This is a genomic window from Ligilactobacillus ruminis DSM 20403 = NBRC 102161, assembly GCF_900113455.1.
GTDB classification, from domain to species: Bacteria; Bacillota; Bacilli; order Lactobacillales; family Lactobacillaceae; genus Ligilactobacillus; species Ligilactobacillus ruminis.
Window position 1 is genome coordinate 1 of the sequence record NZ_FOPI01000011.1, and the last position, 57,671, is coordinate 57,671.

General features: G+C 41.0%; 55 protein-coding genes (1 of these 55 running past the window's edge). 15 read left to right on the forward strand and 40 right to left on the reverse strand.

All coding sequences use genetic code 11. The annotated features are described in order from the left end of the window. The coding region (locus BMZ95_RS04185; RefSeq protein WP_074786442.1) for a glycosyltransferase family protein at positions 1–630 on the forward strand (630 nt) is incomplete at its 5' end. Here the strand turns inward: BMZ95_RS04185 and BMZ95_RS04190 are convergent. Then, positions 614–2,611 (reverse strand): YfhO family protein, encoded by a 1,998-nt coding sequence (locus BMZ95_RS04190; protein ID WP_056990384.1) that lies wholly within the window; start codon positions 2,609–2,611, stop codon positions 614–616. The genes BMZ95_RS04185 and BMZ95_RS04190 overlap by 17 nt on opposite strands. A 5-nt stretch (positions 2,612–2,616) precedes the next feature. Beyond that, the gene (locus BMZ95_RS11585) at positions 2,617–3,195 is read right to left on the reverse strand and encodes a YfhO family protein (protein ID WP_056990390.1); all 579 of its coding nucleotides are present in this window, start codon (positions 3,193–3,195) and stop codon (positions 2,617–2,619) included. A 175-nt stretch (positions 3,196–3,370) separates the two neighbouring features. Here BMZ95_RS11585 and BMZ95_RS04200 point away from each other — a divergent pair, with 175 nt between their 5' ends. The 3 genes from BMZ95_RS04200 to BMZ95_RS04210 all read left to right on the forward strand — a co-directional run bounded on the left by BMZ95_RS04200 (position 3,371) and on the right by BMZ95_RS04210 (position 5,677). After that, positions 3,371–4,300: a glycosyltransferase family 2 protein gene (locus tag BMZ95_RS04200; RefSeq protein ID WP_056990392.1), complete on the forward strand. Its 930-nt coding sequence runs from the start codon at positions 3,371–3,373 to the stop codon at positions 4,298–4,300. Positions 4,301–4,312: 12 nt separating this feature from the next. Further along, a complete protein-coding gene (locus tag BMZ95_RS04205) occupies positions 4,313–4,726 on the forward strand; it encodes a GtrA family protein (protein WP_014072733.1) in 414 nt (137 codons plus the stop codon). An 84-nt stretch (positions 4,727–4,810) separates the two neighbouring features. Then, positions 4,811–5,677, forward strand: a complete 867-nt coding sequence (locus tag BMZ95_RS04210; RefSeq protein WP_046922697.1) for a DegV family protein — start codon at positions 4,811–4,813, stop codon at positions 5,675–5,677. Positions 5,678–5,731: 54 nt separating this feature from the next. Here BMZ95_RS04210 and BMZ95_RS04215 read toward each other — a convergent pair whose 3' ends face one another. The 24 genes from BMZ95_RS04215 to BMZ95_RS04320 form a co-directional block, all read right to left on the reverse strand. Next, complete coding sequence (locus tag BMZ95_RS04215) at positions 5,732–6,607, reverse strand: beta-1,6-N-acetylglucosaminyltransferase (RefSeq protein ID WP_014072731.1); 876 nt, start codon at positions 6,605–6,607, stop codon at positions 5,732–5,734. 24 nt (positions 6,608–6,631) lie between these two features. After that, a complete protein-coding gene (locus BMZ95_RS04220) occupies positions 6,632–7,648 on the reverse strand; it encodes a glycosyltransferase (RefSeq protein ID WP_046922698.1) in 1,017 nt (338 codons plus the stop codon). After that, positions 7,649–8,674 carry a glycosyltransferase gene (locus BMZ95_RS04225; RefSeq protein ID WP_046922702.1) on the reverse strand — a complete coding sequence of 342 codons (1,026 nt, stop codon included), beginning with the start codon at positions 8,672–8,674 and terminating at the stop codon, positions 7,649–7,651. A 138-nt stretch (positions 8,675–8,812) separates the two neighbouring features. Then, positions 8,813–8,956 (reverse strand): hypothetical protein, encoded by a 144-nt coding sequence (locus BMZ95_RS11125; RefSeq protein WP_155400512.1) that lies wholly within the window; start codon positions 8,954–8,956, stop codon positions 8,813–8,815. Further along, positions 8,953–9,141, reverse strand: coding sequence for a hypothetical protein (locus tag BMZ95_RS10780; RefSeq protein WP_143454952.1), 189 nt, complete (start codon positions 9,139–9,141; stop codon positions 8,953–8,955). The genes BMZ95_RS11125 and BMZ95_RS10780 overlap by 4 nt, the downstream gene beginning before the upstream one ends. Before the next feature lie 100 nt (positions 9,142–9,241). Next, complete coding sequence (rfbC, locus tag BMZ95_RS04230; RefSeq protein WP_003697765.1) at positions 9,242–9,850, reverse strand: dTDP-4-dehydrorhamnose 3,5-epimerase; 609 nt, start codon at positions 9,848–9,850, stop codon at positions 9,242–9,244. A 13-nt stretch (positions 9,851–9,863) separates the two neighbouring features. Then, the gene (gene rfbD, locus BMZ95_RS04235) at positions 9,864–10,778 is read right to left on the reverse strand and encodes a dTDP-4-dehydrorhamnose reductase (protein WP_046922699.1); all 915 of its coding nucleotides are present in this window, start codon (positions 10,776–10,778) and stop codon (positions 9,864–9,866) included. Positions 10,779–10,798: 20 nt separating this feature from the next. Continuing rightward, complete coding sequence (rfbB, locus tag BMZ95_RS04240) at positions 10,799–11,818, reverse strand: dTDP-glucose 4,6-dehydratase (protein WP_046922700.1); 1,020 nt, start codon at positions 11,816–11,818, stop codon at positions 10,799–10,801. Between the two features lie 25 nt (positions 11,819–11,843). Beyond that, a complete protein-coding gene (gene rfbA, locus BMZ95_RS04245) occupies positions 11,844–12,713 on the reverse strand; it encodes a glucose-1-phosphate thymidylyltransferase RfbA (protein WP_046922701.1) in 870 nt (289 codons plus the stop codon). 402 nt (positions 12,714–13,115) lie between these two features. Then, complete coding sequence (locus BMZ95_RS04250) at positions 13,116–15,083, reverse strand: hypothetical protein (RefSeq protein ID WP_074786445.1); 1,968 nt, start codon at positions 15,081–15,083, stop codon at positions 13,116–13,118. A gap of 116 nt (positions 15,084–15,199) precedes the next feature. Continuing rightward, positions 15,200–16,732 (reverse strand): BCCT family transporter, encoded by a 1,533-nt coding sequence (locus tag BMZ95_RS04255; protein ID WP_202813193.1) that lies wholly within the window; start codon positions 16,730–16,732, stop codon positions 15,200–15,202. A 2-nt stretch (positions 16,733–16,734) separates the two neighbouring features. Beyond that, on the reverse strand, positions 16,735–17,454 hold the full coding sequence (locus BMZ95_RS04260) for a sugar phosphate nucleotidyltransferase (protein ID WP_046922249.1): 720 nt from the start codon (positions 17,452–17,454) through the stop codon (positions 16,735–16,737). 21 nt (positions 17,455–17,475) lie between these two features. Continuing rightward, positions 17,476–19,230, reverse strand: coding sequence for an NTP transferase domain-containing protein (locus BMZ95_RS04265; RefSeq protein ID WP_046922250.1), 1,755 nt, complete (start codon positions 19,228–19,230; stop codon positions 17,476–17,478). Positions 19,231–19,312: 82 nt separating this feature from the next. Beyond that, complete coding sequence (locus BMZ95_RS04270) at positions 19,313–20,143, reverse strand: LicD family protein (RefSeq protein ID WP_046922251.1); 831 nt, start codon at positions 20,141–20,143, stop codon at positions 19,313–19,315. A gap of 112 nt (positions 20,144–20,255) precedes the next feature. Further along, positions 20,256–21,599 (reverse strand): O-antigen polymerase, encoded by a 1,344-nt coding sequence (locus tag BMZ95_RS04275; protein ID WP_056990397.1) that lies wholly within the window; start codon positions 21,597–21,599, stop codon positions 20,256–20,258. Between the two features lies 1 nt (position 21,600). Beyond that, entirely contained in the window at positions 21,601–23,037 is a 1,437-nt protein-coding gene (locus BMZ95_RS04280; protein WP_046922253.1) for a flippase, read from the reverse strand. Further along, complete coding sequence (locus tag BMZ95_RS04285; RefSeq protein ID WP_046922254.1) at positions 23,037–24,035, reverse strand: hypothetical protein; 999 nt, start codon at positions 24,033–24,035, stop codon at positions 23,037–23,039. The genes BMZ95_RS04280 and BMZ95_RS04285 overlap by 1 nt, the downstream gene beginning before the upstream one ends. A gap of 27 nt (positions 24,036–24,062) precedes the next feature. After that, positions 24,063–24,926, reverse strand: a complete 864-nt coding sequence (locus tag BMZ95_RS04290) for a glycosyltransferase (protein ID WP_046922269.1) — start codon at positions 24,924–24,926, stop codon at positions 24,063–24,065. Beyond that, positions 24,926–26,248: a nucleotide sugar dehydrogenase gene (locus tag BMZ95_RS04295; protein WP_046922255.1), complete on the reverse strand. Its 1,323-nt coding sequence runs from the start codon at positions 26,246–26,248 to the stop codon at positions 24,926–24,928. The genes BMZ95_RS04290 and BMZ95_RS04295 overlap by 1 nt, the downstream gene beginning before the upstream one ends. 14 nt (positions 26,249–26,262) lie before the next feature. Beyond that, positions 26,263–27,420: a glycosyltransferase family 4 protein gene (locus BMZ95_RS04300; RefSeq protein ID WP_046922256.1), complete on the reverse strand. Its 1,158-nt coding sequence runs from the start codon at positions 27,418–27,420 to the stop codon at positions 26,263–26,265. 1 nt (position 27,421) lies between these two features. Beyond that, positions 27,422–28,654 carry a beta 1-4 rhamnosyltransferase Cps2T gene (gene cps2T / locus BMZ95_RS04305; RefSeq protein WP_046922257.1) on the reverse strand — a complete coding sequence of 411 codons (1,233 nt, stop codon included), beginning with the start codon at positions 28,652–28,654 and terminating at the stop codon, positions 27,422–27,424. A 66-nt stretch (positions 28,655–28,720) separates the two neighbouring features. Then, entirely contained in the window at positions 28,721–29,497 is a 777-nt protein-coding gene (locus tag BMZ95_RS04310; RefSeq protein ID WP_046922258.1) for a tyrosine-protein phosphatase, read from the reverse strand. After that, positions 29,497–30,246, reverse strand: coding sequence for a CpsD/CapB family tyrosine-protein kinase (locus BMZ95_RS04315; protein ID WP_046922259.1), 750 nt, complete (start codon positions 30,244–30,246; stop codon positions 29,497–29,499). Before BMZ95_RS04315 ends, BMZ95_RS04310 begins: the two co-directional genes overlap by 1 nt. A 17-nt stretch (positions 30,247–30,263) precedes the next feature. Further along, entirely contained in the window at positions 30,264–31,052 is a 789-nt protein-coding gene (locus BMZ95_RS04320; protein WP_046922260.1) for a YveK family protein, read from the reverse strand. Positions 31,053–31,439: 387 nt separating this feature from the next. On the opposite strand from BMZ95_RS04320, the gene BMZ95_RS04325 reads away from it, so the two are divergent. From BMZ95_RS04325 to BMZ95_RS04335, 3 genes are all read left to right on the forward strand, one after another. Continuing rightward, positions 31,440–32,339, forward strand: a complete 900-nt coding sequence (locus tag BMZ95_RS04325; protein ID WP_046922261.1) for a hypothetical protein — start codon at positions 31,440–31,442, stop codon at positions 32,337–32,339. 179 nt (positions 32,340–32,518) lie between these two features. Further along, a complete protein-coding gene (locus BMZ95_RS04330; protein ID WP_046922262.1) occupies positions 32,519–33,778 on the forward strand; it encodes an AAA family ATPase in 1,260 nt (419 codons plus the stop codon). Next, positions 33,779–34,402 carry an RloB family protein gene (locus BMZ95_RS04335; RefSeq protein ID WP_046922263.1) on the forward strand — a complete coding sequence of 208 codons (624 nt, stop codon included), beginning with the start codon at positions 33,779–33,781 and terminating at the stop codon, positions 34,400–34,402. It begins immediately after the preceding gene. 26 nt (positions 34,403–34,428) lie between these two features. Here the strand turns inward: BMZ95_RS04335 and BMZ95_RS04340 are convergent, their stop codons facing one another. From BMZ95_RS04340 to BMZ95_RS04370, 6 genes are all read right to left on the reverse strand, one after another. Then, positions 34,429–34,638 carry a hypothetical protein gene (locus BMZ95_RS04340; RefSeq protein ID WP_041819734.1) on the reverse strand — a complete coding sequence of 70 codons (210 nt, stop codon included), beginning with the start codon at positions 34,636–34,638 and terminating at the stop codon, positions 34,429–34,431. Between the two features lie 454 nt (positions 34,639–35,092). Next, entirely contained in the window at positions 35,093–35,380 is a 288-nt protein-coding gene (locus tag BMZ95_RS04345; protein WP_046922264.1) for a type II toxin-antitoxin system YafQ family toxin, read from the reverse strand. After that, positions 35,364–35,636 carry a type II toxin-antitoxin system RelB/DinJ family antitoxin gene (locus BMZ95_RS04350; RefSeq protein WP_003697732.1) on the reverse strand — a complete coding sequence of 91 codons (273 nt, stop codon included), beginning with the start codon at positions 35,634–35,636 and terminating at the stop codon, positions 35,364–35,366. The genes BMZ95_RS04345 and BMZ95_RS04350 overlap by 17 nt, the downstream gene beginning before the upstream one ends. A 774-nt stretch (positions 35,637–36,410) precedes the next feature. Continuing rightward, on the reverse strand, positions 36,411–38,372 hold the full coding sequence (locus BMZ95_RS04360; protein ID WP_046922266.1) for a PTS fructose transporter subunit IIABC: 1,962 nt from the start codon (positions 38,370–38,372) through the stop codon (positions 36,411–36,413). A gap of 14 nt (positions 38,373–38,386) precedes the next feature. After that, positions 38,387–39,301: a 1-phosphofructokinase gene (pfkB, locus tag BMZ95_RS04365; RefSeq protein WP_046922267.1), complete on the reverse strand. Its 915-nt coding sequence runs from the start codon at positions 39,299–39,301 to the stop codon at positions 38,387–38,389. Beyond that, the gene (locus BMZ95_RS04370; RefSeq protein WP_305775244.1) at positions 39,298–40,053 is read right to left on the reverse strand and encodes a DeoR/GlpR family DNA-binding transcription regulator; all 756 of its coding nucleotides are present in this window, start codon (positions 40,051–40,053) and stop codon (positions 39,298–39,300) included. The genes pfkB and BMZ95_RS04370 overlap by 4 nt, the downstream gene beginning before the upstream one ends. Positions 40,054–41,102: 1,049 nt before the next feature. Here BMZ95_RS04370 and BMZ95_RS04375 point away from each other — a divergent pair. From BMZ95_RS04375 to BMZ95_RS04385, 3 genes are all read left to right on the forward strand, one after another. Next, a complete protein-coding gene (locus BMZ95_RS04375) occupies positions 41,103–41,900 on the forward strand; it encodes a hypothetical protein (RefSeq protein ID WP_046921910.1) in 798 nt (265 codons plus the stop codon). A gap of 90 nt (positions 41,901–41,990) precedes the next feature. After that, positions 41,991–42,434: an Lrp/AsnC family transcriptional regulator gene (locus BMZ95_RS04380; protein ID WP_014072694.1), complete on the forward strand. Its 444-nt coding sequence runs from the start codon at positions 41,991–41,993 to the stop codon at positions 42,432–42,434. A 347-nt stretch (positions 42,435–42,781) separates the two neighbouring features. Further along, positions 42,782–44,209, forward strand: coding sequence for an aspartate ammonia-lyase (locus tag BMZ95_RS04385; protein WP_046921911.1), 1,428 nt, complete (start codon positions 42,782–42,784; stop codon positions 44,207–44,209). 658 nt (positions 44,210–44,867) lie between these two features. On the opposite strand, the gene BMZ95_RS04395 is transcribed toward BMZ95_RS04385, so the two are convergent. Continuing rightward, positions 44,868–46,211: a PFL family protein gene (locus BMZ95_RS04395; protein WP_046921912.1), complete on the reverse strand. Its 1,344-nt coding sequence runs from the start codon at positions 46,209–46,211 to the stop codon at positions 44,868–44,870. Between the two features lie 11 nt (positions 46,212–46,222). Further along, positions 46,223–46,492, reverse strand: coding sequence for an ACT domain-containing protein (locus BMZ95_RS04400; protein ID WP_003695792.1), 270 nt, complete (start codon positions 46,490–46,492; stop codon positions 46,223–46,225). Positions 46,493–46,728: 236 nt separating this feature from the next. Here BMZ95_RS04400 and BMZ95_RS04405 point away from each other — a divergent pair, with 236 nt between their 5' ends. Both BMZ95_RS04405 and BMZ95_RS04410 read left to right on the forward strand, forming a co-directional pair. After that, positions 46,729–48,099 carry an MFS transporter gene (locus BMZ95_RS04405; protein WP_014072691.1) on the forward strand — a complete coding sequence of 457 codons (1,371 nt, stop codon included), beginning with the start codon at positions 46,729–46,731 and terminating at the stop codon, positions 48,097–48,099. A gap of 26 nt (positions 48,100–48,125) precedes the next feature. After that, positions 48,126–48,542 (forward strand): MarR family winged helix-turn-helix transcriptional regulator, encoded by a 417-nt coding sequence (locus tag BMZ95_RS04410; RefSeq protein WP_046921913.1) that lies wholly within the window; start codon positions 48,126–48,128, stop codon positions 48,540–48,542. Positions 48,543–48,681: 139 nt separating this feature from the next. Here BMZ95_RS04410 and BMZ95_RS04415 read toward each other — a convergent pair whose 3' ends face one another. The 3 genes from BMZ95_RS04415 to BMZ95_RS04430 all read right to left on the reverse strand — a co-directional run bounded on the left by BMZ95_RS04415 (position 48,682) and on the right by BMZ95_RS04430 (position 52,955). Beyond that, complete coding sequence (locus BMZ95_RS04415; RefSeq protein WP_046921914.1) at positions 48,682–50,166, reverse strand: MucBP domain-containing protein; 1,485 nt, start codon at positions 50,164–50,166, stop codon at positions 48,682–48,684. Between the two features lie 468 nt (positions 50,167–50,634). Beyond that, positions 50,635–52,071, reverse strand: a complete 1,437-nt coding sequence (locus BMZ95_RS04425; protein ID WP_014072688.1) for a nicotinate phosphoribosyltransferase — start codon at positions 52,069–52,071, stop codon at positions 50,635–50,637. 86 nt (positions 52,072–52,157) lie between these two features. Beyond that, positions 52,158–52,955 (reverse strand): NrtR DNA-binding winged helix domain-containing protein, encoded by a 798-nt coding sequence (locus BMZ95_RS04430; protein WP_014072687.1) that lies wholly within the window; start codon positions 52,953–52,955, stop codon positions 52,158–52,160. A gap of 127 nt (positions 52,956–53,082) precedes the next feature. On the opposite strand from BMZ95_RS04430, the gene BMZ95_RS04435 reads away from it, so the two are divergent. Further along, positions 53,083–53,424: a hypothetical protein gene (locus tag BMZ95_RS04435; RefSeq protein ID WP_046921915.1), complete on the forward strand. Its 342-nt coding sequence runs from the start codon at positions 53,083–53,085 to the stop codon at positions 53,422–53,424. A gap of 197 nt (positions 53,425–53,621) precedes the next feature. Continuing rightward, on the forward strand, positions 53,622–53,852 hold the full coding sequence (locus tag BMZ95_RS04440; RefSeq protein ID WP_014072685.1) for a hypothetical protein: 231 nt from the start codon (positions 53,622–53,624) through the stop codon (positions 53,850–53,852). Between the two features lie 273 nt (positions 53,853–54,125). Here the strand turns inward: BMZ95_RS04440 and BMZ95_RS04445 are convergent, their stop codons facing one another. Continuing rightward, on the reverse strand, positions 54,126–54,893 hold the full coding sequence (locus tag BMZ95_RS04445; RefSeq protein WP_041819726.1) for an epoxyqueuosine reductase QueH: 768 nt from the start codon (positions 54,891–54,893) through the stop codon (positions 54,126–54,128). Between the two features lie 263 nt (positions 54,894–55,156). Here BMZ95_RS04445 and BMZ95_RS04450 point away from each other — a divergent pair, with 263 nt between their 5' ends. Next, the gene (locus BMZ95_RS04450; protein ID WP_046921916.1) at positions 55,157–55,378 is read left to right on the forward strand and encodes a hypothetical protein; all 222 of its coding nucleotides are present in this window, start codon (positions 55,157–55,159) and stop codon (positions 55,376–55,378) included. A gap of 33 nt (positions 55,379–55,411) precedes the next feature. On the opposite strand, the gene BMZ95_RS04455 is transcribed toward BMZ95_RS04450, so the two are convergent. Together BMZ95_RS04455 and BMZ95_RS04465 are read right to left on the reverse strand one after the other, a co-directional pair. After that, positions 55,412–55,693, reverse strand: coding sequence for a hypothetical protein (locus tag BMZ95_RS04455; protein ID WP_014072683.1), 282 nt, complete (start codon positions 55,691–55,693; stop codon positions 55,412–55,414). Between the two features lie 978 nt (positions 55,694–56,671). After that, positions 56,672–57,671, reverse strand: partial view of a class C sortase gene (locus BMZ95_RS04465; RefSeq protein WP_046921917.1) — the 3' portion only. It continues 149 nt past the right edge of the window; only the last 1,000 of its 1,149 coding nucleotides appear in the window; its start codon lies off the right edge, out of view — the gene reads right to left on this strand; it ends in the stop codon at positions 56,672–56,674.

The window sequence follows — 57,671 nt, forward strand, 5'->3', positions numbered from 1 at the left end:
TATGACTGCGTCGGCACACGCAGGACAACGCGTGAAGGCGAACCACCGATCAGATCTTTTTTCGCCAGAATGTTTTACAAAATCATCAATAAGATTTCCGATACCGAAATCGTCGACGTCGCCCGTGATTTTCGCATCATGACGCACCAAATGGTTGATGCGATTCTCGAAATGAGCGAATACAATCGCTTTTCAAAAGGCATCTTCAGTTGGGTCGGTTTCAATACCAAATATCTTGAATATAAAAATCATGAACGCGTTGCCGGAAAAACAAGCTGGAACTTCTGGAGCCTGTTCAAGTATTCCATTGACGGCATAGTGAACTTCTCGCAGTTCCCGCTTGACATCGCATCGTTTGTCGGCTTCATCTCCGCCTTCCTGTCAGGCTGTGGAATCCTGTTCATCATCATCCGCTACATCGTCCATGGCGGCGACCCGACAAGCGGCTGGGCATTTCTGACTGCCGTATCAAACGGCAACTGTTGTGCATTAAAATCAGCAAATATCGTAAATGCACCGTTGCCTTTAATTATGGCAGTCCCAAAAATTGCAGCTGCCACCACTAAAGAACACAATATGCATACTAATAAATTTTTATCGTATTTTTCCTTAATCAAAATATCTCCCTAGCTTTAAAGCATTTGCAGACGGTTATCCAGATTCCCAACAAAATAATGCCGATCAAAGTTTCGACTAGTCCCTTGAAGAATCCCGGAACCATGTAGTGCATGCTCAAATTATTCTTTCCTTTCCTCAACGGAATCGAATATAAACAATCACCAATCATCTGCGTTTGTACGTCTTTTCCGTTTAGCTTAATCGTCCATCCTTTGTCACACGGGACCGATAAATAAAGACTTTCGCCCTTTTCTTTGGCAGTCGTCATGATTTTAACGTCGCCATTTTTTATTTGCATAAATTTAGGTTCCCGTACTTTTAGTTTGGACGTAATTTTGGCAAATTCTTTTAAATCCAATGCATAAAATGCAACTCCGTCTCTTTTTATATCATAGGACGTTTTAGCTGCCAAAGAGACGTTTGCCGTTTCTTTACTGCCATCAGTCGACATATGGAATACTACCGGGGACAGCCATGATGAATATGGAATTTTATATTTATCATCAACGTTTAGTTCCGCATTCACCCATGTGTTCCAAGGAATCATTCCGTAAACGGTGTACTTGCCGTTTTTTGGCAAAGAAACCTTGTAAATCATCGGTTTCTTTTGTTTGATATCCCCTTCTTGAACCAATGAAAAATTCAAGGGTTGATAAACGGAAACCTTTTTGCCGATAAGTTTGCTATATAAGCTGTTTTGATATTCAAAATGATTGGCTAAGTTATATGCAACGTTATTGTCCTTATATTGTACAGCCATAGGAAGGGCATATGGGTTCAAATACGTTTTACGCCCATTGTACTCACCAATGTCTTTCACTCTCTTCAACCCATTGATCGGATATGAGGACAGCACGTATTTTGTTCCCAAAAATGAATCTATACCCAACATGGAGGTATTGACGACGCAAAAATTCGGCCCCATGATATTATATCCTGCTTTATCCAAAAAGCCCCTCTGCATATCATTCGGCGAAGACGTGTATCCTGCCAACGACCAATAATTATGTGCAAATGCTTCATCATAATTTGCATTAATTCCAGCGTAAGTCTGCGTTATTCGATAAACTCCTCTGTCTCTGCTTTGAATCATGCTGATTTGTTTACTTGCTTCTTTAGCCTCTTTGCTTCTTAAATAACTGTCATGTTCCGCATATTTATCCATCAGCAAAACAGAATTATACACTGAATCGCCTATGCATAAAAAGGCCATCAGTAAGATTGATGATTGATAAAACCTGATATTTATATTTTTTGATTTAATGAATATAACCAAACCAAATGCGAACCCTGTCACAAGAAACATCAGTGCGGTTGCATAAACTTCCCTAATCGGCTGAGCATGCTTTGCATGGTTTAACAAAACAATCATCACGCTCAATAAAATAGCACTGACAGACGTAGGCACCATCCCATATTCACTGCCCAAGAAATATTCACCCGCAATGTATATCAATACAAAAATAGCTAGATATGAATAACGATACCAATAACCATTAACATCCTGAAACATGGAAAATGCCGATATCAACGGTTTCCAATACATGCTCAAAATGGCAAACAAAAGCAATAGTCCGCATTTTGCTTTTACGCTTACTTTAATTTTCTTATTTAGGAAAAAGGCAATCACGCCGATTGCAACAATGCATCCACAAAACAGAGCTACGCTGTTTTCAGCACTTGTTGCACCATAAACGTAATTTTGAAGAACCGTTTTTATATCACCGGTTATCTTATTATCAAAAAGATTGTCCCACTTCAAATCACCGCGAGAACTCCCCTGTAATGCCTTAACGGTCGGAATGAACAAAAATGCGCTCAGCATGATTCCAAGAACCATTGCAAAAACATAGCTTAATCCATTTTTCAGTAAATTTACAAGCTGATCTTTAGCTGCATCTTTTTTCTGATAATTTCTGGCATATTCAAAAATAAACCAAAATCCGGAAAAGATGCAGTTAATGCCTGCACTATACCAGTTGGCTATTATCATATATCCTACTTAGCCAGTTTCCATCCTTTTGATTCACCAATGACGATTTTGTGAATGAACAACAACATCAATGGCAGCATATAAACACCGTCAAGCCACATGATGTTGCTACTTTGAGCAATATTATATTGACAAAGCGCATAGCTGACGGATAAAACAATTGTCATTGCATACTTCAAATTGCTATTAATCTTTTCTTTGAATGTTTCCGCAAAAAAATAACTGCATGAAAGCGCAGCAAGCACCAGCTTAATGACAACCGCAATATCAAAGAAAGTACGCAAATTATCTTTGCTGAAAAAAATTACTAATAAATTAATGGGAGAAGAGAGGTAATAGCTAAAAATGGCAAAGCTGCTTCCACCCAACACATTGGAAAAAGTGTATGAAAAATTATTTTTGCCTAAAATAACGTCTTTTAAATATGCATACAGATCAATGTATTGAATATGCGCATCCATTGATGCCAGTGATTTATCGTTTCCAAACGGAATGAAGCCTTGAATATACATGATCATCAACAAAAGAGACAACGTGCATAGACTGGATATAACCACTATCGATGCCTTTTTTCTCTTGCTCATCCTATTTCCCCCTATGATAAAAACTGTTAATCAACAACAAATTATATCACATAAAATCACCCTTAATACAATCAATATATTAATTTTAAATCACATATCACCGTATCTAATGTATAATATAACCTAGTAAGCCCTTGTTTTCCGCATAGGCAACTACCCATGGAGGATTCTCAAAATGAAGATATTATCAATTATTGTCCCGTGCTATTACGAAGAAGAAAGTCTTCCTCTGTTTTATAAAGCAACAGAGGAAGTCAATAAAAAGCTGGAAAATATCAAATTTGAATATTGGTTCATCAATGACGGGTCGACTGACGGAACCTTGGCAGAAATGCGCAAATTAAACAAACTTAATCCTGAAAACGTGCATTACGTGTCGTTTTCCCGCAACTTTGGCAAGGAAGCCGCACTGTACTGCGGTCTTCAGCAGGCAACTGGCGATTATGTGACCGTGATGGACGCTGACCTGCAGGACCCGCCGGAGATGCTACCTGAAATGATCAAGATCCTCGAAAACGAAGACTATGACTGCGTCGGCACACGCAGGACAACGCGTGAAGGCGAACCACCGATCAGGTCTTTTTTCGCCAGAATGTTTTACAAAATCATCAATAAGATTTCCGATACCGAAATCGTCGATGGCGCCCGTGATTTTCGCGTCATGACGCGCCAAATGGTTGATGCGATTCTCGAAATGAGTGAATACAATCGCTTTTCAAAAGGCATCTTCAGCTGGGTCGGTTTCAATACCAAATATCTTGAATATAAAAATCATGAACGCGTTGCCGGAAAAACAAGCTGGAACTTTTGGAGCTTATTCAAATATTCAATCGACGGAATCGTCAACTTTTCGCGTTTCCCGCTTGATATCGCATCGTTTATCGGCTTCATTTCGGCCTTGATTTCGGGATGTGCCATCCTTTTCATCGTTATCCGCTACATGATTCATGGCGATCCGACAAGCGGTTGGGCTTCCATGGTCTGCATCATGCTGTTTATCGGCGGAATCCAGCTCTTTTGCTTAGGAATCGTTGGCAAGTACATCGGCAAAATCTTCACTGAGGTCAAGCACCGACCTATTTATATCGTAAAAGAAAAGAAATAACAGGTAATTGTAATGAATAAACTAAAAAACTTTTTTGACGTGACCATGATCAAGTTCATTTTGGTCGGAATCGTGAACACTGCAGTCGGCATGGGAACCATGTTCATCTGCTATAACTTCTTCCATCTCAGTTACTGGATCTCTTCTGCCTCCAACTACGTGGTCGGAAGCATTGTCAGCTACTTTTTAAACAAGTACTTTACTTTCCAAAACAAGTCCAAGAGCATGAAGACCGTTGTCAAATTCATTATCAACATTACGGTCTGCTATCTTGTTGCGTACGGTGTTGCAAAACCATTGGCTATTTGGGCATTCAGTTCATTTGACAAGGGCATTCAGGACAATATCGCAATGCTTGCAGGATCGGTATTCTTCGTCGGCTTGAACTACATCGGACAACGTTTCTGGGCATTTAAAGAAGAATAATTCCCAAATTGCAATATTGGAACACATTCTCTCTTTGCGGTATAATATACACATAGAAAACGATTTTAAGGTGGACCATTTCGAATGGCGAAAATCAAGATTGTCACCGACTCCTCAGCTCAGTTGACACCAAAAGAAATTGAAGAATACGATATCCACGTTATTCCGTTGTCAGTCGAAATCAACGGGGAAAACCACGTTGACGGCGAAACGATCACAAGACAGGAACTCGTCGACGAACTGCGCAAGGGCAACATTCCAAAGACCAGTCAACCGCCAATGGGACGTTTTTTAGAAACATTTGAACAACTTGGAGCTGATGGCAGCGAGATTTTGGCAATCATGATGTCTGACGTTTTAAGCGGTACATACCAAACCGCATGTTCTGCCGCTGAAATGGTAAAATGCAGCGTTACCGTCATCAACAGCAAAGAAACTGATCGTGCGCTTTCTTTCCAGGTCTTAGCAGCCGCAAAAGATGCTACGGAAGGAAAAAGCGTCGAAGAAATCAAAGCACACTGTTTGGATATCCATAAGCGCACGACGACGGACGTTTTGATTGACAACATGGACTGTTTGGTTGCCGGCGGTCGCGTCAGCAAATTGGCAGGTGCTTTGACCAAATTGATCAACCTGAAAATCATCGTTCGTCTGCGCGAAAATAGTCTTGACGTTGTCTACAAGGGACGCAGTCGCAAAGCATTCTTGAAATATTGCCAAGAATTGAGCAAGTTCCATCAGGACAATCACATTCAGGAACTGTCTCTTTCAACCGTTGGAACCGATGAAGACTTCCTTGAACGGATCAAAGAAACCATGTTGCCGGAAGGAAGCAAGGATGCCGCATATATTGCACGTTTGACAAGTCCGATCATCATGACGCATACCGGTTTAAATGCCGTTGGCGTAATCACGTTGACAGAAAAAGAAGAACCTGAAGAAAACAGATAATGAAATGAGTCCTTACTGAACTTTATGACACAGTAAGGACTCATTTTATTATGTTCAATTTTTATAAACTTCATTGAGCCTTTCAATCAAATCACTGGAATGCTTAAAATCAAATTTCCTCGCAAAAAAGAAGTTGCCGCTTTTTATCTCATTCAAATCCTTTTCGTCCAGGACAGCGGGATAGCTTTCATATTGTTCAACCCATTTTATATAACGATAGTTTTCGTTCGTACATCTTTTCAAATAGTCCTCGTTATTGCATAATATCGTCTGAACCCAGAATTCATCCGAAAAACACCCTGTTTGAAGCATCTTGACAAAGTTGGGGTGCTTATCCATATATTCCACACAGTATTGTGCAACATCCCTCGGGAGATCCATCCAATTGGCACCGGTATAAATATCAAGATCTATTCCCAGCTTCTTGAACTTATTAACTCTGAGCAACAATTGGGCAAATATCAAAAAACGATGATAAAACTTTCCAAAAATGGTTCTTCGCTTAACGGCATCGTAGTTAAAATAGAACTTTTGCCACCAAATCAGCCGTTCATGTGACTTAATTCTGTCTTCAGCCTTGATATAACGCATATAGATTCTATCGTTATTTTCAAAAACTTCATATAACTCATCAATATTTTTTACTGGCCAGTCTTGACCTGAAATAACATGCACATACGATATATCCGGATTCTTCAAAGCAAGTTTCATCAAACGATATGCAGCCTCGCCTATGCTCCAACTGCCCCAGTTTACATCAACTTCAGAGATATGTTTAATGCCGTTATCATCCATAAACGACTTCTCTTTTTCACTAACAGGACATTTGGTATCAAAATGAATATAGACTTCAAACCTTCTGTTTAATTTAGATGCCAACTGCAACACTTGATCAACATTCTTGTGTGCCAAAATGAGCATTGCTTGCATACTCTATTCCTCTTCTCGATTAAATTAGTGTATCAATTGCCTGATTGCGTTCTTGATATAGTATCCGGAACGCATCTTTTCAGCAATTACTTGCGTATTACTCTTTATCTCATTATACTGTTCGCTGCTGAGTTCGTCTAAAATCGAATCAACGTCTTCCAACGACTCAACGGCTATCCCGACTTTGTTTTTCTCAACAAAATCAGCCAATGCGGCATCTTTCCAAATAATAACCGGTATTCCTGAACTCAAGTACAATGACACCTTATGCGGGTTGTTGTATCTCATGTATTCCCCAAATACTCCATCGCACTTGTCCACGCTTTTTCCATCCCACACCAATCCGAAACTGTGATTCAAGTGTGCCGGAACCTCTTCAGGAGTATATTGACCTTCATAATTAATGCATTCACCGTAATTATTTTGCGGATTAGGCCCCATTAAAAACAACTGATGCTTTATGTCAAGTCTGTTTAAAAAATCAGCTTTCTTTAGATTGCCGGCAAAGCACAAGGATCCATCATAAGGATACCCGCTTTGTATTTCTTGAGGGTTGTCATAATCGAAAATTTCCAAATTAGCAATAGGAACATTGACACCATTATCTTTAAGCCACTCATTCATTTTATCATTGTGACCGACCAATCCGTCAGAACCGTTCAAAATCCCAACTTCTTCCCTGATAAATTCCTTATTATCTCTAAACAACCTTAATGATTCCAAATCATGAATGACGAAATAAAGTTTGGCATTGGTATATTTTCTTGCATTGTCAATTATGGCTTTAGTAATAACCGTTGAATAGAGCGGGTATTGCAAGACCAAAGCATCCATATCTCGATGCTTCTTGAAAAAGCTCGGCACCGTTATCTTTAACGCAAAATACTTCTGAATCTTGGATTTTAAACTAGAATCGGTTTCAAATTTCAAATACTTGTTAACAAATCCAAGTTCTTCCAAGTACTTAACTACATCTACCTTGGCCTTGGGTGCAGCCGTATTCTTTTCGGTATCTTCTAAAGATATAATATAGTTCTTCATTCAATATTCCTGCCTATTCATCAACTTATTTAACTCATCAGTAGCGTTTGTCAAAAAATATCCCTTTCTCATCAGCTTGGCTATGTTTTGTACATTTGAACACATTTTTTGATAATCATCGACTTTCACTTCAGATAAAGCTCTGTCAATATCCTTCAAACTATCTACGGTTATCCCCAGTTTTTCATCTCTTACAATGTCTGCCAATGCCGCCTCTGACCAAATAATGATCGGAAGTCCGCTACTCAGATACAACGATACTTTATGTGGATCATTAATTCTCAAATAACTTCCATAATTACCTGTACATGTATCCATGGAGTTTCCGTCCCAGACCAATCCAAAACTTTGGACTAGTGCACCAGGAAGTTCTTCAGCGGCTAGGACTCCTTGGTATGATACGTTGTTTGGATACTTATCTGCGGCATTGGGTCCGTAAACATCAATCGAAGTTTCCAAATCCCATTTTTTCAAAAACGTTGATTTGCCCAAATTTCCCGCAAATACGATGCTTTTCTTGTACTCTCTCGAATCAGTCAATGTCTTAGGGTTATTATAATCCCATATTTTCATGTCAGTTATTGGTGCCTTGATTCCTTTTTCAATCAACCAGTCTGTCATCTTATGATTGAGCGAAACTATCCCATCCGCTTCTTTTAAAAACGACAGCTCCGTTTGCTCACTCTCAGGATGGTCATTGCCATCATTCCATATCCTCAAAGTTTCTATATCATGTATGATATACGCCAGCTCAGCGCCAGAAAAATGCTTGATAAAAAATATTATCATCTTCATTTGAAAAGGTATGCCTGTCGGAAATTGAACATAAATTACGCCGCGGCGTATTTTTAAGCACACAAATGGCAAAACAAAGATTACATATAACATTTTAAGATACCTATTATGCGGAGTATCTATGATTTTGTATCCTTGATTTCTCAAAAAGAATTCAACATCATCTTTTGCCTTTGTTCCACCAGTATTTTTAGCACTGTCATGCCAGCTTATAAGATATTTATTATTCATTTTCATCTCACTAATTTCTGCAGTATTAATCTCAAAAACAATTTTACCATAATATTATCTACTATGATAATTTTTGGACGACAAAGAAACTGGCATTAACTCCAGCTCCCAAAATTATTGATAATAAAACTATATGATTCAAAGTCTTCTCCTTCTAACCGCCATCGCAACTCCCATAATCACACAAACCACAACAATAATCCCGATTATTTCAAATCCCAAACAATCATCAGGCAACGTCTTGATCAGAAACACTTTCTTGCCATCGAAGACGTTTGTCACGTTGATTTTAGCATCCAGGCCACGCTCGACATGCTGTCCATCAAACCACCGTTGCCTTTACAACTATTGGTGAGTCCGAAATCATATTTTCCGTCACCTGTCGAATCGCTATAAGGAATCGAACCCCCGTCATAAGAACAAACATTCTTCAAAAATTTGCTATAGTTTTGTTTTAAGCAATCCAATCAATCTGCGGATCTCTAAATAAATATAAAAAAATTTTTATTTTGATAACAATAAAAGATCCGGAACCGCACACCGATTCCGGATCTTTTGAAAATTATTTTAAAACTTGAACGTGTCCTTGAATCCGAGCCACTTCTGATCTTTGTCGGACAGAGTGATCTTCGTGCCGTCTTCAAGCGTGTAGCCTTCAGCGGACGGAGTGCCTTTGTACTCACCGACAAGTTCCGGCCACTCTATCCCGATTTCGGGATCGTTCCAGGCCATGCCGCCTTCATCGTTTGGATGCCAGAAGTCGTTGACCTTGTAACAGAATTCCGCTTCATCGCTCAAAACGAGGAATCCATGCGCAAAGCCTTCGGGAATCAAGAACTGCTTCTTGTTTTCGGCTGAAAGCGTCACGCCGTACCACTTGCCGTACGTCTTCGAATCCTGACGAAGATCGACGACCGCATCAAACACCGTTCCGCGAACGGCTCGCACGAGCTTGCATTGCGGGAAGTGCTTTTGGAAATGCAGTCCTCTCAGCACGCCTTTGGTCGACATCGACTGGTTGTCTTGCACGAACTTCACGTCGATGCCTGCTTCCTTCATGTCGTTTTCATTGTACGTTTCCATAAAATATCCGCGATCGTCACCGTGGACTGCCGGCGTGATGACGCAAAGGCCTTCGATTCCGCCGACGTTTTTTTCAACATTGATTTGTCCCATTTGAATTACCTCTTTAGTATTCGATTTCCTTTAAATACCGCGACAGCGCGTCCTGCCAAGTCGGCAGCAGTTCAAAGCCGTTTTCTTTGAGCTTGCTCTTGTCCAAGCGGCTGTTGAACGGACGCGCGGCTTTTGAAAGGCCGTACTCTTCGGTCGTCACAGGGATGACCTTCGTCTTATAGCCGGCCTGCTTGAAGATTTCGCACGCAAAATCATACCATGAAATATAGCCGCCCTCGTTCGTTGCGTGATAATAGCCGTACTTGTCCGTTTCAATCATGTCGACCAAAAGGCGCGCAAGATCATATGTGTAGGTCGGAGTTCCGATCTGATCGGACACGACCTTCAGCGTATCGTGCGTCTTGCCAACGTTCAGCATCGTCTTGATGAAGTTCTTGCCGTTGACGCCGAAGACCCAGGCAATGCGCACGATGAAGTACTTGTCCAGATTCTGGCTTACCGCAAGCTCGCCTTCGAGCTTGGTCTGACCATAGACGTTCAGCGGCTTGTAGTCCTTGCAGTCCGGTTCCCATGGCTTCGTGCCCTGTCCATCGAAGACGTAGTCCGTTGAGATGTAGACCATCTTGCAGTCAAGCTTCTTGCAGACCAGAGCGATGTTTTCGGTTCCCTTTGCGTTGACCTGACGCACGAGCTCGACCTTGTCGTCATCTTCTGCCATGTCGACGGCCGTCCATGCGGCACAGTGGACCACGACGTCAGGATTCAGATCCGTGATCGTCTTTTCGACGGCCTCCTTGTCCGTAATGTCCATCGAAACATAGGGAGCGCTCGTGACGAACGTTCCGTCGGAAGCTCCGGCATATTCAGGCGCGATATCTGAACCGATGCCTTCGTATCCGCGTTTATTGAGTTCGTTCATTACATCGTGTCCGAGCTGTCCGGACACGCCCGTTACAAAAATTTTCATGCCTTTCCCTCACAAACAAATCAGCGATTTTCGTACATTTTCTTATAATAGTTCTGATATTCGCCGGAAACGATGTCTTCCCACCAGTCCTTGTTGTCAAGGTACCATTGGATCGTCTTCTTAATGCCGTCCGCAAACATCGTTTCAGGTTCCCATCCGAGCTCGTCATGAATCTTCGTCGGGTCGATCGCATAGCGGCGGTCGTGCCCCTTGCGATCGGCAACATGCGTGATCAGGCTTTCAGGCTTGCCGAGCTGTTCGCAGATGATCTTGACGATGTCGATGTTTCTCATTTCGTTATGGCCGCCGACGTTGTACACTTCTCCGACGCGTCCTTTGTGGATGATCAGATCGATCGCGCGACAGTGATCTTCAACGTAAAGCCAGTCGCGAACGTTGAGGCCTTCGCCGTAAACCGGAAGCGGCTTGTCGTTCAAGGCGTTGATGATCATCAACGGAATCAGTTTTTCAGGAAAATGATACGGACCGTAGTTGTTTGAGCAGCGAGAAATCGTCACGGGCAGGCCATATGTACGATGATATGCCAAAACCAACAGATCGGCCGATGCTTTGGAGCTGCTGTAAGGAGAGCTCGTATGAATCGGAGTTTCTTCCGTAAAGAACAGGTCGGGACGATCAAGCGGCAAGTCGCCGTAGACTTCGTCCGTGCTTACCTGATGGTAGCGCTTGATGCCGTATTTGCGGCAGGAGTCCATCAAAACCGATGTCCCCATGATGTTCGTTTCAAGGAAAAGCTGCGGATTTTCGATCGAACGATCGACGTGCGATTCGGCCGCAAAGTTGACAACCATGTCGGGATGTTCTTCTTCAAACAGTTTGTAAATTGCTTCACGATCGCAGATGTCAATCTTGCAGAAACGGAAGTTGGGATTGTCCATCACCGACTTGAGCGTCGACAGGTTGCCCGCATACGTGAGCTTGTCAACGCAGATGATGCGATAATCCGGATGTGCCTTAAGCATATGGAACACGAAGTTGCTGCCGATGAACCCCGCGCCGCCTGTAACAATAATGTTCATTTCAATAAAACCTCTCTGTAATTTTCTAATCTTCAGCTGCCAGACGCAACAAATACTGACCGTAGTCGTTCTTCTTCAGCGGCTGCGCCAGCTCTATGAGCTTTTCCCTTGAAATCCAGTGCATCCGGTACGCAATTTCCTCAAGGCAGGCCACCTTCAGGTTCTGACGCTTTTGAATGGTCGAGATGAAGCTTGCCGCTTCAAGCATCGAATCATGAGTCCCGGTATCGAGCCATGCGTACCCGCGGCCCATGAGCTTGACGTCAAGCTTGCCGCGTCTTAAGTACTCCTTGTTGACGTCCGTGATTTCAAGTTCGCCACGATCGGACGGCTTCAGATTTTCCGCGATTTCGACAACGTCATTGTCATAGAAGTAAAGGCCGGTGACGGCATAGTTGCTCTTCGGATGTTCCGGCTTTTCTTCAATCGACAAGGCATGCATGTTTTCATCGAATTCGACCACGCCGAATCTTTCCGGATCGTTGACGTGATACCCGAAGACGATTGCGCCGTCCTCTTTTTTGGCTGCTTCCTGGAGTTGCTTTGAAAGGCCGCTTCCGTAGTAGATGTTGTCGCCCAAAATCAGGCAGACGGAATCAGACCCGATAAACTCTTTTCCTAAAATAAACGCTTCAGCCAAACCGTTCGGATGTTCCTGAACCTTATAGGAAAGGTTGATTCCAAAATCGGAACCGTCTCCCAAAAGGCTCTCAAACAACGGAGTATACTCCGGCGTCGAAATAACCAAAATGTCTCTGATTCCGGACAGCATGAGCGTTGACAGCGGATAATAAATCATCGGCTTGTCGTAAACCGGAATCAGCTGTTTTGAAATTCCTTTGGTGATCGGATACAGACGCGTACCCGATCCGCCCGCAAGAATTATTCCTTTCATAACTACATTCCTCTTCTTTCATTAATCAGATAACTTCATTATCTCACAATTAGCATACCGATAACAACCATATGCTAACAATGATTATAATACATTTTTGCTTGAATGAAATTTTAAGTTAATGTGTAAAGGGCTTCGGTCAACAAGGTTGACTTCCACGACGTCATCCAATTTCATATTTAAACCTCCGATATACTTGATGTTTAAAGCATACCAAGATATCGGAGGTTTATGAAGAACGCTTATTTAAAGACCGCTTACGAACATCGATCTTACCTCGTAAATAAGAAAATAAAAACGATGCATACGCAATAACCTGAGATAATAATACTATCTCGGGCTATTTGTGTACACACCGCTATTTTAACGACCGATTATAGTTTTCTTATATTTTAGTAACTATTATTTAATGACGTGTCCTTTACTATCTACACGATAACTTACATATTTATGGGTTGCAGAATCGTAATATCTAATAGTTGTATTCACAGCCATCTTACCATTTGCATACATATAATACGTGTACCTACCCACATTAATAAGTTGGTCTCTCACTAAAGATTTGTTCTTTACATAGTACCAATTGTTACTTGCCTTAATCCAACCATCCTTAGTAATAGTTTGTTTCATTGAAAGAGCACCATCAGATCTGAAATAATAAAAGGCATTCTTGTAAGTGGTAGCATAGTTTGCAGACATTTTACCGCTACTATCGAAATGATATGTGTGTCCACCTACACCAAAAAATTCACCCTTAACTAAGGTTCTATTTTTAACATAATACCAATCATTTCCCGCTTTAATCCAACCATTTCTAGAAGCATTGCGTTTCATTGAAAGAGCACCGTTGGCACCAAAATAATAAAACACATTTCTATAAATGGTAACATAGTTTGTGGACATTCTTCCATTGAAATCAAAGTGATACGTATGCCCATCTACACCAAAAAACTCGCTCTTTACTAAATCTTTATCTTTTACATAATACCAATTGTTGCCGGATTTAACCCATCCATCATTATCTGCATCCATCTTTTTTAAAACAAGTGCCCCATCGGATCCATAATAGTAAAGCATATTTTGATAGTAGTCTATAACACTACAATTTTTGGACATTTTACCGTCTCTATCAAAATGATACGTACGTCCTCCCAATGTTGCAGTTTCGTCTGATAAAAACTCGCCTCCGTGAGAATTCTTCACGTAATACCAGTCATTTCCTACTCGAACCCATTCATCTTTAGTTATCGCCTGTCTCTTTAAAACAATGCCCGATCCATTGATATAGTAGAAAACCCCATCGAAAATGTGGGCTTTATCGTCGTCAATCATTTGGCCATCATAATCAAAATAAAAATAGTATCCTTTACCGTTTATCGGTCTGTATCCGGAAACACGTACCCCATTGTTATCATAGTAATACCAGCTGTAATATTTTTTATACCATCCTTTGACAAGATGTCCGTTTTCATCCGTACGATAATACTTATGCTGGTATTCAACCTCTTCATTCGTACTCATTTTACCATAGTTATAGGTGTTAAAGTAATATTTTTGGTTGTCTATCGTCTGCAAGCCTGTAAAGGCTTGACCAGTCTTTTTGTCATAATAGTACCAATCACCCCAATAATTTTGATACCATCCCTTAACTAAATGGCCTTGATCGTCTACTCGATAATAATTATATCCAAGCCCAGACTCATACCCAAATGTATTATTGGTATCCATCTTTCCGTCATAAAGAAAATGATATGTATAATTACCTATTGTTTTCAACTTATCTTTAACAGGTTCACCGTTTTCAAAATAATACCAATAGTAATCCTCGTCTTTCCACCAACCGTTTTGCGGTTGAGATGAATCAGCAACTGATGCGACAGCTGCTAGTTTGCTATCAGACTTTAACGAGTTGGCATCGGATACTGCAACGTCTGCTTTGCTTTGCTGTGATACGGCATTTTGAGTTCCCTTGGATACAGAGGTTGAATTCGTCTCGTCAGTACTAGACGCCGCACTATCATTACCGTTTACAGAACTGCTGCTGTCTTTAACCATATCACTTGAAGCACTGGTATTCGCTGAAGTTTCAATGCTTTGCTGTGATACGGCATTTTGAGTTCCCTTGGATACAGAGGTTGAATTCGTCTCGTCAGTACTAGACGCCGCACTATCATTACCGTTTACAGAACTGCTGCTGTCTTTAACCATATCACTTGAAGCATTGGTATTCGCTGAAGTTTCAATGCTTTGCGATTGATCCGCTTTTTCAGATGCAAAAACAGAAGTCGAATCTGCTATCGACACCGCCGTTAACAATGCCAGCGATACAGCAATCCTCCTACAATATTTGCATAGTTTTTTATCTTTCATAAATAGTTCCCCTTTCTATGAAACTTTCATTTGCATTATACTACTACTTAAATTAAAACGCTATATTAATTTAATGTAATTTTCATTAAAAATATTTTAATAAGACGGATACATAATCATCTATTCAGTTTCAGTTCTTCCATGTACTTATTTGCATCTTTTATGAAACTGGCTGCAATCAACACAATAACCATACCAATCGGAAATGCGGCTACTATGCTGACAGATTGGAGATTTCTCATGGAACTCTCTGAGAATAAGAGAGCAATCGGAAGCATAATCAATAAGATGCACCACATCAACTGAACGACTTTGCTTGGCTGTTGTTCCTCATCCAAAAAATGATAGCTGTAGCAAGATGCCGTAAGTGCAATTGAGTCAAAGGAAGTGGCATAAAAAGCAATCATAGTCAGCAATACGATAATCATTACCAACTGTGAACAAGGCATTGTTTTGAGAACAGAAACGATCATGCCGTAGAGATCACCATCACTCTTATATTGAGAGATGAAATTGAATTTCTTAGTGACTTGTAATCCCATAGAATAGTTTCCTAAAATTATAAAACTCATCAATGTTGAACCTGCACCAAAGACATACCCGCCCAAGATAGTCTGTCGCACGGTTCTGCCTCGAGAAATATTTCCTATAAAGAATGGAGCTGCCACACACCATACCATCCAATATGCCCAGTAGTAGATTGTCCAATTTTGCGGAAAACTGGTTTTACGTAGCGGATCGGTAAAAGTCGATAAATCCACAAAATTTTGAATCATCTTCCCAAAGGATGAAAATCCCGTTTCAATGATGTAACGAGTTTCCCCTCCGAAAAGAAGCACGAACGCAAGCAGTCCAAAAAACATATAGATACAAATATTAGCCAATTTACTTATTCCCTTGAATCCGTGAAGCAAAGAATATGTATATACCGCACAAGTAATCAAAAGGATAACAACATTAATGATTGTCCTACTGATAGTTATATGGAACAATTCACCGATTATAACAGCCATCAGAGGTGTTGCGACACTAAACGTTGTGGCTGTACCAGCTAACAATGCAAATACTGCTAATAAATCAACAATTCTTCCAAGCCATCCATCCGTATGCTTTCCAAGAATCGGGCGACATGCTTCAGAATACTTTTGACGATTTCTTTTTCTGACATGCAGCATAAACCCAAAAGCAACGGCAAGAACCAGATAAAACCCCCAAGGAATAAAACTCCAGTGAAATAACGGATAAACACCAGCCCAATCCTGTATGCTTCCCATCTCTTTGATGTGGGGATCCGTAGCATACATGACCCACTCTGAGAATGAATAAAACAAGATATCTGCTGCAAGTCCACAAGTGAACATCATCGATCCCCAAATAAAGAACGGATATTTAGGTTTCTCGTCAGGTGCACCTAGCACAATTTCACCATATTTAGAAACGACAAGATACAATGAAAGTAGAAAAATACCCAATCCTATTATCAAATAGTAAACACCAAAAGTATCACCAAAAAAGAAACGAATTTGACTTAAAACCAAATTTGATTTTTTAGGTTCAAAAAAGAATAATACACAAAGAAGGAGAATAATTCCCAAAGGGAGCAAAGTTATCATCCAATCTATTTTCCCGCGTTCTTTTTTAATATCCATACTCATTTTTCCTCCCCGTAATTTTGATAACTAGAATCTAATTTGATTAATTCACTTATATTATCAATTTCTATAATGTCGCTTGCTTTCATTGGTCGAATCCCCAATTTGAATTCTTGCGGATAACAAAACATAGCGACATCATCCCAATAAATTTGCCGATTTTTCTTTTGCTCAAACTCTATTTCCAAAAATTTCTTTAATTTCTTCCCGTCTTCAGCACACCACCTTGAAATACTATAAAGTCTCCATCCTTTCTTGCCTCCTGTTCGTGAACAAGAAGTAACGATGCCATCTTCTACTGTCTGAAGCCATTCATCCGTTTCTTCATCGGTCCAAATGCTGTTATACCCTGACAATTCAAATTCAGGATTTAAAATATCAGGATTATAAATAATTTGATCTCCATCCAAAATAATGGAATCTTCAATATGATCTCTTGCAACATACAAAGATGAAATATTATTGCATGTATCATAATAAGGATTATCGATCAGTTTTACATCGGCGTATTTATTTTTTAAATTTTCAAATTGTTCTTTTAAATATCCGACAACTACATAAATTTCATTAATATTGTTTTTATGCAAACCATCAATTACAGTATCGATCATTCGAACACCATTAACTTTTACCATCGGTTTAGGCGTAAACGATGTCACAGGTCTCATTCTATTTCCAAATCCTGCGGCCATAATAATTGCTCTTTTTACTCTATTCACTTATTTTCCCACGCTCTCTTTTCATTTTTCTAACTCTTCTTGTACAATACGATAATATTCCTTGGCATAACGGTATTGTCTCAAAGAATATTCACCGAACTCCTCACCAAGACTTCGCTTATATTCACACCAATTGCTCCAAAGCAGCCCACAAGAAGAGATGTAACAATATATTTTTATCCTTGTTGAATCATCACAACCTTCTGAAAAATAATCGTCAATCAGTTGATCAACCTGTTGCCTGTTATAAAATGAATATATGCAAAACATTGCAATATCTACGTGAGGATCCTGCATGCCTGCATACTCCCAATCGATTAGTCTTATTTCTTCTTTGCCGTTCCTTTTTATAAACATAAAATTATCCGGATTGGCATCAATATGCGTCAAAGATTTTCTATTTACGTGTGCATTGATATACGACTTGAGGGATAACACATGCTCCTTAGTTTCCTCATAATCCCTATATGCTGATTTTGCTCCATGCCACAACTTTTCGTAAAATTCAATTTGTTCGAAAATGTTAAATTCATGTTCTACTTTTAAATTCATATCGTGAAAATTACGCAATATCTTCATGCACTTTTTAACATCATTATCATTCATAGGATCACAGACTCTTGCATTATCCAAAAATTCCGTAATCTTGTAACCATTGTCAGGATTAATATAAGCAATATCATCACAAATATTTTTATCTTTAACAACATGATAAACATCAGCTTCATGTTTGCGATTAATAAGCTGATCAGTCCCTTCGCCAGGTATTCGCATTATATATCTCTTGTTTTTGCATGAAAATAGAAAAGATCTATTTGTCATCCCCTTTTTCAAAACAGTGATACCTGTTATATCTCTTTCGTTTACGTTCAATGCATCACAGATTATCTGAATAGCATCATTTTTAAGCTGATTGGAATCACAATCTATTTCTCTAAGCTGTTCATATGTGTTTATCTCACAAACATCCTCTGATGAAACCAAACGTGCTGCAATAGTTGATTTGTCGCTATAAAAAAGTGCTTCTTCCCAAAAAGAATCATCGTACTTAATGTCCTTGGAAAACTTATTAATTCTTTTAGAAACATCAATAGCATCTTCACTTGAAAAATAGCTGATACCTATCATTGTATTTCCAACAAAATCACCTTTAATCTTTACAAGATTCATCTGTCGATTGATACGAACAGTACTTTCTTCATCCTTAAGGTTGCTGACCATATACCAGGAATAAGGCTCATGTTTTCTAAAAGGATTCTTTTTGCACCAAACATCACACGGTATCACATACGCATTATTTAGATGATCACTTGCTAATTTCAATGAATGAAGGTTATTTTTGTCACGATATTCAGTGTTAACAATCAATTCTACGTTATATTCATCGATTAGATATTCATAACTCTCTTTCATAAAACCAACAACCACGTATATCTCCTTGATATCAACTTCATGAAGCTGTTTAATAATTCTTTCGATAAGCGGCTCTTTATTAATCGTTATGAGCCCCTTTGGAGTTTCCATGTTTATAGGAACCATTCTCATTCCAAATCCAGCAGCCAAAATAATTGCTCTTTTAGGAACATTTTCTTTAAATATAATTTTGGCTTTATTTGTCGGTTGAATTTTATCATCCAAGTATCCCGCTTTTATTAATTCTTTTATTGACTTATTTACCATTCCCAATGAACATCCTGATTCATTGGCCAATACCCTTTGACTAATAAATGGTTTTAGCATTATATTGTTCAATATATCTTTTTCTTTATTGTTCATATACATCCCTCAACTATTTTTTGTGAACGTTGTCCTAAAATCAAACTCGACCTGTGAACCGGTAACAAGGCCGAGTCAATCGTTATTCAGTTTTTTTATATACTTTAAAGCAGTGATGGCCTGTCCGATCTTTTTCAGGCGGAAGTTTCATATAATCACCATAATTATGATGCAAAACATCTTCATACTGTTTAGGCACTCTAAACTCATAATTTTCAAATGGAACCAAAATAGTTTCATCAAACCAACTTCGAGGGCAAATATCTTGAGCCCCACCTGATAACCAAACAACGCAGCCAACGTATTCACTATCTGCATAACTTTTTAAACCACTTAACTTTTTTAATTTTTCCTGAAAGTAGTCCTTTCCCCTTAGTTTTGCGTAGAGATATACTGGAAATTTAAATATTTTTCTAAACAATGAAGTTGTGGTTTCAATAGCAAAATGATCTCTTGTTGCCTGATAGCAAAGTGATGACAATCTATCACCTTTTAGACCATATTTCACTGCCTCTTTCTTCGTCTTACCAAGGCCATCATACGGATAAATATCAATAAATACACCCATTCCGTACGGCTTTTCGTTTTCCATAACGATCTTGTACCTGTCATCACTGATTCTAGTAATCATATACGGATAATCAGGACATTCATCGTGATTAAAAACCTTATAATGCGGATAATCATTTATATGTTCTTTTAAATAAGTTAATAATTGATCATAGTCCGGACGCGGCATCATAATATCAACATCATCATCCCATGGAATATATCCGTGATGACGGATTGCACCTATAAGCGTTCCATAAATGAGTGAATAGCGCAAATGCTGTTTTTCACATATTTCTGCAATAGCGTGCAATATCTCCAATGAAATAGACTGAGTTTCTTGAATAGTTAATTCTCTTTCCATATATTAATCCCCATTTCTTTAACATTTATGAAAAATAATAAGTAAATTGTATGCTAATCTCAATATTAAAGACTTTACATATAGTAATATACTTATTTATATATCCAACAAATTAATTTACTGTCTCATTAAAAGCATCTTCGCCATTCTTGTAAACACTTGTTTTTTTAAACGCAACACATAGTAAAAACAAAAATGCAAGCACATAATATACTTTAACAAATGGAAATCTGATAAATGAAAAGAAAACGCTTTGTGATATTAACATATACAAAGAAGCTGACCTTAAATCGAAATTATATAATACTCTGCTATATAATCTACTTGCTAAGAAACCAAAGAATAGTGATAAAATAATTACTCCGTAGAAACCAAAGTCTGCGTAAAAAAATGCAAAACACGAAACATATGCATTTGCCGTTGTTCCGCTCGAACTTATTTTTAACCATTCGCTATCTGTATTAGCAATCAATGAATATGCTGAAATTATTGTTGGCATGTAGTCTGTTGAAAATAAATTTTTTCTAACATAGTCTATGAAATAAAATATTCCGTTAAAACTTACTAATCCATTAAAATGATAGCTATTAGCATCAATTACATCCAACCATTTACTCAATAGCACAGGAGACATTGCAAAATAAAAATACAGCTTTCTGATTAAACTCCCTGCGGCACGCATTACCGTCATGATTACCAATCCTAGTATGCCTACTCCTAAAAGCTTTTTAAACATTCTTTTATCTCTGAGAGCTGTCATATTTGTCTTAATATTAACCTTTTTCCTTTTCTTGTAAATCATGCTAACTCTCTTTAAGCAATATGAAATAGCAAAATAAAAAACTAGGTTAAACAATGGCGTCCTACCACCTGATCCAAATGATCTTATTAACACAAGTATGCAAATTGATATAATGAAGTTTTTGTCACGCTTGCCAAACCAAAAATCAAGTGCAGCCAAAGGTTCCAATGCCGTAGCAAGTGGTAAGAAGATATAATTTCCCAAGAGATTGCTTATTCCCTGACTTTGATCAGAATCTTGTAAAAAACCTCTGACATCATTCAAAGAAATCCCTCTGATAATAGCATTCAATGAAGAAAACAATTGTGGTAAATAGTATATTATGCATATTACAGTCAGTGCGAAAAGTAAATGATAGTTTAACGTAAATATTGTATGTTCACTCATTCCGCCCTTACCCGTCGTTATTCCGATATTCTCCATCAATAATGATAGATTACCACCAATTATAAAGAAGATAACTCCCCAAGCAATAAGTGAATAAGTTTTATCTGGTGTTTCATATAAATCAAAAAGCATTAATAAATAAAGACCTACATTAATAATCCAAACCAAATTGAATAATATTGTCGGATTTGCAAGATTCCTATATTTACTTTTTGTTACTAATATATTCAAAAAAAACAGGAGTATTAATATAATAAATTCTTTCATTCTAATTCTTTCTATTTATCTTACTTATAAAATATACAAAAACAGGATTACGCATAGCATAATTTATGTATGCATACACAATCATCCCTGATAATGTACTTACCATTAATCTAAGATATAAATTATCAATATTTATAATAACTACACAAACAACAACCATGAGTGCTATAGAAGATACTAAAAGTGAAATTAAATATCTTCCGTCTATTCTAAGTTTAATGTATCTGCAAGCAAACTTTACTGATAACAACGTAACAATTGTTTCACTAACTACAGATGCAACAGCTGCTCCATTTTGATAAAAATGCGGTATCAGAAACATATTCAACACTACGTTTGAAATTGCCCCTAATCCTGTAGTAACCAAAAGTAATTTTTCTTTCTTGAACGCTATTAGAACCTGCGTTCCAAATAAATTACTAAAGCCTAACGTACAAATTAATAAACTCGCTATTCTTAAAGTAACCCCAGCGGCAACAAAGCTCTTCCCGAACAATAAAACAGCCACATCATCAGATAACAAAAATAACCCAATTTCACAAGGTAAAAAAATAAGTAACATTATAGAGAAAACTTTTGATACAACATCTGAACATTTTTCTACATTGTTGTCTCTGGCATAAATTGTTATTTTGGGAAGCAACACGCCCGAAATCGATGTAATGAAAACAATAAGTATCCTCACAAGTTTCATTGAATTAGTATAATATCCAACCGCCTCATTTGTACACATTATTCCTATCATTGTTGTATCCAATAAAGTATATAGTTCTACAGAAATGGCTGAGGCAAATAACAGTAATATCGGCTTCAAATGATGAATAATTTTCAAATTACTATATTCTAATCTGATATGCATCCTTCGAAGGTGTATGATATTCCACACATTATTTCCGCCAACTGCCAGACAAGTGATTAAAGCGTAATTGACATAATCACCCTTGTCTTTTATCAATACAAATACAAGGACTAACGAAACTAACTTAACAAAAAAGTTTCTAAGAGCAATGTATCTAAACTCCTCCATGCCCTGATAAAACCAATCTACATTCAAAATATTAAGAATAATTGAACTTCCAACTACCATATATAACAAATGATCATTTCTAAAACCACTGCATGAAAAAATCAAAAGATAATAACTGATAGAAAAAAATAAAGTAGATATACCATTAATAAAAAAGAGTTCTGAAAAAGTCTTACTTCTTTCCTCTAAATCAGTTGCTCTAGATATCTCTCTAACACCATAGTTTGGAATTCCTAATGCGGATAAAGTTATAAAATATTGTGCAATATTCTGCGCATAAGAAACTCTCCCTACACCAGAAGCCAAAATGACTCTAGAAACATACGTTACCGTTACCAAAGGAAAAATAACATTTAGTCCCCTGTAAATCATATTATAAAAAGAATTAACAGCTATTGATTTACGTGCCATTATTTGTATTGCACTCCAATTCTCTTTACAAACGCTTTAACATCCTTACAAAAAACACTATGCTCATTTCGAATCATATTCCTATATGTAGCAAATTTTTCAAAATTACTATCATAATTTTCCAAGCAATCAGTTACTTTATCTAAAATAGCACTAATATTACTTTCTTTTTTTTCGAATTTATAATCATCAGGAATAGGAATATCTTCATAGTATTTTGCACTACCATTCAATCCTGTAATAATACAGCATCCAGATATAGCTGCTTCTCTAGGAAATCTATCCTTTCCAGGATGGTTTCCAAAATCTATATATACCATACTTTCAGAAAGCAATTCTTTAACTTGTTGTGTAGTCAAGTTCTCAATAGCAATCCATTTAATTCCGCTTGATTTATTTATTAATTTTTTTGTAAAATCATATCCTTTCTTAGGATTATACAAAACTACTTTATTTTTCTTAGTATCAGTTCTTTTTTCTAAATACAAATCATTAACATAATCAGATAATTTAGAAATATTACTTTCTTTTACACCTTCATTTATCAAAAACTGATGTGCATACTCACTTTGATAAAAATGCAATACATTTTTATCAAAACCCCGTGCAAATAACGTATTTCTTTTACCTAACACTGCCTTTAAAGCGTTAATAAACCCGACTGTCCTAAATCCATTGATAAATCCATCATTCTTTAGGTAATTATCAACACTCATCCACCAGATTCCCTTTCTTATGTTTGAGTAGTTATTTAGCAATGCAAAATTAATTTCAGGAACAAGAATGAAATTTTCTTCTGAATCTATGATATTATCTATAGTTTCATATGATTTTACATATTGTCTAAACTCTTCATTTATTGGATCTTTGTACTTCTCATAATCGTAATAAGTAATTATTGCAGACACGTCAATCTTATTTAATTCAAATACAAGTTGATGCGCCAACTCTGTACCGCCTGTTTTGTGAAAAGCAGGGCACACTACAAAAACAGTCATATCGTTATCCTTCCGCAAAAATACCATTTAGTTAAAATAATTTCTGTATACTTTTAAAGATTTGATCATATTTTTAAAAACAAACTCTCTTCTCTTCTTATTGCTAATATTGACAGAATTTGAAGCTGAGTCTTCCTTGTGATATACCTTTATAAACGGATCAAAAATCATTCTGTATCGTTTATTTTGACAATATCTTGCTAATATTGCTTCTTCCGCATAAAGAAATGTTCCTTCCCTAAAAGCCATATTCTCTTTATCTATATACTCTTTAGAAAAAATAATACATGATCCATGCAAAGTCACATCATATTGAATTTCCCTTTGAATTTCTTTTCTTACCGAACCTGTCCTTACTTTTCTACTTGGTTTCAATAAGTCGTAAATGCCAATTTTACTAATAATCATCAATAGCCTATATCTAAATATCTCTTTTGTAACATCAGCCTTAGACCTATAACTTAATTTCATAGGATTTTGATGTCCTCCATCAATTTCAGAAATGATATCTGGTCCCATAACATAAAAATGTTCTTTTTCATAAAGATTTAAAATTTCTTTTATGAAGTCTTTAGAAGCTAAAACTATATCATTATTTAAAATAGCTATGAACGATGAATTTAATATATTTTTAGCATACAGATACCCGATATTATTACCGCTTGCAAATCCTAAATTCTTATTATTTTTTAAAATATAAATATTTTTATTTGATTTAAAATGTTCCTCAATTATTTCAATACTACCATTTTCACTAGCATTGTCGACAATTACCACATTTGAATATTCTTCATTTAATGACAAGATAGAATTAACACATTTAATTGTATCATCAGCCGTTCTGTAATGTAGAATAACAAAACTGAATATAGGGTTACTCAAGGAATCCATCATAGTCTCCACCAAACTAAATCTGATTCATTCAATTCCTCTACAGAATATAACCCTTTTACATCAATCAAAACATTATTCGATTTTTCTTTTTTACCAAATAATTTTAAAATATTGCCTAAACCAAGTTTCATAAATTCATTATGAGCAACTGCAACAATAATACAATCAGCATCATTGACATCGTCAATATTGGTCAATGTAACACCATATTCTTTTTGAGCATCGCAAGGGTCAGCCCACGGGTCTACAACAACAGGTGAAATATCATATGTTTTTAAAGTCTTAATTATATCATTAACTTTACTGTTTCTTGTATCGGGACAATTTTCTTTAAAAGTTAGTCCTAAAATCACAACTTTCGAATTTTTTGGAGTTTGCCCAGCTAACACCATTTTCTTTACCGCTTGATTAGCAATATAGTTTCCCATAGAATCATTTACAATTCGTCCATTAAGTATTATCTGACTATGGTATCCTAGTTTTTCAGCTTGATAAGTGAAGTAATATGGATCTACCCCTATGCAATGACCGCCTACAAGCCCAGGTCTAAATCCTAGCGCATTCCACTTGGTATTCATCCCATCCACCACTTCATTTGTATCAATATCCATCTTATCAAAAACCATTGCAAGTTCATTCATAAAAGCAATATTTATATCGCGTTGACTATTTTCAACAACCTTAACTGCTTCTGCCGTTCTCATGTTAGAAACGGGGTATGTTCCCACTTCAATCACAATGTCATAAACTTTTTTTATAATTTCACAGCTTTTGCTATCCATACCAGATACTATCTTACGTATATTTTGAAGCCTATGAACTTTATCACCGGGATTAATTCTTTCAGGCGAATATCCAACGCTAAAATCATCTCCACATTTCAAGCCTGATTCTTTTTCTAATATAGGGACACATACATCTTCTGTACAACCAGGGTAAACTGTAGACTCATAAACAACAATAGAGCCCTTTGATAAATTCCTACCTACAATTTCTGATGCACCTATAACAGGAGTAAGATCAGGTGTATGATCATTATTAACCGGTGTTGGAACAGCAACGATAATAAATTTAGCTTTCTTCAATTCGCTTTCATCTGCTGTAAAGTACACATTAGAATTTTTTATCTCTTCATTACCAACTTCTTTCGTTGGATCAATTCCTGACTTATATGCTTCAATCTTATTTTTATTCAAATCAAAGCCGATAACTTTTATCCCTTTTTTGGCAAATGCATGAGCAATGGGCATTCCAACATATCCAAGCCCAACCAAAGCAAGATTTTCATCCTTATTTACTAATCTATCATATAAATCCATTATTAAACTCTCCTTCAATCATTGATATTTTTCAACATTTTCAAGCATATGCTTTTCCATGTATAATTTTCCCTAATATTACATTTGCATTTCTCTACTACTTGCTTTGAATATTCAGAATCTTCCAAGTACTTTACAAGTCCTGCTACCCATTCTTCTACATCGTAATTATCAATTTTTATTCCATAATCATTTGTTTTTATAAGAGTCGATGATCCGCCATTTAAACTAGTAATAACAGGTGCACCAAAATACATTGCTTCAAGCATTACCATTCCAAATATTTCATGAATAGAAGGCAGAATAAAAGCCTTGGCAAGCGGATAAATATACTTTAGTTCTGGATTGTCAACCCTATCAATATGAATAATAGAATCCTTAATTTTGCTAGGAACAGAATTGATCAAATTTGTATAATATGATTCATCATTCATTCCCAACAATTTATTTTTTAAAGATTGCTTACTTTTACCTATCAGCACTAATTTCACATCTGGTTCTTTTTCTAATAACTTAGCAAATACCTTCAAAATGAAAGATAAATTTTTATTCTCATCCAACGTACCAACGTATAATACACAACGATTTTTAGACATATAATCAACTATATTCTGTGTATTTTTTGTGCAAACAGCATTTTCAAATCTAGAAGTATCTAGACCAACGCCAACGTCAATTACATTATCATATCCTTTTTTCTCTAAAAATTCTTTGGCCAATTGAGATTTTACAAATTTATTTTTCGCCAATTTGTTTAATTTATTCGTAATTAAAAAATCATAAATATTTGAAAAAAATGGAATCATAAACATATTCCAATATGGTCCAGAATATATCGATGTATTGGGGTGCCTTTTTGCAATTAAATATGACATAAGTTGATTGTATTCTCTACATATTACAATATCATATTTCTGTAAAAAGCTCTTACTAAGAACTTTAAAATTCACACCAGTTCTCAAGATTCTAATTCTTTTTTTATAGATGACTCTCGCTTTATTTTGATTATATTCACATAAATCAACTACTTCATCTCTGTCAGTATCAAAATTCAAGTAATCACAATTGTATCCCAACCTACAAAAAGCCTTGGCAATTCCTATACCTTGAACGTTATATCCATTAATATCTTCATTATAAGGAGTTGACCTTACAAATAATATATTTTTCATATTATCTCCTTGTGAATATTTCTAAATATTCATCACAAATATATTTCCAACTATATGACTCTTCTATCCTTTTTCTGGCTTTCTTTCCCATTTCATCTATCTTAGAGTTTGATAAACATTCCATCATATTAATCAAATCTGAAAGATTATTCTTTCCTTTTGTCCAATAGAATGCTGCATCTCTAGCTACTTCTCTATTAAATCCAACATCCAACAATAAATTCAATTTAGTTGCTCCCAACGACTCTAACAAACTTGGATTAGTCCCTCCGACTTCATGGCCATGAAAATATCCATATGCATTTTCACGAATCTTCTTAAGAAGTTCCTTGTCATAAACCGTGCCAACAAATTTAATTCTATCGTCACTAGTAAAGTTTAATTTCTCGTTGAGATTAGCTAAAAAATTATCATCTCTAGTTGTTATAATAGCTAAATTTTTATGAGTATCACTACTCATAAACTCACGAATTATAGTTTCAAAATTATTTTCGGGAACAAAGCGACCAACAACGAGATAATAGTTTTCCTTTGACAATCCCTTTTCATTATACCAATTCAATAATTGGGTATCATCATCCGATAATTTGCTAGGCTCTAAATCGGCTCCGTATGCAATATAGGTTGTTTGCGGACTTTTTCCCTTAATTCCCTTGCCGTCATAACATTGGTGAATATATTTTTCAATATTTACAGAATCACAAACAACGAGATCGCTGTATTTGACCATCATTTTTTCAGATACTTTCCAATATTTGCGAATCGGTTTGGACCATTTTGCACGCATCCACTCATGACCATCAGGATTAAGGAAGACTTTACCGCCAAGCTTATGTATCTTATGATAAAAAAACTTCATAAACGGACCTATACGGCATGCCATTATGTAAATAATTGGATGCTGGATGTGGTTTTTTTGGATATGCTCACAACATTTCTCCAAGGAGACAACATCATAATAAATCGCTTGTGCGGCACCAATCTGTGGCACATCAATCTTAAAACAATGGGCATTATGAAATTCGAATTCATGATCATTAATTTTTTTGACACCATCAAGCTTGGTTTCATCCATGCATCCATTACCATTAGCCTTACATGCAATATGATACTTAATGTTTTCATTATTTTGGTGATACTCGGTAAGCTTATACATGAAAGTTTCATAACCGCCATAAGCCCCCAAAGATTTTGATCCCACACAATAGACGTGTTGTACTTCCTTCTCCGCCATTCTAACATCTCTCCGTCACACTTAATAATACAAAAGCAATAAGAATTATATAATTAACCCAATCATTTAAAAAAACAAAAACCTTTTTTTCTTTTTGATTGGCGAATAGTCTCGTGCCGCCACGTAATCGCCATTGATCAACTTTTCAGCATTGCTCTCAAACTCAATTGCCTTTTCTTTCCCAAAATCTTCAGCAATCTGATGCAATGCCTCGCTCAAAACAAACTTTCTGCCCGGCAAGCTGTGAGCATCAGAAGCAACGACTTGAACAAGATTGTGTTCAACCATGTCATGTGAAATCTGTGCAACGTGCTCGCCAAAGCCTCCAACGTAGCTTGTTGCGGTGACCTGTGCCAAGGCACCGTTTGAGATGAAGTCATATAAAATGTCCAAATTGTCCTGAATCTTCTTGTTTCTTTCAGGATGAACGATTACAGGAATCGTTCCCTTACGCTTCAAATCAAAAATCAGCTGTTCCGCATAGCCCGGAACGTCACCGTGCGGAAATTCCAACAACATGTAGCGTTTCTGCTCATCAATGCCTAAAAGATCATCGTAACGTTCAACCAGATCACCGTTGATGTGAACTTCTTGACCGGGAAAGACCGTCAACGGTATATCCCTGTTGTCAAGTTCGGTCTGAAAATCATCACAGACTTTGATGACGTCATCTTTGTGATTGACATAGTCGTTGTCAAGATGATGCGGCGTCGCCAAAATATGCGTCACGCCGTCCGCAACCGCTGCTTCGGCAAGTTCCAAAGACGTTTCTAAATTTTTTGAACCATCATCAATCCCGGGAAGGATGTGACAATGCAAGTCAACAATCTTGTCAAATCGCATTATTTCTTGTCTTCTTTCCCATAATATCCATAGTAGCCATAATATCCATAATAGCCGCTGCCGGATGATCCTTTGACGTCATTGAAAATCGTCCCGATAATTTTGGCATTGACGTGATTCAACAATCCGACTGCCTGACGCAAAGCCTCTTTTTCAGTTTTGCCTTCTCGAACGACAAGCACCGTCCCATCAACACGTGTCGAAATCAGCTGAGCATCGGTTACGCTCAATAACGGCGGGGCATCATAGATCACAAGATCAAAGTTATCTTCCAAAGCCTTGATCAAGCCGGCCATTTTTCGCGATCCGATCAATTCTGACGGGTTGGGCGGCACCGGACCGCTTGGCATAACGCTCAGGTTATCAACCGTTGTCTTATAAATCACGGCATTTGCCGGCATGTCTTTTTCCGTCAAAAAGTTCGTCAAACCCTTCGGATCAGCGATGCTGAACGTCGCGTTGAGTGTTGGACGTCTCAAGTCGGAATCGACCAACAACGTTTTCTTGCCTTGACGAGCAAATGAAACGGCCAAGTTGGCCGCAACGGTCGACTTGCCTTCAGAAGCCATCGATGACGTCAGCATGATTGACTTGAACTGTTCGTCGGCACTTGAAAACTCGATGTTCGTGCGGATTGTGTTGAACTGCTCCGTGTTGGCCGAACCTGCCTTTGATACGGTGATCATGCGAACGCCGTAATCCATTGTTGTAGTTTCAAGATGTTTTTTCTTTTTCTTAAACAATGACATTTCATACCTCCGCTAATCTAAACACGACGACGAACACGATGTTCATCGCGATTTTCCGAAACGCTTTCGTTCTTTTCAATGATTTTGACCAATCCATAATCCTGGTTGTTACTGCTGATGTGGTAAATGGCGCCAAGATTCGTCAACCCGAGTTCCTTGGTCAAGAAGTCCGTATCCTTGACGGTCGTATCGCGAAGTTCTTTGATGACGGCAATCGCAACGCCGATCAATAATCCAAGCAACAAGCCGATTGCCGCATTTTTCATCTTATTGGGCGAAACCGGATTCGTATTGGCCGTTGCCTTCGTAACGACGGTCACGTTATCGATTTTCATCATTGTCTTGATCTTTTTAGCAAAAACTTTGCCGATCGTATTGGCAAGATCAGCGGCCGTATAGGCATTCGTGTCAGTTACGGTCACGCTCAGCACCTGTGAGCTTGTCTGGTTCGTAATCGACATCGATTTCTGCAAAGTACCGACGGATCCTTGATAGTTGTCGCGTTCTCTGACTTCTTTGACAACAGGAGCCAAGATGACTGATTTTTGCAAGACGTCCTTATAAGTATTGATTGCCTGCAAGTCGGCCTGTTGTGCCGTGTACTGCATCTGGGTGTTGTCTGCTTTTTGATTGACCAAAATATCGATCGTCGAACTGTACTTTGGAGTCATCAAAACAAAGGTCGCAAATAGGGACACCAGCAAGCCTGCGATGCCCCAGATGATAATGCTGACAATGCTTTTCCTGACAGCTCCGAACAGTTGTGATAAATCGATAACTGTTTCTTCATTATTGTTGTCGTTCATTTCACTTCTCCTCATATGTAGATTACTCTCACCATTTTAACATAATTCAAGACAGGTGTTTTCTTAATTTACATAGTTTTTCAAAAAATAGCCAATCGAATTATCGATTATTATATAACTGTAATACAATGCAAATAATTGATAACGCATTATCGATAATCCTTCTAATTTCTATCAAAGTCATATAAAAGTAATTGTACCACATTATAATATGGAAAGTAGGGTAAATTTGCCCTACTTTAATTTCAGCATTCATAAATATTATTCAATGTTACATTTTAGTTCACAATTTATTTATATCAAACACTAACTAAAAGGAGTATCATTATAAGTGAAGTAAGGGTTATCAACATTTAAAGGTTGCGGTTACAAAAAGGAGTGGTATATATGAAAAAAGAATTGAAGCTTTTCGGAATTTTGCTTGTTTCAGGCTTGATTTTAGGGGCTTGCTCAAATCAAAAAAAAGATGAAAAAACTTCAAACGAAAGCGAAAAAACAAGTTCGGTAGCGTCAGTCAAGACGAAAAAATCTCAAGAAAAGTCACAATCATCAGTCTCCGTCAAAAAAGATGCCTCAACTTCCAGTGCCGGTTCAGTTTCTGACGCTTCTTCGAGTTCCGGCTCAAACCTCGAGGCAAGAGAAACATCAACGTCTTCTCCGACACTGGATTTAAACAACAACCGATTATCAGAACTTAATGCTTCAATGCGAAACAACTTAGGAAACATCTTGCTTCCGAGCTCAAACGGACTCGATTCGGCACCCGGATATTTGAACATGCGTTATACCGGCGATGCGAACAACTTCTCCGTTGACTACATCGTAAGCTACAGCCCATACGGATTGAATGACGGGGCAATCAGCGGACACGTGCCTTACGCAACGTTTGTCAAAAAGACTTATGACAGCGAGAGCGCAGCCGCAAACGACGTTCCTTACCAGTCATCAGACAGCTCAAGCGGATTGCCGACAGTCGATCTTGGACACGGCATCAGCGGCGTCATGGACTCGGGTGCGGGACAACGCTACCTGCAGTGGAACGAAGGCAGATGGTCATTCGTCGTTCATGCGAGTGCAGTCGTTGGCGAAGATCCTGTTCCGACAGCACAACACGTCGTTGACCTGCTTGAACGATACTACCTGCCGGCACCAAGTACCAAAGGCGGCGGACAGTTTGAAGCAACCGCCAGCGAAAACGTGCTGACGTGGAACAAGGGCAACGTTTTGTATACGTTGAAGGGAAAGAATATCGATACGCTGGTCAAGATGGCTGCCAGCGTGAAATGATGGATAATAGGAAGCGCTGCGACGGGGTCGGGGCGCTTTTTTGCGTATTGGGGAGCGGATGTTGCATTATTATAGGAAAATATGTGGGAAAATTGCAAAAAACGCCAAAATAATGTTGAAAATAGGATTTAAGAAGCATATGATAAGCATAGGAAAGCATTTTAAAAGGAGGTCATCATATGCTGATTCAATTTACTGTCGAGAATTTCTCATCCATCAGAGACAAAGTTTATTTGAGCCTTGAGCCTTCAAGAACCAAAGAGCATTCTGAAAACATCATAAAAAAAGGAAAGTATAAAGCCGTAAATTCCATTGCAATTTATGGAGCGAATGCTTCTGGCAAAAGCAGCTTATTTAAAGCAATAACTATTTCCCTGATAATGATAAGAAATTCAAACAATATTCAAGTTACTGACAGCCTTCCTGTAATTCCATTTAAACTTGATTACGAATCCAGAAAAAAGCCCTCTTCTTTTGAATTCACATTCATCGCAAAAGACGGCAAAAAATATATTTACGGGTTCAGCGCAACCACTGAGAAGATTGTTGAAGAGTATTTGTACAGATACAACTCGTCAAAACCGACATTATTATTTGATATAACCGAAAACGAAGATCCTAAGTTTAACAGAACATATAAAACGAAATTTGAAGCTGCATACCAGATGAACACCCCGAATAAGCTATTTTTGTCAACCGCTACTGCTTGGAACGTTGAATGCACAAAAATTCCGTTTGAATGGCTTGCAAGATCAATCGATACTTTTACGGACGTAACAAGTCTAAGCGGAGTATCCCTTGAAAAATATCGCACAGACACGAACCATGAATATATTGATTTTACAAAAAAATTATTGCAACAAGCGGATATCAACATCAGCAATATTGAGATAAAATCAAAAGAAGTTGTTGAAAATCTTCCATTTCAGCTCATTGTACAGGACAGGGTAATAACACCAAGCGAAGGAAAGCATTATAATTTGGAAATTACTACCAGCCACACTGTTACAGATGACGACGGAAAAAAGACAGAATTTCCGCTTGATTTTCAGGAAGAATCATTAGGCACACAACTTTTATTCTTCTATGCCCCACTGTTAAAAGATTCTTTTGAAAATGGAAAAACGCTTATTTTAGACGAAATCGACAAAAGCATGCATCCGAGCCTAGTAAAATTTATAATGAACCTTTTCAGAGATCCGGATATAAACAAAAGCGGATCTCAATTGATCGTAACAACACATGAAACAAGCATTTTGTCCTTGAATATGTTTAGAAGAGATCAAATCTATTTTACGGAAAAAGACTCCAAAAACGGCGTAACGGATTTATACTCACTTGACGAATTTTCAGTTCGCAAAACGGAAAATATTGAAAAAGGATATCTGATGGGAAGGTATGGGGCAATTCCGTTTATGAAGACGGGGGAGGTTCTGTAGATGGCTGAAAGAAACTTTAAAAAGAAAAAAAGAAACAATGTCCAGCGGCACAGAAAACCCGTAATGCTGATTACAGGTGAAGGAAAAAACAAGACTGAACAGTTATATTTTAGCTCCTTCAATGAACAACATGGCAATTATGTAATTAGATTTGTAAAGACAGGATTAGATACAGATCCATCCAGGATGCTCAGATCTATGAAAAAAGCATGGACTGCCAATGGTCTTAATACTAAAAATGGAGATAAAGCCTATATTGTCTTAGATTTAGATTGCGATCCTCAAAAAATTCAAAAAATAAAAAGTTTGCAAAAATCATCAAAAAATATCAAATTCATTGTATCTAATCCTTGCATCGAGGTTTGGTTTATTTTACATTTTAAGTATACTACCCACCCGTTTGAGGATAGTAAGGATCCAAAAAAAGAATTAGCAAAATATATACCAGGATATAAAGAAAATATGGATATTTCAGAAAAGATCCGACCATACTTAGAGAAAGCAGGCGAAAATATCAAAAAATTGACGGAACACTTTAACTCCATAAATATTAAGTGGGGAGATGTTGACTGTAATCCCATGACGGAAGTTGATACAATTCTAAAAGAATTGGGTGTTCTGTAATATACATACAAAAAAATCAACGCTTGCTAAAAAAGGCTGCTTCGCACGAAGCGGCCTTTTTTTAACAAGCACCCTTTTATATCGAAACAGCAACTACCACCATTTACTTCTGATGGCAACAATTTTTTCAGAAATTCAACCTCAGCTTTAGCATGTTCGACTTCTTTTTTAAGTTTTAGAAACTCCTCTTCGCTGCAGTAGTAATCGCCGTCTTCCTTCATCTGCGCTCTGAGCATAACCGCACCTCCTGTTTTGATAATAGATTACCACATTTTGGGGCAAATGGCGTCTATTAATGTGCTCCATGAAAGATGGTTTGGGGGAAGCGAGGAGGTGGATGAGAGCGTACGAAAGAGGTTGCTTTGAGGTGAGGATGAATGGGAAGTTGACGAATGTTATGTAAACCAGATGCGAACAACGTGAGCATCTGTTCCTTATTGATTAGATTCTCGGCAGGCCGAGAATCTTTTCCTTTTTGCTTTGGATTGGGGGGAATTCGCAGCGGAGCAAGAATTCCGACAGATTGAGTGGTGGAGGGTTGGAGGCGGTTGGGGGGATTTGCGCCGGTAGACAAAATTCAGACATTTTCCTCGCTTTTTGTCTACTTTTGGGGCCGCGCGGGCCGATTTCGGAGGGGGCACTGCATTTTCATGAAACAAAAAAGCACGTCGGCAAATTCCAACGTGCTTTTTAAAACAATTCAGAATGTGTGCCTAGCCTGTAAAGAAACAGGACCAGCACGCCTTGGCGAATTTCATAGATGAGCAGGCAATCCGGTTCAACGTGACATTCGCGTGTGCCCTTGTAATTACCCGTAAGAGCATGATCTCTGTACTTTTCGTCCAATGTGCCGCCAGCCGCTAAAACATCAATCACTTTAAACAATCTATCAAGATTCCTATGCTGCTTTTTCGCAAGCTTGAAATCCCTCTTAAACTGACCGGTGAACTGAATATCGTACTTATTTTTCAAGCGCATCCCTCAATTCATCAATGTTGGAATATCTTGGTGAAGATGGATCTGAAGCCATTTTCCTCCCCTCTTCAATCGCTGCAATCGTTGTTTCGTTCGGCACGTCCAATTTCAATTCAAACGGAATGCCGCGTTCACGAATAGCAGTTCTAAGAAAAATATTTACGGCACTGGTCATGTTTAATCCAAGTTCATTGAAAATTTTCTCTGCTTTCTCTTTGACATCCTTATCTGTTCTGATGTTTAAATTCGTTGTTGACATATGGAACACCTCCATTCAAGGATATCGTATATAAGAATGCTCTTTTTGTCAACATTTTGTCATTACAATATATACAAAAAAGCTACGAATACATAGACATGCTGTCAACAAAAATAAGATTCGAACATCGTGAGCATCTGTTCCTTGTTGATTTATTGGAAGAAGATTCTCGGCTTGCCGAGAATCTTTTCATTTTTGTTTTAATCGGGGGAATTCGCATCGAAGCAAGAATTCCGACAGATTGAGTTGAGAGGGTTTTGGGGGGTGGCGGCGGTAGACAAAATTTCGGCATTTCACTCGTTTTTTGTCTACTTCGGGGGCGCGCGGGCCGGTTTTGGAGGCGGCAGTAGGCAAAATTCAGGCATTTCGCTCGTTTTTTGTCTACTTCAAGGACCGCACGGGGTCTTTTTGGAGGCGGCGGTGGACAAAATTCAGACATTTCACACGTTTTTGTCTGTTTCGGCCGACCATGCAATCAGCAGCAGTCAAAGCTCTGCATTTGACAAAAAAAAGCAGCCGAAGCAATCGACTGCTTTTAAACAGGCTCTTCGAACCCTTGTATAAAGGAGAAAGGAGCTCGATCTGAAGTAATTCAAATCAACAACAACCACGGATAAAGCGAGGGGGGAGCACCACCCCCTATGCTCTACATTATATCCCGTCTCCCAAAAACGGCGGTCCCATTCAAAAGGTCCGGCAGTTCGTTTTTTGGCACTTCAGGCAGGATGCAGAGCACAAAAACAGGACTTCTCAAGGAGAAGTCCCGTCAATCATTTATTTTTCATCAGCATCCTTGCGCCAGAAGCCGAGGATGAGTCCGGCAACGATCGTACCGATGACAACGGCAAGGATGTAGCCGAGCGGGTTGCTTGCAAGCGGCGTTACCCAGAAACCGCCGTGCGGGGCGGGAACGGATACGTGCCACAAGCCAACGAGGGCACCGGAAACTGCAGAACCGATGATGCAGGAAGGAATCACGTGACCTGGATCGGCCGTTGCGAACGGAATCGCGCCTTCAGTGATGAAGGAGAAGCCGAGAACCCAGTTGGAGACGCCGGCGCGGCGTTCCTGTTCCGTGAACTTCTTAGGGAAGAGCACTGTTGCAAGCGCAGTTGCGAACGGAGGCACCATGCCGCCGACCATGACCGCAGCCATCAAGCCTGCTGCGGCCGTTGAATGCGGATCGTTTGCGAAGGCACCGGATGCAAAGACGTATGCGGCCTTGTTGAAGGGACCGCCCATGTCGATGGACATCATGCCGGCCAGAATCAGGCTGAGCAGGACGGCATTGCCCGTGCCGAGGTGATTCAGGAAGTTCGTGATCCAGACGTTGATCGTTGAGAAGATCGGATTGACGATGAAGTACATGATCAGTGCGATGAACAGCAAGCCTAAAATCGGATAGATCAGCATCGGCTTCATGCCTTCGACTGACTTCGGCAGGTTCTTGCAGAGCTTCTTCAAGCCGTTCATCATATGGCCGGCAATGAAACCGGCTGCGATACCGCCAAGGAAGCCGGCAGCGGATTTGGCATCGGACATGACGTTAGCAGTATATGCGCCGCCGAACGAGCCGGAGTAGACGGTTGCCATGAAACCGCCGACGAAACCTGGCATCAGGGCCGGCTGATCGCCAATGGCTTCGGCAATGTATCCGGCAAGAACCGGAACCATGAAGGCAAAGGCCATGTTGCCGGCGTTATTCAAGAAGATGAATGCAGGTGATTTTGCGCCGCCCATGTACTGTTCAACGATAAATGAGATAGCCATCAAAATCCCGCCGCCAATAACGAACGGAAGCATATGAGAAATCCCGTTCATCAGCTGCTTGTAGATGCTGCCCCAGACTGTGTCGTTTGAAGATGCAGAAGATGATTCTTCTTCACCCGCTTCTGCTTTGTATGCAGGCGCTTTGCCGTCAAGAATCGTTTGAATCAGTTCTTCAGGATTTTTGATGGCGCTCGTTACGGGTTTTGAAATCAATTGCTTGCCATTGAATCGTGCCATTGCGACTTTCTTGTCGGCAGCAATGACGACGCCCTTTGCGCGCGCAATTTCCGAATCTGAAAGAAGGTGCTTGACGCCTTCCGAGCCGTTCGTTTCGACCTTGATGTCAACGCCGAGCTTTTCAGCAGCCTTCTTGAGGTTTTCTTCTGCCATGTACGTATGCGCAATGCCGTTCGGGCAGGCCGTGACGGCAACGATGTACGGGCGGTTGCCTGCCGGAGCATTGTCCGCCTGCTTTTCAGCCTCTTCCTGAGCCTTGTTTTCAGCTTCCTTCCTTGCAACCGCATCAGCAAAGACTGCCTGAACCTTTTCAGGCGTATCGGCGGACTTCAAAGCGCTCGTAACGTCAGGATTCATCAATACCTGCGACAGTGCTGCCAGAGCCTGAAGGTGCGTATTGTCGCCGCCTTCGGGAGCTGCAATCATGAAGAAGAGATGTGCAGGCTGTCCGTCAAGCGAGTCGTAGTCAACGCCCGCTTCGCTCTTGGCAAACATTACGGCCGGTTCGTTGACGGCTTCGTTGTGCGCATGCGGAATGGCAATGCCGTCGCCCATTCCGGTCGAACCTTCTTCTTCACGTTTGATAATGTCTTTTTTATATGCTTCTTCGTCCTTGATGACGCCCTTTTCAAACAGATTGTGGACCATTTCATCGATGACTTCAGCCTTTGTTCGTGCCTTAAGATCCATGATCATCAGGTCCGTTCTTAATAGTTCGCGAATGTCCATGAGATATTCCCTCCTTATCTATATTCTTCGATTTTGATCAATGGCAAAATTTCGTTGATCTTATTCTTGTCTGCAAGGTCTTCGGAAAATGCAGTGGCTGAACCACAGGCGAGACCGTAACGGAATGCTTCCAAAACGTCGCCCGTCCTGGCAAAGGTTCCGGTAAATCCGCCGATCATCGAATCACCGGCACCAACCGAGTTGATGACCGTACCCTTTGGCGCATATGAACGATAGACATTGTCTTTTGTAATCATCATGCCGCCGTCACCTGCCATTGAGATCAAGACGTGCTGTGCGCCAAGCTCCAAAAGTTTCTTGCCGTATTTCGCAACATCATCCATCGATTTCAGTTCAACGTGGAAAAGATCTGCCAATTCGTGATTGTTCGGCTTAACGACAAGCGGCTTCTTTTCAAGCGTCTTCATCAAGCTTTCGCCCGTCGTGTCGATTACGAAATTCGCGCCCTTTTCGCGAATCACGTCAATCAGTTCCGCATAAAAATCATCATCAAGATTCGGTGCAAGGCTGCCCGCAAAAATCACGACGTCGCCCTTTTCTAATTTTTCAAACTGCTTTTTGAACTCGACCAATTCTTCTTCAGAAATCACCGGACCGCGGCCGTTGATTTCAGTTTCTTCTTCTGCCTTGATTTTAACGTTGATGCGCGTGTCTTCCTTAATATGCGTAAAACTTGTGCTCAAACCGACGTTTTCAAGCGATTCTTCAACGAATCTGCCGGTAAATCCGCCCAGGAAGCCGAGCGCTGTATTTTCCACGTCGAGCTCTTTCAAGATGCGTGAAACATTGATGCCCTTTCCGCCTGGGAGCTTGTTGTCATAGTCCATGCGATTGACTTCGCCCAACGTCAGGTTCTTGAGCTGAACGATGTAATCGATTGAGGGGTTGACCGTCACCGTATAAATCATTTTTCTACCTCCTGTATCGTTGTCTGCTTGTTGTACTGACTGCTTAGCTGTGGCAACAACTTCGTGGTGATGATTTGTGCTTTCGAAACGTCAGCAACCTTGACGAACAAGACCGCATCAAACTTCGTGTGATCAGCAAGCACGTAGCACTGTTCGCTTTGTTCCATCGCAACCTGCTTGACGGCAGCTTCGTTGGGATCAGGGGTGGTGTAGCCATAACGAGGGTGGATGCCGTTCATCCCCATGAAAACTTTGTTGAATCGGTACTGCTTGAGCGAGTTGACCGCTTCAACGCCAACGATGGCCTTTGTCGTATTTTTGAGTTCGCCGCCGATCAGAATCGTCCTGATGTCCTTGTCGGCAAGCATGGATGCGTGCATGACGCCGTTCGTGACAACCGTCAAGTTCTGTTCCGGTTCAAGATATTGAACCATTGCAAGAGTTGAAGTGCCGGCATCAAGATAAATCACGTCATCCTGCTGAACATGTTTGGCCGCAGCATGTGCAATCGCATTTTTTTCAGAAGTATTGCGTGTCGCCTTGCCGGTCATGTCCGGTTCGCTCGACAATGAATACTTGATTTTGGCACCGCCGTGCACCCTGACCAAAAGATTCTTTTCTTCAAGCAGTTGGAAGTCTCTTCTGGCGGACGATTCCGAGCATCCGGACTTCTCACAGATTTCCTGAAGCTTGACGACTTTATTTTCTTTCAACATTTGCAAAATCATTTGCTGTCTTTCTTCTGCAAGCACTTTCATCACCTTCCGATAGTATAGTAACATGGCGTTTGAGAAAAAGCAATCAAAAAGAGTCAAAAAGTTTCATTAATTTGAACGGTTGTGACTGTTTATGAATGAAGATGGAGAGTGTGGACCGTTGAAGGATGGTAGATTTGAGTCTTGTGTGGGGGGATTGTGAGGGGGTGCGGTAGTATTATGTAAACTAGTAGCAGGAATATTAAAAGAGGAGGAAATATTATAAAATGGAGTATTATGTAAACTAAAGTGAGCGGAGGAATTACGTAAACTGAAATATACGGTGAGATTATGTAAACTAGATAAGGACGTGGTGAGATGCGTCCACGCAACGATGTTATGTGAACTAGCGAGGCATGGCGAGTTAATCAATGCGTCATGAAATCCAGATGCGAGCACAGTGAGCATCTGTTCCTTATATATTATTGAAAAAAGATTCTCGGGAAACCGGGAATCTTGTCATTTTTGATTTAGATCAAGGGAATTCGCAGCGAAGCGAGAATTCCGTTCATTATTCGACGCTGTGCGGATCGGTTTTGGAGGCTACGGTAGAACATTTTTTCATTTTTTCCTGTTTTTGTTCTACTTTCAGCTCCGCGCGAATCGATTTTGGACTCCGCGGTAGAACATTTTTTTATTTTTCTCTATTTTTGTTCTACTTTCAGCTCCGCGCGGATCGATTTCGAACTCCGCGGTAGAACATTTTTTTATTTTTCTCTGTTTTTGTTCTACTTTCAGCTCCGCGCGGATCGATTTCGGACTCCGCGGTAGAACATTTTTTCTTTTTTTCCTGTTTTTGTTCTACTTTCAGCTCCGCGCGGCACGGTTTATCTGAAGACAAGACATGCGTCCCAGGGGTACCGCAGTGCACGGCAAACGATGCTTTGGAACCCATGGCCATAGCTTTTTAGCCGTGGTACAATTGCACCCGACCCGCAGCCATCAAAGCCCTGCATTTTACAAGAATATTACATCGTGTTTTAAGTATTGAATAAGCCTGAAATAAGAGTATAATTAAAACAATTTTAATATAAGGGGGGGATCATATGGACTCACTGCACGCACTATTGTTAGCCGAGCACGACAAAGTTTTGCAACAGATCGACGTGCTCGAAAAAAGAATCAAAGCGGCTCCGAAGGGAACGCTTCACGTTGTCAAATACAAGGGAAAATCATGGTTTAAGAGATATGATTCAGAAAGAAAAAAAACAACCTACCTTCCCAAAAGCAACATCAGCGTGATCAAGGGATTGGCCCAGAAGATGCATGACGTCGCATGCCTGAAATTTGCCAAGCAGCGACTTAAGGCGATCAATCGGTTTTTGAAAACAGACAGCGAATCTTCCTATTTGGAGATTTACGAAAATTTACCGGACGAATTCAAAAATTTCACCGCACCGCTCGCAAAATCGATGGAATACAAGATCAACGAATGGGTTTCAAAGGGATACGCAAAAATGCGTCCTGTCGAAAATGGGTTCAAGACTCTTAAGGGCGACACGGTTCGTTCAAAGTCGGAGAAGCTGATTGCGGACCTGCTGTATATGCTCGGAGTGCCATACAGATACGAAATGAGGCTCGATATGGGCGACGGGACGATCGTTTATCCTGATTTTACAATCTATGACGTCAGAAACAACCGCTTGGTTTATTATGAACATTTCGGAATGATGGATGATTCGCATTACGTCAACAACGCCATCAGAAAGCACAACGAATATCTGAAGCACGGTTTGGGAAACGACTTGATCATAACGCTTGAGTCAGGCCAAAAACCGCTCGACCTTGAGGCGGTTGAAGCACAGGTGAAAAAATACGCGCTCACCAAAAGCGCGACAAATTAAACAGGATGTTATTAGGCCAGGGGAGTTGGCCTTTTTTTATTGCTTAACTCGTCAACTTGGTGTTATATTATATAACATGGAGGGATTTATATGGATCAGATTGACCGCACCATCTTAGGATGTCTGGAACATGATGCGCGAATGTCTCTAAAAGAACTAAGCAAGCAATGCTTTATTTCAGCTCCGGCCGTGAGCTCAAGAATCGCGCGCTTGAAGGAACACGGATACATAACGGGATTCCACGCAGCAGTCGATTGCGAAAAACTGGGATACCCTATCAAGGCATTCGTCAGCTTGTGCCTTGCACCAAAAGACAAAGAGGAATTTTACCCTTACGTCAAAGGATGCAGGAACGTCGTCGGGTGCGACTGCGTGACCGGCAAGTATTCGCAGATTTTGACCTGCCGTTTTAAAACGACGAAGGATCTGGACGAGTTCATCAATGATTTGCAAAGATTCGGCGAAACGCAAACTCAAATCGTTTTTTCGACCAGCGTGGAGCCGCGTTCGCTCGTGCCTGCAGATGAAGAATAGAGAGTCGCAGCCCTGGTTGCGGCTCTTTTTTTGTCAAAATGCAGAGCAGACGGCCGCGGTGTCTGAACAAGGAAGCAAAGAGCAAACCGAATCTCCGGGACGATGATTCATCCTGGCCGCAAAAAGAACGGCAGCGTGCGTTTCGAACCCTGAGGCTCAAAAACACATGGCAAATCAACGCCCTGCATTTTTTAAGCGACATAGCCTGCAGACTTAAAAATCTTAAGTTGAAAACGCCGCACACATTGTTTTCCACGCAAAAACGGTTAAGGTATCGTAATTTGGTGGTTAATGTTATATTATATAACACGTAAGTTGGTTCAGATTTTGAAAGGTAGGTTTTTACAATGCGGATTGAAAGCGACTCATTAGGTACCAAAGCTGTTGACGATGCTGCGTATTATGGCATTCACACCGAGCGTGCTCGCGAGAATTTCCCTGTCACGAGTCGACCGGTCGACGGAAGACTTGTAAAGAATTTGATTCTCGTAAAGGAAGCTTGCGCAAATGCGAATGCCGAAACGGGCAGGTTGGCAGCCGACAAGCACCGGATGATCGTCGGCGCATGCGAAGCTATTTTGGACGATTTTGATCGTTTTGCTTCAGAATTGCGGACTCCAGCTATTCAGGGGGGAGCCGGGACGAGCACCAACATGAACGCTAACGAGGTAATCGCCAACCTCGCGGCGGAAATGGCCGGGGCAAAGAAAGGTACATATGAGCTGATTCATCCAAACGATGACGTCAACATGGCACAATCGACAAACGACGTCTATCCGACCGCCGGACACATGGCTCTGGTGGAATATGCGACCGATCTCTTGGATCAGCTTGAGAAGACTGCATCCTCATTTCTTAAACTGGCTCATGAACACCGCTTCTCCTTGAAAATGGGCCGTACCCAGCTTGAAGATGCAGTCCCGACAACGTTTGGCAAGGAGTTTCACGCGTATTATCGTGTCCTCATGCGCGACTACAAGCGAATCGAAGCAGCCTCAGCTTCTTTGCTTGAAGTGCCCCTTGGCGGAACGGCGATCGGCACCAGCATTTGCGCAACTCAGGAATACTGTGACGCCGTGGTTCCTGAATTGCGTCGCCTCTCTGGAATGCCGTTGACTCAAGCTGAAGATTTGTCGGATGCCGTGCAAAACACGGATTGCTATGTGGCATTGTCAAGCGCATATAAGAATCTGGCCACTGATCTGATCAAGATTACAAACGACCTGCGTCTCCTTGGTAGCGGTCCGCAAGCCGGTCTCCATGAACTGGAACTACCAAAAGTTCAAGCCGGATCATCAATCATGCCCGGCAAAGTCAACCCAGTCATTCCTGAAGTTTGTGCGCAAGCTGCATTTCAAGTAGTGGGCAATGATGCTGCAATCGCACTCGCAAGTTCGTCTGGGCAGCTTGAACTGAATGCCTTTGAACCCGTAATGTTTGACGATCTTTTTGAAGACGCATCCCTTCTTCGCGGCGCGCTCCTTACTTTGAAGAAAAACTGCCTCGATCATCTCAAAGTCAACGAGCAACGCTGCGCTGAAATGGCTGCACACTCCGCAGGCCTTGCAACCGCGCTGTCTCCAACAATTGGCTACCGTGCCGCAGCCAAAATTGCTCAGGAGGCGGTTGCTACAGGCGAGTCGATTGAAGTGTTACTCAAAGAAAAGATCAACATTCCCGATTCAAAAATCAAAGAGTTACTCAATCCACAAAACCTTCTCCAACCGGCAAATTCGAGTGTTAAGCTCGAGACCGCCACAATGTTGAAACGTTAATGTTTCGTTTATGATCTAATAACCGAGAAAAAGATAAATGCGGCACATCTCAAGAACCGTCCGATTTTCGGCGGTTCTTTTTTTGTAAAATCCAGTTCTTTTGGATGCAGCGGTGATGCGATGCTGCATTTGGATAAGGCGCTGTGAAGATGGGCCGCGTGCAGGCTGATTTTGGCAGCACTTCCCAATATGACAGCTGACGAGTCCGCGCGGTTTTGGAGGATGCGGTAGACAAAAATTAGGCATTTCTCTCGATTTTTGTCTACTTCGATGGTCGCGCAGGGCCTTTTTGGAGGCAGCAGTAGACAAAATTCGGGCTTTTTGCTCCATTTTTGTCTACTTCGGGGATCGCACACGCCCTTTTTGGGGGCAGTGGTAGACAAAATCAAGGCATTTCTCACGGTTTTTGTCTACTTCGATGGTCGCGCGAGGCCTTTTTGAAGGCAGCGGTAGACAAAATCAAGGCATTTCTCACGGTTTTTGTCTACTTCGATGGTCGCGCGCGCCCTTTTTGAAAGCAGCGGCAGACAAAATTCAGGCATTTCTCACGGAACAATTGCGGCCGCCCGCCACTGCAAGAACAAATTCCGAAGCCGCGAGCTCTGCATTTTATAAAAAAAGCGACACGCCGAAATGGCATGTCGCAAGCAACTTAATGTTAATTTTTAAAACTGTGAATCGGAGCTGGAATCAAACCGCCACGGTGAATCATGTCGGCAGAACTTGCCGGGTTGACGCCCATGATCGGCGCATGACCGAGGAGGCCGCCGAATTCCACGGTCTCGCCGACCTTCTTGCCGGGAACCGGAATGACGCGAACGGCCGTCGTCTTGTTGTTGATCATGCCGATTGCTGCTTCATCTGCAATCATGGCACTGATCGTTTCAGCAGGCGTATCGCCAGGAACGGCAATCATGTCGAGTCCGACCGAGCAAACCGCCGTCATGGCTTCAAGCTTGGAAAGAGTCAGCGTACCGGCATTGACGGCATCGATCATCCCGGCATCTTCGGAAACTGGGATGAATGCGCCCGACAATCCGCCGACGTGACTGCAGGCCATGATGCCGCCCTTTTTAACGGCATCGTTGAGCATGGCAAGAGCTGCCGTCGTGCCGTGAGTGCCGACTCGTTCGAGACCGATTTCTTCCAAAACCTGCGCAACGGAGTCCCCAACGGCAGGCGTCGGTGCAAGCGACAAATCAACGATGCCAAACGGAACGCCGAGACGTTCTGAGGCAACTGTACCAACCATTTGACCCATGCGCGTAACTTTGAACGCTGTTTGCTTGATCGTTTCGGCAACGACGTCCATGGAAGCACCCTTGACTTTTTCAAGCGCCTTCTTAACGACGCCGGGGCCGGAAACACCGACGTTGATGACGGTATCCGGTTCGGAAACGCCGCAAAAACCGCCGGCCATGAACGGGTTGTCTTCAACGGCATTGCAGAAAACAACCATTTTGGCATTCGTCATGAAATCAAGCTCTGAGGCTTTCTTGACGGCCTGCCCCATTTCGGCAACGGCATCCATGTTGATGCCGCTTCTCGTTGAACCGACGTTGACCGAAGCACAAACAAGATCGGTTTGAGCCAAAGCTTCCGGAATCGACTTGATCAGAGTCTTGTCGCCGCTTTGATATCCCTTTTGAACAAGCGCAGAATATCCACCGATGAAATCAATGCCGAGCGTATGGGCTGCCTTGTCAAGCGTCAAGGCATATTTGACGTAATCCTGATCGTGCGAAGCAGCGGCAATCAAAGAAATCGGCGTTACCGTGACGCGCTTGTTGATGATCGGAATTCCATATTCTTCTTGAATCTGTTCACCGACCTTGACGAGATTCCTGGCCTTGGTCGTGATTTTGTCGTAAATCTTCTGGCAAGCTTTGTCGCTGTCCGAGTCGATGCAGTCAAGCAATGAGATTCCCATCGTGATCGTACGCACGTCAAGATTCTCGTCAGAAATCATGTGAATCGTTTCTAAAATCTTTTCGCTTTCCATATTTTCCCCCATTAAAGATGATGCATCGCACGGTAGATTTCTTCGTTGCGAATGCGAATCTCAACGCCAAGCTTTTGACCAAGGTCTGCCAATTCTTGTGCCAAAACGCCGAATTCTTTTTCGTTTTCCGGCACGTCTACCATCATCATCATTGTAAAGTAGCCATCCATGATCGTTTGTGACAAATCCAGGATGTTAACCTTGTTTTCTGCCAAATATTGACTTACGCCTGCGATAATTCCGACTTGATCTTCACCGACAGTGGTCAAAATTGCTTTCATCTTTTTTGCACCTCGTTCTTTATATTAAACCTGTTAGTTTTAATAAAAGTATAGCGCATAACTAATAATTTCGCAAAACATTTTGAAAATATTCGTGTTTTTCAGCAAATTTGTTTTTTTATCCTCAAATATCGAATATTGCCGCACTGCATTTTATAAAGAAGGCTTGAAATTAAATGCAAATGCATTTATTATTAAATGCAGATGCATGTAATTTAGAAAGAGGAATTGAAAACATGGCAAATATTTCAAAAACCATCAATCCGAAACTTCGGACGACAATTACCGTGCTGCTGCTTCTTTCATCGTTCATCAGTCTAGCCAGCCAAACGATGATGGTCACAGCTCTTCCTGTCATCCAAAGGGAAATGCACGTTTCACTGACACTTGCGCAATGGCTGACCACCGGTTACACGTTGATCATCGGAGTCGTAACGCCCCTTTCATCCAATATGTATGAAAAGTTCCGCAATCGCTCCGTCTTTTTGGGAACGATCGGCACGTTTGTCATCGGCACACTCATCGGCTGCGTTGCGCATAACTTTTGGTTCCTGTTGCTTGCGAGACTCGTTCAGGCATGCGCAGGCGGAATTTTGATGTCATTTCAAATGACGACGATGATTTCAATCTATCCGATGGAAAAACGCGGAACGATTCTTGGCATGTCAGGCCTTGTTATCGCCTTCGGACCGGCAATCGGGCCGACGCTTTCAGGAATCATCGTCAACTCGCTCGGATGGCGTTACATATTCATTCTTGTGCTGCCGCTGATGCTGCTGGTTTTACTGATCGGTTTTGCAACGTTCCCAAACTTCAAAGAACCGCGCGAACTCAAAATCGACGTTCTTTCCGTCTTCCTGTCCTTGATCGGTGCAGCTTTGACGCTTGCAAGCCTGACGTTTTTCCAAACAGACATTGCTCTGGGATTTGTCATGCTCGTTGTCGGACTTGTCATTTTGACACTGTTCATTAAGCGCCAGCTCAAACTCAAAGACCCGATGCTAAACGTCAGAATCGTTGCCAACCCTGCATTTCGCAGAATGACGCTCGTTGGTATTTTTGCCTTCATGATTTTGCTTGGCACTGAACAAATGGTGCCGATCTTTGCGCAAAATGCCTCGCACGTCAGCTCAACCGTTTCAGGGATGATTCTTCTGCCAGGGGCAATTGCCAATGCGCTTTCGGCCGCCATCGTCGGACGCTTGTACGATCGCTTCGGACCAAAATATCTGATTACGACCGGCGGTATTTTGATGCTTTTGGCCTCGATTCCGTTGGTTTCCCTCAAGCCGACGACCCCGCTTTGGATCGTGACCGTCGCCTATATGGTCCGCATGATTGGCAATGCGCTCGTCTTTTCGCCTGCAATGTCCGAAGCATTTATCGAACTTGATCAAGCAGAAATCAGTCATGCGACTGCTTTGAACAACTCCATCAGACAGGCTTTCGGAGCAACTTCGATTACCTTGCTGATCGTTGTTTCCGGAATTCCGGCTTCATTTATTACCGGGTTCCACGCTGCCATGTGGCTGACCGTTGTCTTTGCGGTTTTGCTTTTAGCAACGTTTGCCCGCTACTGGCAAGGATCAAGCAGAAGGAATTCTTAAACTCTGCATTTTAAAAGGAACAAATTATGAGATCGAGCATTGAAAAATGGTGTTCCGTCTTCAACCGCAAGATCAGAACCGAAATCAACCGACGCTGCAGCAAATACGGCTTGCACGAGGCGAATTTCTTTTACCTGATTATTGTCGACGAACACCCTGGCATCAGCCAGAATTACCTGATTCAGACGATTCAGCGCGAGCAAAGCATCGTTACCAAACACATCAATCACCTTGTGGCCGACGGTTGGCTGAGAAAAGACGTCGCAAAAAACGACCGGCGTAAAAACGAACTGTTTTTGACACAAAAAGGTCGAAACGTTATTCCCGTACTCGACCATATTATGGAAGACATCAGCCATGAAAGCGTTGCTGGCTTGACTGACAATGAAGCTAAGATGTTGGAGAACCTGTTGGAAAAGGCGGCCAAAACATATGACGTGTAAGTTCAAGATGCCGGGAAATCCCCGCTTGGACTAAATAAAAAGCCGAACAGAGGCAGTCGAGTTGCGACTGACTTTGTTCGGCTTTTCGTTTAAACCAAGATAGAAAAGAGACTTTTTTCTCAGCCTCCGTTGTTAAAAATTATTCTTTCTTGTTATCTAAATTGAAACGACGATCAAGCATGACCAAGCCGCAGATTGATAAAATTCCAACAATAACTGCACCCAAGAAACACAAATTTGAACTGAAATCGCCAGTTTGCGGCAGAAGTCCAAAATTATTTTTGCTTTCGCTTGGTTGAGCAGCTTTTTGCTTGACGGCAAATTTAGCTGGAGTGATAACTTCTGTCTGACGCGGCTGATCTTTTTGTCGATCCACCTGAAATTTTCTCACGTTCCGATCGTTATTTGACCCGGCTGCAACCTTTTCTTGTTGCGGGTTTTTATTTTCACCGTTGGCGTTGCTTTCCGCAGAATTATCGGCCACGTAGCTGACCACGCCATCCTTGAACGGATCTTCAGGCGAAGACAAACGGTAGCCGTCGCATTTGTTTGCGCTGACCTGTTGAAGGCTGCCATTGCTGCATTCGACAGTATATCCTTCGATATAAGGAACGATCTGATTCTGGGCGGCTATCTTGGTCGAATCTGACGGATCGTTTTGGTATGCAATGTCTTGCTCCGGCTTTCCGGGAACGGAAATCTTCCACGATCCCAGACGCTTATAAACATAGTTGATTGTCCGAGTCTGGTTGCCGAAGTAATTTTCAAGCGGAATCGTCATCCCGCCCACAAAACTGAGATGGGCAGTTCCGTGGCCGAACGGCTCAAGCATCATCGAGTTGCCGATTTTTGCTCCGCCGTAATAGACGTCGGCAATTGCCGTACCAGAATCGTCCATTTGCGTATATTTGATCGTTGCACCGATGCCGCCATGATACTTGATTGTCCGCACCGTTCCGGGAACGTTGCTTTCATTCATTCGATCATCTGCATTCGATGGTGTTTCCGTCAACAGATATCCAGGAAAAACTCGACGCTTGGTTTGGTAAATCATTCCGGTCATGACGTTGTGTCCGATAGACGGGGCAATCCTTTTGCCGTTGCTATCAAGGTAATTGATCGTCTGGTTGATCAACCGCGGCGTCGGTTCGGATATTTCCCGGGAAATAATCTGCGAATCTGAATCTTTGTAATGCTGCAAGACAACATTCGTATCGCCTTCGACCATCACGTCAAAGCTGTCTCCGTCATGGTAGTAGTGCAACTTAAACGGACGATTGCTTTGATCTACGTGCCTTAGTGCTTTATTGCTGTTCGGAGCAAGTTTGAAATTATTCGTTACTCCGTTTGGCATAAACTCCCAAACGCTGATCGTCTGGTCACCATCGCGCCCGATTGCGGCAACGACTCTCGTCGGCCCCTTTGCGTTCAAGATGTCCGCATCAAAGAAAGCATATCGATTTGCACCAACAAAACTTGAATATTGCATATAGTTTTCAGGATTGCAGATCGTGTAGTTTTCATCTGCATGAACCCTGTTGACATAAATTGCAAATACTCCAAGTATTATGGAAATAATCGTAACAATACCATATTTCAATCCCTTTTGAAATTCGTCCTTCATAATTTATCCCCCTAAGTAATACTAAGATTAACTATAGCACAAAATTGAAAAATAGTGTGCATTTTTAATGCTCTGCCCCTAATTCACCAGACAGGAGGGCAAAGCTTATTTTTCCACAATTTTTCTGCGTTTACGGACACATCGATAAAAATGGAGCCTCTGTCTGTAAATGGCCTGCTTAAAAAATGGCGATTATGGACAAAATGGTCAAAAATGGCCGCTTGTCCGTAAGATTCCAGACGTTTGAGCCCCGGTTTTACGGACAAATCATTGGAAAAAGCCGGTTTGTCCGTAAATTTGCGCGAAATCTTGGATAAATCAGTTGAGCAGTACTGCTTCTTGAAAAAGTAGTTTTTATGCATTTAAAATTAAAAAGCCGAACGAAGTCAGTCGCAACTCGACCGCCTCTGTTCGGCATTTCATTTAATTCAAGTAAGAAACGGGACTTTTCTCCGGCATTCTCACTATTTATTGATCTGCAAATTTTGAAACGAGTTCTTGCTGAACTTCATAAAGTTTTGGCGTGATGAACACCGGATATTCATCCGCATTGAGCAGGCGCTTCGTTGAATGCGGAAGCAAATCGAGCTGAGATTTGCTGAACTTTTGGATCTCAAAGACGTTTGGAAGATCGATTTTGACTTCAGTCCCGTCCATAGCTTCTTTTTGAAGAGGAACCGCCGTAAAGTTTGCAAGATGACCCTTTTGTTTCGTTGCCAACGGATCAGCCTTGAAAGCCGTGAGTTCGGACGGAAGATCCTCGTCACGAAGCGTGATAATATCGGCAAAGGCTTTGCCTGATTTGTTGTCGATCAAGCGATATGTCTGCTTGATGCCAGGAAGCGTCAACTTGCCCTTGCTTTCCGAAACTTTGATCTTCGGAATGAGCTTGTCGCCTTTGATAACGGCAGAAAGCTTGTAAACACCGCTCAAAACAGGCGAAGACGAGCTTGTGATCATCTTTTCGCCGACGCCGAAATTGTCGATCGGAGCACCTTGTTCGAGCAGGGACTGGATGATGTTTTCGTCAAGCGCATTTGAAATCGTGATTTTGGCATTCGGGAAGCCTGCTTCGTCCATCATTTCACGGGCTGCTTCAGCAAGTTTTGTTACGTCGCCTGAATCAATCCGGATACCGAAATTGCCGTGTCCTTCCGCCTTCAATTCGTTGAAAATCTTAATGGCATTCGGAACGCCTGATTCGAGCACGTCATACGTATCAGCCAAAAGCGAGCAGTTGTCAGGATAAATGTCTGCCCAGGCTCTGAATGCGTCGTATTCGCTGTCGAAAGCTTCGATCCAACTGTGCGCCATCGTTCCTGCAGCCGGAATTCCGAATTTTTTGGCCGCAAGCAGGTTGGAAGTGGAACTTGCACCGCCGATTACGGCTGCCCTTGCACCGTAAGTAGCACTTGAAGGCCCTTGGGCACGACGAGCACCGAATTCCATGACGCCGCGCCCTTTGGCTGCAGCCGTGATTCGACGCGCCTTTGTTGCGATCAGCGTTTCGTGATTGATGATGCTCAAAAGAAGCGTTTCAAACAGCTGTGCCTGAATCAGCGGTCCTTGAATCGTCATTACGGGTTCGCGCGGGAAAATCGGAGTGCCTTCCGGAACGGCCCAGACGCGACAACTGAATTTGAAATCAGCCAAATATTCGATAAAATCATCTGAAAAAAGGTTTAACCCCTTCAAATACTCGATGTCTTCTTTTTCAAAGTGGAAGTTCTTGAGCTCCTCGACTGCTTGCTCAAGCCCTGCCAACACTACAAAACTTCCATCGTCGGGCATCTTGCGAAAGAAGATGTCAAAAACGCCTTCTTCTTCGCCTAACTTCTCCTTAAAACCGTTTGCCATCGTCAGTTCGTACAAATCGGTCACTAATGCCCAATTGTCTGCATCCATGAGATTTCCTCCTATTTAAGTCGCAACTACCTTTATTCTCCAATAAAGTAGATACCACTTTTATATTGAACCTATCTTACACTAATTTACTTTGTTTTGCAACTTTCATCATCTTCGACTGATTTTAAAGCGTAAATCTTGGCTGGTCGTCCTGGGCGTTTTTGGACGGTTTCCGTCCCGATTTCCTTTAACAGATGCATATGCGTTTTTCTGAAGTTGGAATTGTCGATTGCGTCGACTTTTTTCATCAAAAACGGTGCATAAACGCAGCGAGCCTCGCGCATCGTAAACGTCGATCCCAAAACCAGCAAGACGTTTGGTCGGTAGTTGAGCTTATTGCGAATTCTTTCGCAAGCCACTTTGAAGATCCAGTCGTAATCAAATGCGAGGTGCGTTTTGGGATCGTACTCTGCATTTTCATAATACTTCGCCTGACTCGTCGCTTCGCTTGCTTTAAAATGCAGTGCTCCGTTCCGCACCACATAGTGACCGTCTTCTGCGGAGAACGCAAACCAGCGCGCATCGGTTGCCCCGTATCCGGCTTTGAGCGGTGGCATTTCAGGAAGAAACGTCATGTACGCCAAAGACAGGATTCGGTCGCGCCCCCGGCCGGAACGCATCGGATTCGTGAAAGTCGCCAACTGTTCGGTATGGATCGCAGACAGATTCAGTCCGATTTTTTCGCGAACCAGCCTAAGCGCTGCCGCATCCGCGCTTTCTTCCGTTCTCAAATATGTTTCGGGCATTGCCCATGCCCCTTTTTCGGGCTCATTTGCACGCTTAACGAGCAGCATGTTGACTTGACTTGTTTCCCGGTCAAAACTCCAAATAACATTAACGATGTTGATATATGGTCGTTCCAACAATTCCGTCTGTTCGCTCATGATATTCTCCCTTTCGATTGATACCTACTTATAATTATATCTTAAATTAAGAGTCATGTGTACTCAAAGCAACACCAATGGATTATAATATAGGTAAATATTTTTTAAGAAAGGCGGAATTTATAATATGCTGCATATGATTCCTGACAACATGGAACAGGTCGAAGAAAAACTCGCTTGGATGAAGCAAAACGGCTACGAACAAACCACCAAACAAGACGTCATCAACGATATGACCAGGGACGGCGTGCAAGACATGCTGGATACGGCGCTTGAAGGGCCGTATTGGACGGCACGCTGGGAAGAAGCAGGCCAATTGCTTAAAGTTTGCGGACCTGTCGGCGACGTTATCGGAACTTTAAAACCTCGTGATGAGTACGCTGATTTTGAAAGCGACCTTGAAAACAATGCCATCCTCTTTTGGCGCAATCTTGCAACGCAAACGCAAAAACTCATCGGTCATGACTAAAAATGAGAAGAATATGCGGCCATTAATCATTGTCTAGTCAATTGATGATAAGTTAAAATGCATTCTTTACAATCAAGTACACGCTTACATTATTGATATAGATATCTTTCTAGATTAGAAATACTTTTTTCTGCTTGCAACTACTTGAAATTGTGATAAAATGTTAGTAATTTTTACAGAAAGAAGAATTACTAACAATGGTTAAAATTAAACGTGCTCCAGTTGCTGGTTTGAACTTGCTCGAAGGCGAAATTGTCAAAAAAGATCTCAAAATTTCTGGCATGAGCTTTAAAAACGTACCAGTTATTCCTGAAGTAAAAAACGATGATACTAGCTATCACGTTTCTGAACCTGTCTACAAGCGTCTTTATACGTTGCTTCGCAGTCGTTGTTCCAAAGTTGTTGATTTTGACGATTTTTCATACTAATACGAATATCAAACATAAGACAAAGAGGCCGAAAAATGTGCCTCAAATTGAAAACCCGGATGATTTGCAGTCAATTGCAAACCATCCGGGTTTTTTCGTATATATGACAATCTTTGTATATAATGGAAACAACCAAAAAGAGTCTGTCAGTAAATTGAATGGGAGCTTGCTGCGCTAATTGAGCAGACGCTGCATTTTGTAAAAAAGTCTCACGCTTTAAATTAAGAAAAAACTGAATTTTTTCCAAAACTCTTTTTGCTTTTCAAATGTGAATCAGACTTCGATACCGTCAATCGAAAAGCGAATCTCCGGAAATTCTTTTTGACCGTCTTTTCCCTCCATAAATGCCAAGGCTTCGCGTCTGATTTGCGACAAGTCAACGCCTTGCTGCTTGGCAGCAAACATGCACCCGCAGTAGCATTGACGATAGACGTCATATTCCTTGCACATTTCAACGGAACGAAGGTAGCCGTTTCCTTTCTTGAAATCGCTTGGCAGATAATGCACGTCGTAAAACTGCTGAACCTCGATTCCAACGGAATTGATTACTTGAGAGTTCTTGTGCGGGCTGATCGTCAGCGTGCTGCCAAAGTAGTCAAACCCAAGTTCCACGGCCTTTTTTGCAACCGTATCAAGTCGATAGTCAAAACAGGCACGACACCTTTTGCCGCCTTCAGGTTCTTTTTCAAGACCTCTTACGGCTTCAAAGTATTCCTGCGGCCGGTATGGTGCGGCAATAAATTGAACGTGATTGCCTGTTTTTTCGTTGAAATCGTGAATAAATTTCTGTTGGACGTATTCTCTTCGTTGATATTCGGCACGAGGATGAATGTTAGAGTTGGCATAGTAGATGGTTACTTCAGCAAATTCAGTCATGCGCTCCAACGTCGTCGTGCTGCACGGAGCACAACAGGCATGGAGCAGAATCTTCGGCCGAATCCCCGCTGTTTGCCAATTCTGAACCATTTTCATCATGACCTTGTCATAATTGATTTTTTGGTTCAGATTCATTTTCTCAAGTATTTCCTTAAGATCAATCAATTCAAATTCTTCCTTTCATCGTTTTTAGACTGGATGCAATTATTTTTATCAAAAAAGCTCAGGTTTGCAACTTGAAGAACCGGATGTCCCTCCCCTGATCACAATCGGGGTCTTCGTTAAGATTACCGCATCAATTATAGTGAAAAATCAGCTTTCATGCAAATGTTCCACGTGGAACAACAAATGAATGTTTCACGTGAAACATTATCCGTTCTTGTCCGAAACACATCTGAATAATATAATGTCTTACAGGAGGAAATCATATGAAAAAAAATATTCCGCTGCTCGTTTTCGGGCTCTTCATCTTAATTGCGCTGGCTTTTGTGCTGTGCACGCTGACCGTTTGGGCTTTCATGTCGAATCAAGGCAACACTCTTCGCCTCATTTTGATGTTGGGAGCATTCTTTTCATGCAGTGCATCAATTACCGTTTTAACAATTTTGATTACGCACTGGATTTCACGACTGAAAAAAAAGCAAAAATAAAAGGGCTCCGGTTCTCCGGAGCCTTAAGCTTCATCATCTCAAATGACGCAGCCATCCTATAAACACATCTAATGGACGCCCCATTGTAAGCGCCTTTTCCAAATCGCTCGCAATCGTTGGTTTCTTGCGTCGCTTATTTACCGCATACGACTGAATACGTCCGAAAAGCTCATCTGAATCGAGCTCTTCTTCAAGCAGTCTTTCGCGAACCCATGCGCAAATCGCAACAAACTCCCGATCTTTTGAAAATTTTTCATTTCTGAGACGTTCATCAATCAAACTGATGACGTCTCTGGTACGATCTTTTGTAATCACTTTGATCACCTGCCTAGCAAAACCGAATCCGGCAACCATCTAGGGTAATTGTAATCCATTTCTGTAAACGGTGTCAAACTTTTTGGACAGATCAAAGAAAACGTTTCAACAAACACCAGTCAATTGCTAAGGAGCGGTCATCATCCACTGATTCAATCCATTCGCTAGTCCCCTTCGTGATTGCAATCTTCTAAAATCAGCTGATTTTAGAAGAATCCTTCAAGCTGCATAATTCAAAAAAGTATTCGTCCAAAATAAAGCCATGCTTTACCCTGAAAGCTAAAAACCTCAGGCAGACGCTTCAGTAATCTGCCTGAGGAACGTGATTTAACGGGAGTCGAAAAGAGGGAGTAACCGGGACAGCTTCTAACATGCTTTGGCGAATCACGGATGAAAAACTGTGCAAATCGAAGAACAGCACCTCGAAATCAGCACTGCATCCAGAATAATTCGCACGCTGCCATAAGGAATCAACAAGCTCTGACCTCTTTTCGCATCATTGGAAAACAATATCTTGATTCGTCTGAATCTCAAAGCTAACATTCCCTACTCTTTAATTGTAAACGCTTTCTTTGTAAAATGCAAGCTCTTCGCCTTGACTGATGACGTTCGATTCAATCAAAAAAGTCCCGTTTCTTACTTGAATTAAATGAAATGCCAAACGAATGCAGTTAGTTTGCGACTGCTTTTGTTCGGCATTTTTTAAATACGGTGCTGCTTAACCGATTCAGCCAAAATTTCATCCAGCTTTACGGACAAAGTGCCATTTTTCGCTGATTTGTCCGTAAACGACAGTGATTCTGCCAAATAAAGCACCTGATAAATCAGCGCACTAATAATTTGCCGCCTGCCTCTTTCAGGTCATTTCCATCATTGCAGGCGCTTGTCACGTATAAGCAAAAAAACCGGATCAGCTTTGCGATTGCAAACCATCCGGTTTTTCAATTGAAGCATAGTGTTTTCTCAGCCTTTTTTCAGCTAATTATGATTTTTAACGATCCAATTTTTTTCATTATCCTGAGCAATGAAACTCTTTTGCTTCTTCTTTGGATACAGTGCTGCATTTTCCTGTCGGAGCTTCTTAATTCCGGCACGGACGCTCAGATGGTCATTTTTAATGCAATAGACGTTTCCTGGAAGATTTGTGAACCTGACTCTCCCCCGTTCATCCGATTGGACGATGAACTCTTTTTGGTTGCGATACAGCTTGCGCCTGCCGTTTCTGGCAAAAAGCCGGAAAGCTTCGCCAACGACAGGTTTTCCGTCCGCATCGACAACGATGAAATCAAGGTTGATCTCGCGCTTTTTAAGCAAGCCGCCGTGGATAATTCTGTACAAAATATAAAATACAGAAAAAATCGCCATGACGCATCCTAGCATAACGGCCGCTTGAATCAGGTTGTTCATTAGGGATGCACCTTCGACTTCACGTGCAATCTTCTTCGTATATGGAACTCGATACCCAGTCACAAGCATTCGATGAGAATTGATCATGTACGGTGTGCACGTCATCAGTGTCGCCAAATCCTTGTCCTTGACCGGAAGAAGCGATTTGACTTTATTTGGCTTGATGACCTTGATGTTGTAAACCTTGTAGGCCATATTCTTTCCATAAACGCTGATTACGAACAAATCGCCCTTCTTGACCTTGTCAAGGTCCGTAAACAGCTTGCGTTCAGGCAGACCACGATGGGCAGCAATAACTGTTCGCTTTCCTTTTCCGCCGGTCGGAAACGATGACCCTTGCAAAACGGCCGCGCCATAATTGAGCGTGTCGGCCGTCGTCAGATTAAATAACGGTACGTTAACGTTGATTTTCGGAATTACGACCCGACCCAGCAAATGCTTGCGCAACTTCTCGGCATTCATGTTGTCTGTCCCGCGAAACGGGTCTTTGGCAGCTTTTTTAGCAGCACGTTCATTTTCTGCTCTGAGCTTTGCAAGTTCTTTCGCATTTCTTTTGGCATCAAGTTTCTGG

Excerpts from the sequence above, each read along its gene's own strand:
- cps2T (WP_046922257.1), bottom strand. The coding sequence starts at position 28,654 with ATGGCGGAGAAGGAAGTACAACACGTCTATTGTGTGGGATCAAAATCT.
- rfbB (WP_046922700.1), bottom strand. The coding sequence starts at position 11,818 with ATGAACATTATTGTTACAGGCGGCGCGGGGTTCATCGGCAGCAACTTC.
- BMZ95_RS04450 (WP_046921916.1), top strand. The coding sequence starts at position 55,157 with ATGAAAAAAAATATTCCGCTGCTCGTTTTCGGGCTCTTCATCTTAATT.
- BMZ95_RS04400 (WP_003695792.1), bottom strand. The coding sequence starts at position 46,492 with ATGAAAGCAATTTTGACCACTGTCGGTGAAGATCAAGTCGGAATTATC.
- BMZ95_RS04310 (WP_046922258.1), bottom strand. The coding sequence starts at position 29,497 with ATGCGATTTGACAAGATTGTTGACTTGCATTGTCACATCCTTCCCGGG.
- pfkB (WP_046922267.1), bottom strand. The coding sequence starts at position 39,301 with ATGATTTATACGGTGACGGTCAACCCCTCAATCGATTACATCGTTCAG.
- BMZ95_RS11585 (WP_056990390.1), bottom strand. The coding sequence starts at position 3,195 with ATGAGCAAGAGAAAAAAGGCATCGATAGTGGTTATATCCAGTCTATGC.
- BMZ95_RS04380 (WP_014072694.1), top strand. The coding sequence starts at position 41,991 with ATGGATCAGATTGACCGCACCATCTTAGGATGTCTGGAACATGATGCG.
- BMZ95_RS04340 (WP_041819734.1), bottom strand. The coding sequence starts at position 34,638 with ATGCTCAGAGCGCAGATGAAGGAAGACGGCGATTACTACTGCAGCGAA.
- BMZ95_RS04440 (WP_014072685.1), top strand. The coding sequence starts at position 53,622 with ATGGTTAAAATTAAACGTGCTCCAGTTGCTGGTTTGAACTTGCTCGAA.
- BMZ95_RS04200 (WP_056990392.1), top strand. The coding sequence starts at position 3,371 with ATGAAGATATTATCAATTATTGTCCCGTGCTATTACGAAGAAGAAAGT.
- BMZ95_RS04405 (WP_014072691.1), top strand. The coding sequence starts at position 46,729 with ATGGCAAATATTTCAAAAACCATCAATCCGAAACTTCGGACGACAATT.
- BMZ95_RS04425 (WP_014072688.1), bottom strand. The coding sequence starts at position 52,071 with ATGGATGCAGACAATTGGGCATTAGTGACCGATTTGTACGAACTGACG.
- BMZ95_RS04255 (WP_202813193.1), bottom strand. The coding sequence starts at position 16,732 with ATGGATATTAAAAAAGAACGCGGGAAAATAGATTGGATGATAACTTTG.
- BMZ95_RS04290 (WP_046922269.1), bottom strand. The coding sequence starts at position 24,926 with ATGGATTCCTTGAGTAACCCTATATTCAGTTTTGTTATTCTACATTAC.
- BMZ95_RS04320 (WP_046922260.1), bottom strand. The coding sequence starts at position 31,052 with ATGAACGACAACAATAATGAAGAAACAGTTATCGATTTATCACAACTG.
- BMZ95_RS04300 (WP_046922256.1), bottom strand. The coding sequence starts at position 27,420 with ATGAAAAATATATTATTTGTAAGGTCAACTCCTTATAATGAAGATATT.
- BMZ95_RS04190 (WP_056990384.1), bottom strand. The coding sequence starts at position 2,611 with ATGATAATAGCCAACTGGTATAGTGCAGGCATTAACTGCATCTTTTCC.
- BMZ95_RS04205 (WP_014072733.1), top strand. The coding sequence starts at position 4,313 with ATGAATAAACTAAAAAACTTTTTTGACGTGACCATGATCAAGTTCATT.
- BMZ95_RS04395 (WP_046921912.1), bottom strand. The coding sequence starts at position 46,211 with ATGGAAAGCGAAAAGATTTTAGAAACGATTCACATGATTTCTGACGAG.
- BMZ95_RS04220 (WP_046922698.1), bottom strand. The coding sequence starts at position 7,648 with ATGAAGAACTATATTATATCTTTAGAAGATACCGAAAAGAATACGGCT.
- BMZ95_RS04315 (WP_046922259.1), bottom strand. The coding sequence starts at position 30,246 with ATGTCATTGTTTAAGAAAAAGAAAAAACATCTTGAAACTACAACAATG.
- BMZ95_RS04430 (WP_014072687.1), bottom strand. The coding sequence starts at position 52,955 with ATGAGCGAACAGACGGAATTGTTGGAACGACCATATATCAACATCGTT.
- rfbC (WP_003697765.1), bottom strand. The coding sequence starts at position 9,850 with ATGGGACAAATCAATGTTGAAAAAAACGTCGGCGGAATCGAAGGCCTT.
- BMZ95_RS04360 (WP_046922266.1), bottom strand. The coding sequence starts at position 38,372 with ATGGACATTCGCGAACTATTAAGAACGGACCTGATGATCATGGATCTT.
- BMZ95_RS04215 (WP_014072731.1), bottom strand. The coding sequence starts at position 6,607 with ATGCAAGCAATGCTCATTTTGGCACACAAGAATGTTGATCAAGTGTTG.
- BMZ95_RS04410 (WP_046921913.1), top strand. The coding sequence starts at position 48,126 with ATGAGATCGAGCATTGAAAAATGGTGTTCCGTCTTCAACCGCAAGATC.
- BMZ95_RS04295 (WP_046922255.1), bottom strand. The coding sequence starts at position 26,248 with ATGGATTTATATGATAGATTAGTAAATAAGGATGAAAATCTTGCTTTG.
- BMZ95_RS04280 (WP_046922253.1), bottom strand. The coding sequence starts at position 23,037 with ATGGCACGTAAATCAATAGCTGTTAATTCTTTTTATAATATGATTTAC.
- rfbA (WP_046922701.1), bottom strand. The coding sequence starts at position 12,713 with ATGAAAGGAATAATTCTTGCGGGCGGATCGGGTACGCGTCTGTATCCG.
- BMZ95_RS04350 (WP_003697732.1), bottom strand. The coding sequence starts at position 35,636 with ATGTCAACAACGAATTTAAACATCAGAACAGATAAGGATGTCAAAGAG.
- BMZ95_RS04330 (WP_046922262.1), top strand. The coding sequence starts at position 32,519 with ATGCTGATTCAATTTACTGTCGAGAATTTCTCATCCATCAGAGACAAA.
- BMZ95_RS04375 (WP_046921910.1), top strand. The coding sequence starts at position 41,103 with ATGGACTCACTGCACGCACTATTGTTAGCCGAGCACGACAAAGTTTTG.
- BMZ95_RS04335 (WP_046922263.1), top strand. The coding sequence starts at position 33,779 with ATGGCTGAAAGAAACTTTAAAAAGAAAAAAAGAAACAATGTCCAGCGG.
- BMZ95_RS04225 (WP_046922702.1), bottom strand. The coding sequence starts at position 8,674 with ATGAATAATAAATATCTTATAAGCTGGCATGACAGTGCTAAAAATACT.
- BMZ95_RS04345 (WP_046922264.1), bottom strand. The coding sequence starts at position 35,380 with ATGCGCTTGAAAAATAAGTACGATATTCAGTTCACCGGTCAGTTTAAG.
- BMZ95_RS04270 (WP_046922251.1), bottom strand. The coding sequence starts at position 20,143 with ATGGAAAGAGAATTAACTATTCAAGAAACTCAGTCTATTTCATTGGAG.
- BMZ95_RS04385 (WP_046921911.1), top strand. The coding sequence starts at position 42,782 with ATGCGGATTGAAAGCGACTCATTAGGTACCAAAGCTGTTGACGATGCT.
- BMZ95_RS04265 (WP_046922250.1), bottom strand. The coding sequence starts at position 19,230 with ATGAACAATAAAGAAAAAGATATATTGAACAATATAATGCTAAAACCA.
- BMZ95_RS04285 (WP_046922254.1), bottom strand. The coding sequence starts at position 24,035 with ATGACTGTTTTTGTAGTGTGCCCTGCTTTTCACAAAACAGGCGGTACA.
- rfbD (WP_046922699.1), bottom strand. The coding sequence starts at position 10,778 with ATGAAAATTTTTGTAACGGGCGTGTCCGGACAGCTCGGACACGATGTA.
- BMZ95_RS04210 (WP_046922697.1), top strand. The coding sequence starts at position 4,811 with ATGGCGAAAATCAAGATTGTCACCGACTCCTCAGCTCAGTTGACACCA.
- BMZ95_RS04250 (WP_074786445.1), bottom strand. The coding sequence starts at position 15,083 with ATGAAAGATAAAAAACTATGCAAATATTGTAGGAGGATTGCTGTATCG.
- BMZ95_RS04275 (WP_056990397.1), bottom strand. The coding sequence starts at position 21,599 with ATGAAAGAATTTATTATATTAATACTCCTGTTTTTTTTGAATATATTA.
- BMZ95_RS04325 (WP_046922261.1), top strand. The coding sequence starts at position 31,440 with ATGAAAAAAGAATTGAAGCTTTTCGGAATTTTGCTTGTTTCAGGCTTG.
- BMZ95_RS04435 (WP_046921915.1), top strand. The coding sequence starts at position 53,083 with ATGCTGCATATGATTCCTGACAACATGGAACAGGTCGAAGAAAAACTC.
- BMZ95_RS04415 (WP_046921914.1), bottom strand. The coding sequence starts at position 50,166 with ATGAAGGACGAATTTCAAAAGGGATTGAAATATGGTATTGTTACGATT.